Source organism: Bacillus sp. Au-Bac7, from assembly GCF_021341655.1.
Taxonomy (GTDB): domain Bacteria; phylum Bacillota; class Bacilli; order Bacillales; family Cytobacillaceae; genus Niallia.
This window is the reverse complement of the sequence record NZ_JAJTTG010000011.1, coordinates 57,672-99,819: the sequence shown is the minus strand read 5'-3', so window position 1 is coordinate 99,819 and position 42,148 is coordinate 57,672. Positions and strand designations below refer to the sequence as shown.

45 protein-coding genes, 1 tRNA gene and 1 riboswitch (1 of these 47 running past the window's edge) are annotated in these 42,148 nt (G+C 38.2%); of the genes, 35 read left to right on the top strand and 11 right to left on the bottom strand.

What is annotated here, in order from left to right; translation table 11 throughout:
- Positions 1-460: LPXTG cell wall anchor domain-containing protein (locus LXM54_RS22025; protein ID WP_233317390.1), on the top strand; the 460-nt coding region annotated here is incomplete at its 5' end.
- Positions 461-493: 33 nt separating this feature from the next.
- Here LXM54_RS22025 and LXM54_RS22020 read toward each other — a convergent pair.
- Entirely contained in the window at positions 494-1,288 is a 795-nt protein-coding gene (locus LXM54_RS22020; protein WP_233317389.1) for a formate/nitrite transporter family protein, read from the bottom strand.
- A gap of 423 nt (positions 1,289-1,711) precedes the next feature.
- On the opposite strand from LXM54_RS22020, the gene LXM54_RS22015 reads away from it, so the two are divergent.
- A complete protein-coding gene (locus LXM54_RS22015) occupies positions 1,712-3,187 on the top strand; it encodes an MFS transporter (protein WP_233317388.1) in 1,476 nt (491 codons plus the stop codon).
- 234 nt (positions 3,188-3,421) lie between these two features.
- Positions 3,422-3,495, top strand: a tRNA-Gly gene (locus tag LXM54_RS22010).
- Positions 3,496-3,694: 199 nt separating this feature from the next.
- Here LXM54_RS22010 and LXM54_RS22005 read toward each other — a convergent pair.
- Positions 3,695-4,360 (bottom strand): B3/B4 domain-containing protein, encoded by a 666-nt coding sequence (locus LXM54_RS22005; RefSeq protein ID WP_233317387.1) that lies wholly within the window; start codon positions 4,358-4,360, stop codon positions 3,695-3,697.
- A 96-nt stretch (positions 4,361-4,456) separates the two neighbouring features.
- Here LXM54_RS22005 and queG point away from each other — a divergent pair, with 96 nt between their 5' ends.
- From queG to LXM54_RS21960, 9 genes are all read left to right on the top strand, one after another.
- The gene (gene queG / locus LXM54_RS22000; RefSeq protein ID WP_233317386.1) at positions 4,457-5,590 is read left to right on the top strand and encodes a tRNA epoxyqueuosine(34) reductase QueG; all 1,134 of its coding nucleotides are present in this window, start codon (positions 4,457-4,459) and stop codon (positions 5,588-5,590) included.
- Positions 5,591-5,697: 107 nt separating this feature from the next.
- On the top strand, positions 5,698-6,570 hold the full coding sequence (locus LXM54_RS21995) for an amidase domain-containing protein (protein WP_233317385.1): 873 nt from the start codon (positions 5,698-5,700) through the stop codon (positions 6,568-6,570).
- Between the two features lie 74 nt (positions 6,571-6,644).
- Positions 6,645-7,130 carry a tRNA (uridine(34)/cytosine(34)/5-carboxymethylaminomethyluridine(34)-2'-O)-methyltransferase TrmL gene (gene trmL, locus LXM54_RS21990; protein ID WP_233317384.1) on the top strand — a complete coding sequence of 162 codons (486 nt, stop codon included), beginning with the start codon at positions 6,645-6,647 and terminating at the stop codon, positions 7,128-7,130.
- A gap of 130 nt (positions 7,131-7,260) precedes the next feature.
- Entirely contained in the window at positions 7,261-8,010 is a 750-nt protein-coding gene (gene nfsA / locus LXM54_RS21985; protein WP_233317383.1) for an oxygen-insensitive NADPH nitroreductase, read from the top strand.
- A gap of 174 nt (positions 8,011-8,184) precedes the next feature.
- On the top strand, positions 8,185-10,080 hold the full coding sequence (locus LXM54_RS21980; RefSeq protein WP_233317382.1) for a PrkA family serine protein kinase: 1,896 nt from the start codon (positions 8,185-8,187) through the stop codon (positions 10,078-10,080).
- Between the two features lie 238 nt (positions 10,081-10,318).
- Positions 10,319-11,494: a sporulation protein YhbH gene (yhbH, locus tag LXM54_RS21975; RefSeq protein ID WP_233317381.1), complete on the top strand. Its 1,176-nt coding sequence runs from the start codon at positions 10,319-10,321 to the stop codon at positions 11,492-11,494.
- A gap of 114 nt (positions 11,495-11,608) precedes the next feature.
- A complete protein-coding gene (locus tag LXM54_RS21970; RefSeq protein ID WP_233317380.1) occupies positions 11,609-12,166 on the top strand; it encodes a sigma-70 family RNA polymerase sigma factor in 558 nt (185 codons plus the stop codon).
- Complete coding sequence (locus LXM54_RS21965; protein ID WP_233317379.1) at positions 12,159-13,715, top strand: hypothetical protein; 1,557 nt, start codon at positions 12,159-12,161, stop codon at positions 13,713-13,715. The genes LXM54_RS21970 and LXM54_RS21965 overlap by 8 nt, the downstream gene beginning before the upstream one ends.
- 39 nt (positions 13,716-13,754) lie before the next feature.
- The gene (locus tag LXM54_RS21960) at positions 13,755-14,090 is read left to right on the top strand and encodes a GNAT family N-acetyltransferase (protein ID WP_233317378.1); all 336 of its coding nucleotides are present in this window, start codon (positions 13,755-13,757) and stop codon (positions 14,088-14,090) included.
- A 58-nt stretch (positions 14,091-14,148) separates the two neighbouring features.
- Here LXM54_RS21960 and LXM54_RS21955 read toward each other — a convergent pair whose 3' ends face one another.
- The gene (locus LXM54_RS21955; protein WP_233317377.1) at positions 14,149-14,355 is read right to left on the bottom strand and encodes a DUF5348 domain-containing protein; all 207 of its coding nucleotides are present in this window, start codon (positions 14,353-14,355) and stop codon (positions 14,149-14,151) included.
- Between the two features lie 185 nt (positions 14,356-14,540).
- Between LXM54_RS21955 and LXM54_RS21950 the strand changes: the two genes are divergently transcribed.
- Positions 14,541-15,062 (top strand): uridine kinase family protein, encoded by a 522-nt coding sequence (locus LXM54_RS21950; protein WP_233317397.1) that lies wholly within the window; start codon positions 14,541-14,543, stop codon positions 15,060-15,062.
- 96 nt (positions 15,063-15,158) lie between these two features.
- Here the strand turns inward: LXM54_RS21950 and LXM54_RS21945 are convergent, their stop codons facing one another.
- Together LXM54_RS21945 and LXM54_RS21940 are read right to left on the bottom strand one after the other, a co-directional pair.
- A complete protein-coding gene (locus tag LXM54_RS21945) occupies positions 15,159-15,305 on the bottom strand; it encodes a hypothetical protein (protein WP_233317376.1) in 147 nt (48 codons plus the stop codon).
- Positions 15,306-15,349: 44 nt separating this feature from the next.
- Positions 15,350-15,727 carry a hypothetical protein gene (locus LXM54_RS21940; RefSeq protein ID WP_233317375.1) on the bottom strand — a complete coding sequence of 126 codons (378 nt, stop codon included), beginning with the start codon at positions 15,725-15,727 and terminating at the stop codon, positions 15,350-15,352.
- A gap of 272 nt (positions 15,728-15,999) precedes the next feature.
- Between LXM54_RS21940 and LXM54_RS21935 the strand changes: the two genes are divergently transcribed.
- Positions 16,000-16,266, top strand: a complete 267-nt coding sequence (locus tag LXM54_RS21935) for a DUF896 domain-containing protein (RefSeq protein ID WP_233317374.1) — start codon at positions 16,000-16,002, stop codon at positions 16,264-16,266.
- Between the two features lie 62 nt (positions 16,267-16,328).
- On the opposite strand, the gene LXM54_RS21930 is transcribed toward LXM54_RS21935, so the two are convergent.
- Positions 16,329-16,943, bottom strand: coding sequence for a cupin domain-containing protein (locus LXM54_RS21930; protein WP_233317373.1), 615 nt, complete (start codon positions 16,941-16,943; stop codon positions 16,329-16,331).
- A 316-nt stretch (positions 16,944-17,259) separates the two neighbouring features.
- Here LXM54_RS21930 and LXM54_RS21925 point away from each other — a divergent pair, with 316 nt between their 5' ends.
- The 4 genes from LXM54_RS21925 to LXM54_RS21910 all read left to right on the top strand — a co-directional run bounded on the left by LXM54_RS21925 (position 17,260) and on the right by LXM54_RS21910 (position 18,886).
- Positions 17,260-17,532, top strand: coding sequence for a CD3324 family protein (locus LXM54_RS21925; RefSeq protein ID WP_233317372.1), 273 nt, complete (start codon positions 17,260-17,262; stop codon positions 17,530-17,532).
- A 109-nt stretch (positions 17,533-17,641) separates the two neighbouring features.
- The gene (locus LXM54_RS21920; protein WP_233317371.1) at positions 17,642-18,289 is read left to right on the top strand and encodes a FusB/FusC family EF-G-binding protein; all 648 of its coding nucleotides are present in this window, start codon (positions 17,642-17,644) and stop codon (positions 18,287-18,289) included.
- Between the two features lie 92 nt (positions 18,290-18,381).
- Positions 18,382-18,576, top strand: coding sequence for a spore coat protein (locus LXM54_RS21915; RefSeq protein ID WP_233317370.1), 195 nt, complete (start codon positions 18,382-18,384; stop codon positions 18,574-18,576).
- Positions 18,577-18,592: 16 nt separating this feature from the next.
- Positions 18,593-18,886 (top strand): spore coat protein, encoded by a 294-nt coding sequence (locus LXM54_RS21910; protein WP_233317369.1) that lies wholly within the window; start codon positions 18,593-18,595, stop codon positions 18,884-18,886.
- Positions 18,887-19,403: 517 nt separating this feature from the next.
- Here the strand turns inward: LXM54_RS21910 and LXM54_RS21905 are convergent.
- Positions 19,404-19,643, bottom strand: a complete 240-nt coding sequence (locus LXM54_RS21905; RefSeq protein ID WP_233317368.1) for a hypothetical protein — start codon at positions 19,641-19,643, stop codon at positions 19,404-19,406.
- Between the two features lie 153 nt (positions 19,644-19,796).
- Between LXM54_RS21905 and LXM54_RS21900 the strand changes: the two genes are divergently transcribed.
- The 5 genes from LXM54_RS21900 to LXM54_RS21880 all read left to right on the top strand — a co-directional run bounded on the left by LXM54_RS21900 (position 19,797) and on the right by LXM54_RS21880 (position 23,324).
- Positions 19,797-20,384 (top strand): hypothetical protein, encoded by a 588-nt coding sequence (locus LXM54_RS21900; protein WP_233317367.1) that lies wholly within the window; start codon positions 19,797-19,799, stop codon positions 20,382-20,384.
- A 155-nt stretch (positions 20,385-20,539) separates the two neighbouring features.
- Positions 20,540-20,935: a YbaN family protein gene (locus LXM54_RS21895; RefSeq protein WP_233317366.1), complete on the top strand. Its 396-nt coding sequence runs from the start codon at positions 20,540-20,542 to the stop codon at positions 20,933-20,935.
- 103 nt (positions 20,936-21,038) lie between these two features.
- Positions 21,039-21,515 carry a VOC family protein gene (locus LXM54_RS21890; RefSeq protein WP_233317365.1) on the top strand — a complete coding sequence of 159 codons (477 nt, stop codon included), beginning with the start codon at positions 21,039-21,041 and terminating at the stop codon, positions 21,513-21,515.
- A gap of 70 nt (positions 21,516-21,585) precedes the next feature.
- Positions 21,586-22,497, top strand: coding sequence for a phosphotransferase (locus LXM54_RS21885; RefSeq protein ID WP_233317364.1), 912 nt, complete (start codon positions 21,586-21,588; stop codon positions 22,495-22,497).
- A 380-nt stretch (positions 22,498-22,877) separates the two neighbouring features.
- Complete coding sequence (locus LXM54_RS21880; RefSeq protein WP_233317363.1) at positions 22,878-23,324, top strand: DUF6376 family protein; 447 nt, start codon at positions 22,878-22,880, stop codon at positions 23,322-23,324.
- A gap of 107 nt (positions 23,325-23,431) precedes the next feature.
- Here LXM54_RS21880 and LXM54_RS21875 read toward each other — a convergent pair whose 3' ends face one another.
- A complete protein-coding gene (locus LXM54_RS21875) occupies positions 23,432-23,815 on the bottom strand; it encodes a helix-turn-helix domain-containing protein (protein WP_233317362.1) in 384 nt (127 codons plus the stop codon).
- 173 nt (positions 23,816-23,988) lie between these two features.
- On the opposite strand from LXM54_RS21875, the gene LXM54_RS21870 reads away from it, so the two are divergent.
- The 8 genes from LXM54_RS21870 to LXM54_RS21835 all read left to right on the top strand — a co-directional run bounded on the left by LXM54_RS21870 (position 23,989) and on the right by LXM54_RS21835 (position 36,250).
- Positions 23,989-24,216: a helix-turn-helix transcriptional regulator gene (locus LXM54_RS21870; protein ID WP_233317361.1), complete on the top strand. Its 228-nt coding sequence runs from the start codon at positions 23,989-23,991 to the stop codon at positions 24,214-24,216.
- A 236-nt stretch (positions 24,217-24,452) separates the two neighbouring features.
- Complete coding sequence (proC, locus tag LXM54_RS21865; RefSeq protein ID WP_233317360.1) at positions 24,453-25,265, top strand: pyrroline-5-carboxylate reductase; 813 nt, start codon at positions 24,453-24,455, stop codon at positions 25,263-25,265.
- 234 nt (positions 25,266-25,499) lie between these two features.
- A riboswitch (cyclic di-GMP riboswitch) is annotated at positions 25,500-25,583 on the top strand.
- A gap of 105 nt (positions 25,584-25,688) precedes the next feature.
- On the top strand, positions 25,689-27,305 hold the full coding sequence (locus LXM54_RS21860) for a GGDEF domain-containing response regulator (protein WP_233317359.1): 1,617 nt from the start codon (positions 25,689-25,691) through the stop codon (positions 27,303-27,305).
- Between the two features lies 1 nt (position 27,306).
- A complete protein-coding gene (locus tag LXM54_RS28335) occupies positions 27,307-28,356 on the top strand; it encodes a HEAT repeat domain-containing protein (RefSeq protein ID WP_233317358.1) in 1,050 nt (349 codons plus the stop codon).
- 61 nt (positions 28,357-28,417) lie between these two features.
- Positions 28,418-29,770: a glycosyltransferase family 2 protein gene (locus LXM54_RS21850; protein WP_233317396.1), complete on the top strand. Its 1,353-nt coding sequence runs from the start codon at positions 28,418-28,420 to the stop codon at positions 29,768-29,770.
- On the top strand, positions 29,767-33,018 hold the full coding sequence (locus LXM54_RS21845) for a hypothetical protein (RefSeq protein WP_233317357.1): 3,252 nt from the start codon (positions 29,767-29,769) through the stop codon (positions 33,016-33,018). The genes LXM54_RS21850 and LXM54_RS21845 overlap by 4 nt, the downstream gene beginning before the upstream one ends.
- A gap of 12 nt (positions 33,019-33,030) precedes the next feature.
- Positions 33,031-33,399, top strand: coding sequence for a response regulator transcription factor (locus tag LXM54_RS21840; RefSeq protein WP_233317356.1), 369 nt, complete (start codon positions 33,031-33,033; stop codon positions 33,397-33,399).
- Positions 33,389-36,250 (top strand): ATP-binding protein, encoded by a 2,862-nt coding sequence (locus LXM54_RS21835; RefSeq protein ID WP_267913460.1) that lies wholly within the window; start codon positions 33,389-33,391, stop codon positions 36,248-36,250. The genes LXM54_RS21840 and LXM54_RS21835 overlap by 11 nt, the downstream gene beginning before the upstream one ends.
- Before the next feature lie 47 nt (positions 36,251-36,297).
- On the opposite strand, the gene LXM54_RS21830 is transcribed toward LXM54_RS21835, so the two are convergent.
- Positions 36,298-36,870, bottom strand: coding sequence for a YitT family protein (locus LXM54_RS21830; RefSeq protein WP_233317355.1), 573 nt, complete (start codon positions 36,868-36,870; stop codon positions 36,298-36,300).
- Between the two features lie 170 nt (positions 36,871-37,040).
- Between LXM54_RS21830 and LXM54_RS21825 the strand changes: the two genes are divergently transcribed.
- Entirely contained in the window at positions 37,041-38,012 is a 972-nt protein-coding gene (locus tag LXM54_RS21825; RefSeq protein ID WP_233317354.1) for a LacI family DNA-binding transcriptional regulator, read from the top strand.
- Between the two features lie 28 nt (positions 38,013-38,040).
- On the opposite strand, the gene LXM54_RS21820 is transcribed toward LXM54_RS21825, so the two are convergent.
- Both LXM54_RS21820 and LXM54_RS21815 read right to left on the bottom strand, forming a co-directional pair.
- Positions 38,041-39,039, bottom strand: coding sequence for an inorganic phosphate transporter (locus LXM54_RS21820; RefSeq protein ID WP_233317353.1), 999 nt, complete (start codon positions 39,037-39,039; stop codon positions 38,041-38,043).
- Positions 39,040-39,054: 15 nt separating this feature from the next.
- Positions 39,055-39,672, bottom strand: a complete 618-nt coding sequence (locus tag LXM54_RS21815; protein WP_233317352.1) for a DUF47 domain-containing protein — start codon at positions 39,670-39,672, stop codon at positions 39,055-39,057.
- A 281-nt stretch (positions 39,673-39,953) separates the two neighbouring features.
- Here LXM54_RS21815 and LXM54_RS21810 point away from each other — a divergent pair, with 281 nt between their 5' ends.
- The 3 genes from LXM54_RS21810 to LXM54_RS21800 form a co-directional block, all read left to right on the top strand.
- Complete coding sequence (locus tag LXM54_RS21810; protein ID WP_233317351.1) at positions 39,954-40,460, top strand: GNAT family N-acetyltransferase; 507 nt, start codon at positions 39,954-39,956, stop codon at positions 40,458-40,460.
- 7 nt (positions 40,461-40,467) lie between these two features.
- Positions 40,468-41,310 carry an SDR family oxidoreductase gene (locus LXM54_RS21805; protein WP_396953794.1) on the top strand — a complete coding sequence of 281 codons (843 nt, stop codon included), beginning with the start codon at positions 40,468-40,470 and terminating at the stop codon, positions 41,308-41,310.
- Positions 41,311-41,392: 82 nt separating this feature from the next.
- Positions 41,393-42,148 carry the 5' portion of an aldo/keto reductase gene (locus LXM54_RS21800; protein WP_233317349.1) on the top strand. The gene runs 69 nt beyond the window's last position, so the window shows 756 of its 825 coding nt (coding positions 1-756); it begins with the start codon at positions 41,393-41,395; its stop codon lies beyond the right edge, outside the window.

Here is a 42,148-nt window from a genome sequence, read left to right as displayed (position 1 = left end):
CCCGTCTGATGGAGATAATGGAGAAACGCCAGGAGATACAGATCCATCTGATGGAGATAATGGAGAAACGCCAGGAGATACAGATCCATCTGATGGAGATAATGGTGAAACGCCAGGAGACAATTCATCTGACGGAGATGTTGATGAAACACCAGTAAATGCAGATCCATCACATGGAAATAATGGAGCAGCCCCGCCAGCTGCTAATCCGTCCAATAATAATAGCAACATTTCAGGAAGCACAACTACAAGTGGAAATGTCAAAACGGACACAGATAATCACAAAGGAAGCAATAGCCAGTATGTAAGATCAGCGAATGATAACAGCGATAATTCCTGGCTGCCAAATACAGCTACGTCGAATTATACTATTCTTTTGATAGGCGCAGCTTTAGCTGCAACAGGCATAGTTATTTATGCACACATTAGAAGAAGAGCTAAAATCGTTCAAAATCGTTAAGAAAGAAAGCAAGCCTCATAAGCAGGCTTGCTTTTATTTTTCTTCTATATCTTCATCCATAAATGGCTTATTCACATAATAGTACATCACGCCCATAAAACCGACACCTCCGATTAGATTGCCTAACGTAACAGGGATAATATTGCGTATAATCCCAGGCAAAGTAATGGCAGGGTTTTGGTCAAGTATTAATGAAATAGAGAAGGTTGCCATATTAGCAATACTGTGCTCATATCCAGAGATGAAGAAGCAAAAAACGAATAATATCATGGCGAATATTTTCGCAATATCCTCCTTTAAAGCCATTGGAATAAAGAAGGCGAGACAGACGAGCCAGTTACAAAGAATGCCGCGAAAGAACAGCTCGCTTATAGGTGCTTCAATTTTCGTCTGAGCTGCATGCAGTAGAAATTCATTGACCTCATGGGATTTGAATAAACCTGTCAAATAAATAAATACTGCGAAAAAGACAGCGCCGCATATATTGCCGGCATAACTTGTTCCCCACACTTTGAATACATCAAGCCAGGCGATTTTTTTCCGCAATGCAGCATACGTATAATAGAAGGTATTGCCTGTGAACAAGTCTCCTCCACCATATGCTATCAGGATGATAGCAGCCCCGAAAACGAGTGCTGCAGCAGGATATGCGAAGGGTGAGCCTTCTGCATAAAAGAAATTTCCAGTCTTAAAGGCAACAATTACACCAAAACCGATAAACATGCTTGCTACAACAGCACGCATAAAAAATCGAAACTTGCTTCGCTTAAATATTTTCCATTTCTTTAGTGCCAGTTTTTCCACTTGATAAAGAGATGCGCCTTCCATCGCTGATTCCTCCAAATATAATCTGTTGGTATAGTATTAACACTATAAGTACGTTTGATAAACATATTATGAATGGTGCATAGTTAATTTACAATAGATATTTGTGAAAAAAATCACAATATATAATACTGTTCAAAGAATGTTCAATTTTATAAGAATAATAGGTGATTTTCAGGAAATAGTAGTTAATTTTATTCATATAAATATACAAAAAGTATGCAAAAGTTTTCTGAAAATAAAATTAATTCAATATAGTCATTTAATTGGAATGGCCCAAAAAACCTTGATATAGTAATATTTATAACGGTTGGCACATTTTGTCGATATTTTCATGTTATATTTTCTTACAAGTGTATAGACTTTATATTTATTCATGCCTTACAATATAAGTAAAGATATTTTGAGTAGGGGAGTGAAGAGCTGATGGCTTCTGATTATCGAATTTCCATGCTAGTTATAGATCAGCCGGGAGTCCTGGCTCGTATATCCAATTTATTTGGAGCACATGAAGTTAATATAGAAAGTATTCAAACAAAAAAATACAAAGAGGCGACTAGAATCAGAATCGCGAGCAATGCGGAAGAGCATCAGGTTCAGAATCTGATTGTAGGTCTGCAAGGCTTGATGGACGTTGTGGATATCGACGCTTCTGAATTGCAGAGGTCTGCCTTCCAGCAAAGACTGCTTGAACGCACTAGCTCTATTCAAGTGATGCGTGAGCAGCGCATGCTGAGCAGGAAGGTTTCCTTCTGGCTTGTTGCTTGCTGTTTGTTCCTGACGCTCTTTGGCACAAATATTCCGGCTTCCCTTTATACACTCTATCGCCAAGAGTGGGGATTATCATCCGGAATGATAACTTTAGTGTTTGCCATTTATGCGTTTACGGTTATCCCAGCCATTATCGTGGCCGGACAGCTCTCTGATCAAATTGGGAGAAAAAAGGTCCTTATACCAGGAATACTGTTTTCCCTGATTGGAACTGCGTGCTTTACGGTTGCTAATGGACTAGGCATGCTTTTGATTGCAAGACTGTTTCAAGGCTTATCTGTCGGAATATTAAATGGTGTTGCGGTTGCGGCGTTAACTGAATTAGACGAAAAGAGAGATAAAAAGAAAACGGCCCTTATTTGTGCCCTTGCTGTAACGCTTGGAAATGCGATTGGCCCGATTCTGTCTGGATTGCTTGGCGACTTTGCGCCATATCCTTTGCGATTATCATACTATGTGCATTTACTGTTTATCCTGCCATGCTTTGCAGCTTTATTCTTTTTGAATGAAAATGCACGCCCTGGCCTGCAGCCGGTTAAGCTGAAAAAGCCTTATGTACCGAAATCAATAGTGAAGGCATTTATTTTGGCATCATTTACGTCATTTATCGCTTGGTCTATTATCAGCATGTTTATGAGCTTAATTCCTTCTAATCTATCAAGCTTCACACATGTGTCTTCGCTGACTGTTTCCGGCATTGTTGTTGCATTAGGCTTAATCGCAGCAGCAGTAAACCAAATACTGCTGAAACAATTCTCATTGCGGACGATGATTTCAGTCGGTTATATATTATTGGCGTTAGGCTTAATTTTATTAGTAATTACTATCGCCGCAAAATCGCTGACATTGCTTCTTATTTCTGCTGTGCTGATCGGCGGGGGGAACGGACCTGCCTATGCAGGAAGCCTTGCGTTAATTAATGAAAGATCGCCTGCAAAAATTAAAGGCAATATCGTCTCAACTTTTTTTGTCATCACGTATTTAGGTGTCAGCCTGCCTGTAATCGGATTAGGCTTTCTGTCCCAGCAGTTAGGTGTGGGCGGTGCTGTTAATTTGTATGTACTCATTATGGGAGTGCTGCTGCTGTTGACAGTTGCTTTCGGATTAAAAGAGAAAAAGAATATATTTTAGGAATGTAAAATGACCGAACAAAAAATGTCCGGTCTTTTTCTTTATTTCTGGTACTAATTACAGAATATCTTCATACTATAGTAAAAAGTTAGTCCTGATGAGTTAAATATTACGCATGAATGTAATCTTCGTAAAAAAAATGTCGAAAAGTGGTTGATTTTTTAAAACTGCAGTTATATAATAAAAAACGTGTTAAAAATAAGTTGTCTTTTTGTAAAGCAGCTTGTTAAAAATGCGGGTGTAGTTTAATGGTAAAACCTCAGCCTTCCAAGCTGATGTCGTGGGTTCGATTCCCATCACCCGCTCCATACATAGTCACAACGCAGTGTTTCGTTTCAAAGAAGAACGAAGCATTGCGTTTTTTCATTTTGGGGAGCTTTTTATTTTCCTGTGGATAACTCTCTGATTTATTTTAACTGTGGATAACTTTTTGTTTTTACAGATAAACTTTATGGTTAAACTGCAAAAGAGGTATGCACAAGGACTTTCCTTGAACATACCCCACTATTATTCTACAATTTTAAATTGTGCCTGCCCTCCGTGAACTTGGACAAACATATCCATTAAGGAAGCAACCATATGCTCGGCTGTTTCCTTCGGGGTGGAGGCTTGAAGATAAACGAACTGGACAGCGTCTTTTGTATCGAAAGTCACTGGAGCTCTGTTTGAATCGACAAACGGGCTGCCGAAGGGACCTGCATCATCTGCGCTGATAATTAAGTTATCAAGAGAATTGGCTCTGCCGTTTAGACCTGTATACTGTTCACTTTCTTTTCCAATTCTAAAGGTAATATCGCCGGATAGCTTCGATAGGTCATAAATGCCAATGGGCACTCCATATTGAAGGGAAAAGAAATTGTTTAAATCGATGCTGCTGTTGATAGGCTGCAAATAATTCTGTTTATGTACCCGTCTGAATAGTGCTTCAGCAGAATGTCGGTAGCGGTTCGGATCTTTCCCGGCAGTTTTAAAGATTTGGCGCCATTCCTGAACGGACGGAATATCCTGGACTTTTTTCTCTAACAGATCAAAGTAGATGGATTCTTGGAAAAGCTGCAAGCGGCCCTTTACCATTTGCGGTGATTCACCGACTTCAATCTGGTTATAGAAAATAGCGCCAATTTTGAAACCAGCTATGAGGGAAGAGAGTTCTCTGTCAATTGAAATATCCAATAATAAGTACCTCCAATAAATAAAGTCTATATGTTATGCTATTATTTTAGCGATAAATGAGTAAAAAAACCAATGAAGAAGAAAGGAGGGAGCAGTATGGACTACGATCAACTGAAGCAGGATATCATTAATTACAGCAAAACAATTGGAATTGATAAAATCGGCTTCACTACTGCAAGTACCTTTGAAGAAATGAGAATCAGATTGATAAGGCAGCAGGAGCTCAATTTTCAATCAGGCTTTGAGGAGAAGGATATCGAAAAAAGAGTGAATCCCTCCCTCCTTTTAGATCAGCCAAAATCAATTATTTCCATTGCTTTAGCATACCCTTCCAAAATGAAGGAGCGTGTCTCCAGCAAAAAAGGAGCAAGACGAGGAATATTCTGCCGTGCTTCGTGGGGAACAGACTACCATGTTGTTTTGCGGGACAGGCTTTCTAAGCTGGAAAAATATATTATGGACAGAGTTCCTGATGCATTATGCAAATCAATGGTGGATACAGGGGAGCTTGTTGACCGGGCTGTCGCTCAGCGTGCAGGAGTCGGCTGGTCAGCGAAAAACTGTGCTATTATTACTCCTGAGTTCGGTTCGTACGTATATTTAGGCGAAATGATTACTAATCTGCCTTTCACGCCAGATACGCCAATGGAAGACCAATGCGGTGAGTGCAATAAATGCATCGATGCATGTCCAACAGGTGCGCTTATTCAAGGTGGGCAGCTGAATGCCCAGCGCTGTATTGCTTTCCAAACACAGACGAAAGGGTTTTTGGCCGAAGAGTTTCGGGAGAAGCTAGGCAATAGAATTTATGGATGTGACACATGCCAGACGATTTGTCCAAAAAACAAAGGCATGGATTTTCATAATCATATCGAGATGGAACCAGATCCTGAAATTGCCAAGCCGCTCCTTGTGCCGCTGCTGACTATCAGCAATAAGGAATTTAAGGAGAAGTATGGACATATATCCGGCTCTTGGAGAGGTAAAAAGCCAATTCAGCGCAATGCGCTTATCGCACTTGCCCATTTCAAGGAAGATAGTGCAGTTCCAGATATTATCGGTGTAATGAAAAATGACCCGAGACCTGTCATAAGAGGAACTGCAGCATGGGCGCTTGGGAAAATTGGCGGTGATGAATCACGTCAGGCTTTAACGACATTGAGCAATAAGGAAACAGACCCTGAAGTGCTGCAAGAAATGCAGGATGCACTTGCGCGGCTGTCATCATAAAGCAAAAGGAGTGACTCATTTTAGTCCTCCTTTTTTATTTACTGCATTTTTCAGGCAAGGTATTGCATCCTTTTTCATAAGTATAAGCATGGAAAGGAGTGTATAACTTGAGAACTCAGTTGCTAGAGTTAATGGAGAAAAGAATGCAGCAGTGCGTTGCTGATGCCAGGGGTTCTGTTTTGGATGAAAAGATGGAAAGAAAGACGAGGCTTTTTGATAAGCGCAAGGCTGAAATTGTTAATGTGAAGGCTCGTGGAAATATTTTAACTATTGAAAAGCAGGAAGAAACAGAGGAAGTGGCCTATCTGGTACATTTTCAATACTTTATTAAACAAAAAGATCATTTCTATGTAGAGGAAGAAATCGAAAACAGGAAAGGGATCTTTTATAAAGGAATATTAATAGAAGATAGAGAAATAATCGCACCAATTCAAGCGGATGAAGCAAAGCTTTTAACAAATGAGCAAGAAGAGCGTGAAGGAATATGGAGATATACGTATGACAGGCTGAAAGCAGTCCAGTATGCAGAAAAATGGTGGAACAGCTATAATCCTGCTTATCATAAATTTGAGGTGGATTGCACCAATTATATATCACAATGTGTTCATGCAGGGGGAGCGCCAATGAGGGGCTATCCGAACAGAGGCAGCGGCTGGTGGATGCAGAACAACAGCTGGAGCTACAGCTGGTCTGTCGCAAATGCTTTTCCACGGTTTCTCGAATCATCCAAGCAAGGTCTTCGGGCGAAGGTCGTTAGTGATGCGTCTGAACTAAAGCTTGGTGATGTTATTTGCTATGACTTTGAAGGTGATGGTAAATATAACCACACGACAATCGTTACAGGGAAAGACAGTAATGGAGAACCGCTAGTTAATGCCCATACGTATAACAGCAGAATGAGATATTGGGGTTATGAGGATTCAACAGCATATACGCCAAATATAAAATACCGTTTTTTCTCGATTGTCGACGGACAATAAAGAAAGCAAAATCATTATTTTTTTGCCGGCAAGGTGTATAATAAACAATGAACTAATTGACAGAGGTGACAAGATTGGCTTTACATATTGTATTATATCAACCACAAATTCCATCTAATACCGGCAATATTGCAAGAACTTGCGCAGGAACAGATACAGTGCTTCATCTTATCAGGCCATTAGGGTTCTCGACAGATGACAAGATGCTGAAGAGGGCAGGCTTAGATTACTGGCAACATGTCGATATCCGTTACTATGATTCCATCGAGATTTTCTTTGAGGAAAATAAAGGCGGGGAATTTTTCTATTTAACGAAGTTCGGAACGAAGCCTCACTCTTCCTTCGATTACAGTGACAAGGACAAAGATTATTATTTCATCTTCGGCAGAGAAACAACAGGCTTGCCGAAGGATATCATCGAAAATAATAAAGACAGAGCATTGCGGATTCCAATGACTGACAATATCCGCTCCTTGAATTTATCGAACACAGCAGCAATCCTTGTGTATGAAGCGCTACGTCAGCAGGATTATCGTGATTTAAATAAGAAATATGAGTAATATTTGAGGGATAAGCCTTATGGTTTATCCCTTTTTTTATGGGCAGGCTAAGAGCAGATTATTATTAGATGTAGGTTTCTTTTATTATAATGAATATAGACGAAAATACAAAAAGATGGAGATGTATAGGATGAATAATGTTATTGAAACGATGCTGAACCATCGTTCTGTAAGAAAATTCAAGGATGAAGAATTAACAAAAGAACAAATTACAACGATTGTAGAAGCAGCTCAAAGTGCTTCAACATCAAGCTTCATTCAAGCATACAGCATTATCGGCATAACAGATAAGGAAAAAAAGAAAAAGCTTGCCGAGCTTGCTGGAAATCAGAGCTATGTTGCTGAGAACGGTCATGTATTCGTGTTCTGCGCCGATCTTCACAGACATAGTGTGGCTGCAGAAATGGAAGGAAAGGATGTATCAACTTCCCTTGAAAGCACAGAGAAATTTATGGTCAGCCTAATTGATGCAGCCCTTGCTGCCCAAAACGCAGCGCTTGCAGCAGAATCAATGGGACTTGGTATTTGCTACATTGGGGGAATCCGCAATCAATTGCCAGAAGTGGTTGAGCTGTTAAAAACACCAGACAGAGTGCTGCCATTATTCGCGATTGTCGCAGGTTACCCAGATCAGCATACAGATATAAAACCAAGAGTACCTTTCCATCATGTATATCATGAAAATGAGTATGAACAAGACTTGGACAAATACAAACAAGAGCTGGTGGAATACAACGACATCATTTCAGCTTATTATAAAGAAAGAACAAACAATGAAAGAAGCGATACATGGACTGCCCAAATGATAGGCATGCTAGATAAAAAATCCCGCCTGTACATGAAGGAATTCGTGGAAGGTAAAAAATTTGATTTGAAATAAAGATAAAAAAGGAATTCTTAGCCCGAGAATTCCTTTTTTTACGGGCATTTCTTCCCGTTAATATATGAGTCAAAGCTAGGCTTTAAAAACAAACCTTTCTTTTTAAGCATGTTCATTCTCCTGCCTGCATAGATTATATTAATCGTCTCTGATAAAGTGACAGGGGAGGTCCATATGAGTATATTAAAAAAAATCGAGATGTATAGACAGGAAGAAGACTTGCTTAAGTGGGAAGGAACATTTGCTGAGTATTTGGAGATCTTAAAGGAAAAGCCATGGGTAGCTCAATCAGCGCATTCACGTGTATACAATATGATCAAGGACGCTGGCATTGATGAAGTAAATGGGAAAAAGGAATATAAATTTTTCTCGAATCAGCTATTTGGTTTAGAGGATTCATTAGAAAGCTTAGTAGAAGAGTATTTCCATCCTGCGGCAAAACGTCTAGATGTCCGAAAACGGATTTTGCTGCTTATGGGGCCAGTCAGCGGCGGTAAATCAACACTTGTAACCATGCTGAAAAGAGGATTAGAAGAATATACGTACACAGACAGGGGAGCTGTATATGCAATTAAAGGCTGCCCAATGCATGAAGACCCTCTTCATATGATTCCGCATAATTTACGCAAAGACTTTTATGACGAATATGGAGTTCGCATTGAGGGGAATTTATCTCCATTGAATTTGATGAGACTGCAAGAAGAATATAATGGAAGAATTGAAGATGTTTTAGTGGAACGGGTTTTCTTCTCTGAAGATAAACGTACTGGTATCGGTACATTTAGCCCGTCTGACCCGAAATCTCAGGATATCGCTGATTTGACAGGCAGCATTGATTTTTCCACAATTGCCGAATATGGATCTGAATCTGATCCGCGCGCCTATCGCTTTGATGGAGAATTGAACAAAGCGAACAGAGGGATGATGGAGTTCCAGGAAATGCTTAAATGTGATGAGAAATTCCTATGGCATTTGCTTTCTTTAACACAAGAAGGAAATTTCAAAGCAGGCCGTTTTGCCCTTATTTCAGCTGATGAGCTGATTGTGGCACATACGAATGAAACGGAATACCGTTCCTTTATTGCCAACAAGAAAAATGAAGCATTGCATTCACGTATCATTGTAATGCCAGTGCCATATAACTTGAAGGCGTCTGAGGAAGAAAGAATTTACGAAAAAATGATTAGAGAAAGTGATGTTTCAGATGTCCATATTGCTCCACATACATTAAAAATCGCGGCAATCTTCACGATATTGACTCGCTTGAAGGAACCGAAGAAAGGCGATATTGATCTTGTAAAGAAAATGCGCCTGTATGATGGTGAAAGTGTGGAGGGCTTCAGCTCCGCAGACATTAAAGAATTGAAAAATGAATACGGCGATGAAGGCATGAGCGGGATTGATCCACGATATGTAATCAACCGGATTTCATCAACAATCATTCGCAAGGACATCACAACGATCAATGCTTTAGATGTGCTTCGTTCCTTGAAGGACGGCTTGGATCAGCATTCATCAATCACGAATGAATTGCGTGAAAAGTATTTGAACTGCATCTCCCTTGCCCGCAAGGAATATGATGAAATCGCGAAAAAAGAAGTACAAAAGGCGTTTGTTTACTCTTATGAGGAATCAGCTAAAACGCTTATGGATAATTACTTGGATAATGTGGAGGCATATTGCAACAAGAATAAACTTCGCGATCCGCTTACAGGGGAAGAAATCAATCCTGATGAAAAACTAATGCGTTCAATTGAGGAACAAATCGGGATCTCTGAAAATGCGAAAAAATCATTCCGTGAAGAAATTCTTATCCGCATTTCTGCATATGCCCGCAAAGGGAAAAGATTTGACTATAATTCTCATGACCGTTTGAGAGAAGCAATTCAAAAGAAATTATTTGCTGACTTGAAGGATGTCGTTAAAATTACGACTTCCACTAAAACACCTGATGAGCAGCAGCTGAAAAAAGTGAATGAAGTTATTGCACGCCTGATTGATGAGCATGGCTACAATTCTACATCTGCTAATGATTTGCTGCGCTATGTCGGAAGTCTATTAAATCGCTGATGATGATGAAGGAGAAGGAACGGGCAATGGACTTGTCTGTTCCTTCTTTTATCCATATAGAAAAAAGTTATATTGTCATTCGACCAAATTAGTGAATTATCTAAATTATTAGTAAATTATTTAAGCGTCATGCATAGGATAGAGTAATCACTAATTTTTTGGAAGATGGTGCCCGAATTAGTTTATGCATGAAACCAGAAAATGGTGCTGAAAAAATTTATTTTTAGGAGGGGTAAGGATGACAAAACATGAAAATAATCACCAGTTTGTAATTTCCCAAGAAGATTGGTCCCTCCATCGTAAAGGCCATGACGACCAGCAAAGACACCAGGAAAAAGTGCAGGAGGCTATCAAAAATAATCTGCCCGACTTAATTACGGAAGAAAACATCGTGATGTCTAATGGAAGAGAAGTAGTGAAAATACCAATACGTTCTTTAGATGAATATAAAATCCGCTATAATTATGATAAAAATAAACATGTTGGGCAAGGAAACGGAGACAGCCAAGTTGGCGATGTTGTGGCTCGCGATGGAAATGGCGGCCAAAAGGGACCTGGCAAAGGCCAAGGAGCCGGCGATCAGGCAGGAGAAGATTACTTTGAAGCTGAAGTGTCCTTAATGGAGCTTGAGGAAGCACTCTTTAAGCAATTAGAGCTGCCTAACCTAAAGCGAAAAGAGCAGGATCAGATTGTTGTCGAAAACATTGAATTTAACGATATTAGGAAAACAGGGCTGATGGGGAATATTGATAAAAAACGGACGATGATGTCTGCCTTTAAACGGAATGCAATGAACAACAAGCCAGGCTTTTATCCAATATACCCTGAAGACTTAAAGTTTAAGACATGGAATGAAGTTACAAAGCCAGAATCAAAGGCAGTTGTCCTTGCAATGATGGATACGAGCGGCTCGATGGGACTTTGGGAAAAATATATGGCGAGAAGCTTTTTCTTCTGGATGACAAGATTTCTCCGCACAAAATATGAGACGGTGGAAATTGAATTTATCGCCCATCATACAGAAGCAAAAGTTGTAACAGAAGAGGACTTCTTCTCTAAAGGAGAAAGCGGTGGTACTATTTGTTCTTCTGTATACAGGAAGGCCCTTGAATTGATTAATGATAAGTATGATCCAGGCAGATTTAACATTTATCCATTCCACTTCTCAGACGGCGACAACCTCACATCCGACAATGCCCGCTGTGTCAAGCTTGTCGAAGAATTGATGGAAGTCTCCAATATGTTTGGATATGGAGAGGTGAATCAATACAATCGCCACAGCACGTTGATGTCCGCCTACAAAAATATCTCAAACGAGAAGTTTCGTCATTACTTGCTGCGACAAAAGGCAGATGTCTTCAATGCGATGACGAGCTTTTTCCGCAAAGAAGAATCTGGAAAGATGTATGCGTAATGGATTAACACAGCTCTTTTTGGGAGCTGTGTTTTTTGCTGTAAATGTAGCAGAAATAAAAAATCTGCAACCATACCTTTTCAGCATCGTCTAAAGTTTGAAAGGGTGTAAAGAATGTTAGAGAAAAATAATAAAGATAATCTGGATGGGAAACATTCCAGCAGGGGGGAAATAATCGAGTGGTTAATGAACGAATATGGTCAAAGTGTCGTTAGGTTAGCATTCACCTTTGTGAAAAAGCAACAAATCGCTGAGGATATCGCGCAGGAGGTATTCATTAAATGCTATCAGAACCTGGATACTTTTCGAAAGGAATCTTCCTATAAAACTTGGATTTATCGTATTACAGTGAATTTATGCAAGGACCGGTTACGAAGTTGGAGTTTTAGAAACATAGTGTTAACAGAACTGCTTTCAAAAAGTTCGATCACTAATCATACTCCAGAATCAGAAATACTGCATGTGGAAAACAGGCAGGAATTATCAACGAAGGTATTATCACTGCCAATTAAGTACCGTGAAGTTATTATTCTATATTATTATGAAGAGTTTTCCTACAATCAAATATCAGAATTGCTTGGTATTAGCATACAGACAATAAAATCGCGATTACATAGGGGACGGCTTTCTTTAAAGAAAATGATAGGTGAAGGAGGAAAAATCGATGGATAAAATGTTAAAGGATTTAAAAGAAACGATGGATAACACAGTCTTGAAAGAATTAGACTTTACTGAAATAAATAAGTCTAAAGTAAGGAAAAAAATCTCCAACGCTAACTTTGCAAAAGCAAAAAATACGAGGAGTCTATATCCGCGAATTTTGAGTCTTAGTTTTACTTGCATTTTTCTAATAGGTTTAAGTTATTTTATGATACATACACTTAACCAAAGTGAAGAACCTATATCCAGCCACAGTGATAAAAATAATGTTGGTAAAAATAATTCCATTATTACTCCTCCTCATCAAGATGAAAATTATGAAGATATGAAAAAAGAAGATATATTAAGTAAACTTTTAAATACAGTAGATAATTTTCAAACGGCTTCCGGTGCATATGAGATGTTTGATAGATATTATGACGGTTCAACTAGTAACAATAACGTGGAATATAAGTTTAGTCTAAAAGAAGAAATTGGTGGATATGAAAAAATATTTAATATTCCTGATGAGTTTATAACAGATGATCCAATTACAACGAACGAAATCTTTTTTAATGACGAAACCATTTGGAATATAGATAATGATCGGAACACATACAGTACAAGTAATTATGAAGTGACACCAAAGAGGGAGACAGTTGAGCCGAAAGATGTATTTTCGATTCCAATAAATAAGCTATATGATTCTGAAGAGAAATTTAGAGAAATTCCAGCAATAGGAGATGTATCTCTGTTTCCATACGAGATGGCAGCGGAATATTTAAGATCTAGTAATGTTTGGGAAATTGAGAGGCAAAATGAAGAGCTGCTTGGTCATAATACGATTGTTTTGCATGGAGAAATAAATGAGGCTAATAAAAATATTATGCAGCCAGATAAAAAGAGCTTTCGTTTTTGGGTGGATAAAGATACAGGAATCTTAGTAATGTATGAATTTTACGATGAAGAAGGACAATTGATCAGTTATCTTCATCCGAAAGAATTATCAGTAAATGTAACAATTGATGCAAAAGAGTTTATACCTAAGTTAGAAAATTATAATTCTATGCAACATTATTCGGATATTCAATATGAGGACCCTAAAGAAAAAGATATTAGTATTGTAGAGAGTGCTGATACCAATGTGGAAGAGGTTGAGTCCGTTTTAGTCACTTTGCGGTCAGAGGTGCCTTTTCTGTATGAATTTACGAGTTCAGATGTAAAGATTTTCTCAGCAAGTTTGGAAAGATATAAAGAATTTAATCAAGCGTATTTAACTTACAGTTATAAAAAAGTAGGAAATGACCTTGGCTCTGGATCGCAAGTGCTATATGTAAGAGCATATCCTGAAGAATCAGTTGTAAATTCATTAAATGATTTTAATACAGAGAAGGGCAATAAAATCGATTCGTTTACTTTGAACGAGATTAAATGGGAAGTGTATGAAATTAAAGATTCTAAAGAGGCGCATTTTATAGGCGTGTCGGGAGATTATGAATACGAAATGATCACTCAGGATGTTTCTGTTGCGGATGCAAAGCGTTTACTGAAAACTTTCAAAAAGAGTGCACCAAATGAATAGATGATTTAAAAAGCTAATAAGACTTGGAGGATAATAGAGTTGGATATCGAAATAAAGACCTTTACGGAAAGAAAAATCAAACCGATTGATGTTTTGAGCCTGTATAACGAAACAGGCTGGCTGCAAGGAAGACTGGATTTAGATATGGAAGAGATATTACACAAAGTGCCATCAGTTGGTGCTTGGAAGGGTGATACGCTTATTGGCTACGCTAGAGCAGTCTCAGATGGGCATTATAAAGCATATATTGAGGATGTAGTTATACATCGTTTATATATGAAGAAAAGTATTGGGATCAAGTTGGTTTCAAAACTATTGGACGAGCTTTCATGCAATCAGTTTATCTTGCGAAAAAGATTAACTGCCTTTTTATAAATAAACGGTTTTAAACTAGGCACCTAATACTAGTGCCTAGTTTTTTTAAAAACACAAATTAAACTACATTAGGATACTTAGCCATTAACCCTTGCAAAGCAATATCTGGATAACCGACTAAATAATAGTCCTCATGATTATGATGAACAGTTGTTTTTACCCATTGGTTTTGAATGAAAGCTTCAATGTCGTCATCTGTTGTGAAATATTCTCCATTAGGAAGTGCGTATCTGCCTTGTTCATTCTTCGATAATTCTGCATACATAAATATCACATCCTTTTTGCTATCAGCATTAACAATTTATTCGCTTCATAAACTAACAGTAACGGCGGGTTTTTAACATGATGAAAAGTGGTGATACAGTGATTTTTTATACTAAAAACGGTGAATTCAACAAATATAGACAGCTGCTAACGATAATTGATTCTACACCAAGAAAACAATCCACAATGTTAATAGGAATAGACGGTTGTGGAGGATCAGGAAAAACTACCTTTGCAAACTTGATGAAGGAAGCTTGTTCGTCTGTATCAGTTGTACATATGGATGATTTTTATTTACCATCCTCACAAATAATCAAAGCACAACCTGCTAATAAGCCAATTGGTGCCGACTTTGATTGGAAACGTGTATTAATTAATATCCTTATACCTGTTAGTCGAAACATAGAAGGAGCTTATCAACGATACGACTGGGAGACAGATAGTTTGGCAGAGAGGCATAACGTGCCCGTCGGTGGCATTGTCATCATAGAGGGAGTTTATTCCATTCGCAAGGAACTAGCCAATATATATGATTTAACTATCTGGGTTGATTGTCCCCGTGAAATCAGGTTAAGACGAGGACTTAATAGAGATGGTGAAGAGGCTAGACAGTTATGGGAGAATAATTGGATGGTTGCAGAAGATTTATATGTTAAGCACCATCAGCCGATGGAAAGAGCGGATATTGTGGTTAAGGGTTTTAAGTAAATAACAGTAATGCAGACAAGCATGCTAACGCTATGTAAATATTGCAAAAGAACCTTAGTGAAAAATCACCAAGGTCTTTTTTGCTATGAAAGGCTATTACTTCTGTTTGCCTGTTTTAGCTGCTTCTGTATTCGGAACAGACTGTGGAGAATGGGAATTTGCAGTACCTCCATTTGGCGGCCCATATGTATGAGCTTTATCAGTGATTTTAGCACCTTCAGAGAAATCATCCTTTGTTTTCATTTCTTTCACCTCCGTTTTTATTATGTGATTTCCTCCTTAGATTATTAATTGGATTTATATTCCGCATGATAAGAGTTTGCTCCTGCGTGAACTGATAATAAGGTGTCAGCATAACCCACCAGCCTGTTGATTACTTCGTCTGCGATTGCATACACAAGTGGGTGAAGCTCATTGTTAAAGAGTTTATCATCATCAAAAATAATAGTTGTATTAATAAATATTTCTTTATTTCCGTATAAGTTATAATGAATAATGGCTTTTCCTGCAGCTCCGCCAGTATTAGGATCAGCATAGTTTTTCATAAATAAATACCATTCTTCAGCAGTAGCAGAGCGGAAGTTTTTCGTGAACTTTAAGGAGTCTAGTTCCTCCTCTATTTCTTTTTTCAAGTGCAGGTCTACGACCGTATTTTCTTCTTTCATTTATAATCCCCCTTCTTACAGACCTTCAAAATGTTTCCCCTCATAGTTTGATCATTAACTTTCGACTTTAGTATGGATGGTTTGTACAAAGGGAGTCATAATTTAATTGAAGGAATATATTGACAAAACATTATTTGTATTATAATATTATCTTGAATTCGAGATAATATAAAAATGTAACCAAATAAGAATACTTTATTTTTTGTATTTTATCTTGAATTCAAGATAAATGTTAAACTAACATTAATACATCAAATCTGGAGGTTAAAAAAATGCGAGAAACTTTGAATAGAATAAATGAATTAGCTAAAATCTCTAAAACAAGGAATTTAACACAAGAAGAAACAAACGAACGCCAAGGACTTATTAATGAATACATTAAAACGTTTCGTGGCTCTATGGACAGCATTCTTTTAAATACAACGATTATAGATCCATTAGGAAATGATGTAACACCAGAAAAATTAAAAGAAGTGCAAGCACAAAACAAAGTGGCAATCAGTAATGAGCAGACAATTGGCAGAATATATTCAAACTAAAGTAAACAGCTGCCAGCAGGCAGCTGTTTTATTAGTGGTATCTATATTAACATTTTTTTAGTTTATAATTTTACATTCTTGCCGCTAATATTGATAACAATTTCTTCTTGTTTTTGTTTGGTTCTCTCCAGTTTAGGTGGGCCAATTTCAACAGCCTCTTTAATAGGACTTAAAACATCTTCTATTTTTTCAGCATTAACTCCATAGGATAGTTCATAAACCTCTGGCGGGGTAAGCCGTAACATATTTGATCCTAATGCTGTTTCAAATTGGTCATTGTTAAAGAAGAGATGCATATGCAAATTTTCAGAAGCTGCAGTAATCCAATGCCACCAGCCCATTGGAATAAACACAACCTGACCTGGTTTAGCATTATAGGTATGGAGTTTATTAGTATCTGGATCAACAATGGAAATTTGTGCTTCACCAGAAATGATAACATCCAGCTCCCAAGCATTTGGATGCCAATGTGGTTCGCGAATATTTCCCTTTGAAAGATAAACATCTGCAAAAGCACCGCCAACCATAGCAGGCAGCTGGGTGGAAGTTACTTTATAAATAATATTATCTTGGTTTTTTTCGTACTCCACATTATTTTTTGAATCAAAAAAGAGATTAGGAGTTCCGCTTGTTTTCTTAATATTTGTATTATCAGGGACAAGTCCTGACTTTCCCATTTCTACTACCTCCTCTGCAAAAAAAGGCTACTGTAAAGATATGTGCAGTGAAGATAAATGGTGATTGTCCGAATTAAAAAAACAGAAACAAACCAAACGCCTATTGAAATCCGTTATAATAAGGTTTAAAGGGAGGTGCTTACATATGGATAATCATAAAAAATTATCTAGTACTTCATCCACTCATGCAAAGCCTGTTATTGGGAAGGCGATTCTTTGCATGGGGCGAAACATTTAATTATATCGCTTAACACGCTTTTCTAATATTATGGCTTTGCACCTTATTTTTTCAATATCAATAAGGGGTGGAGCACAAATGAAATATACGAATGCGAACAAAGTTTTACCTGAAAAGCTTCTCTTAGAGATCCAAAAATATGTTCAGGGGGAAACATTATATATACCTAAACAGGAAACTGAGTATCAAAAATGGGGAAGTTCAAGCGGAGGAAGGCAACATTTTGACCGCCGCAATGCTGAAATAAAAAACTCGTTTAGGAATGGCAGCAGTATTGCTCAACTGGCCGAGGCATATTATCTTTCCACTGAAACGATTAAGAAAATTGTTTACTCAAATAAACGGCACTGATGATTTTCATCAGTGTTTTTTTATGTAACAAATGCTTCTAAGTTATTCTTTCCATTTTAGAATTCTGCTTTTTTCTATAAAATAAACAAAAGAAATGGAGTGAACATAAATGGAACCGTTTATTAATAATGAACAGCTGAACTTTATAAAAAACCAGGTTGCTTTAATTAATGACAGTATGAAAAAAAATGTCCCAGCAAAGGTTTTAGCTGCTGTAGTTGATGTAGCCAACAGCAAAATTCACAGCCTTTTTCCGAGTGCTTCATTAGAACAACAAAGCATGCTTAATCTTTCCAAATTAAAGACAGACAAAGAGTTTGACCGATATATTGAGCAGCTTTCAGCCTGCTTATTAGCATTTCCAACTGTGCAAGAGCAGGAGCTGAAAAAAATGTTTCCAAAGCAGAAAAAGTTAAAGCTGCCTGATTTATCTAAAATAGACTATAGCCGACTAACATATTTAAGCTGGAATGATTTACGATCGAATAAAAAATTTATTGTTTATGAGTTAGATGGAAAGCTGGTCGGTATAGAAGGAAGATTTATACCAACTAATAAAAAAAATCTTTGCTCCTTTTGTAATTGTTTTGGGGAGATTTCCTACTTCTCTACTATCACTAAAGCCAAAAAATCTAAAAATCCAGATTACTACAAGGCTATTGGTAATTTTGTTTGCACAGACAGCATGGTTTGCAATCAAAAAATCACAAGTACCGAATACTTGACCGCTTTCCTTCACGAATCGTTAAGAGCATAAAACAGTAAATATATTTATGGGAAAATAGTTTATGCTCAGCTCCTTCCGGTTATATCAAATATATAAGACAGGATGAGGGAGGAGGAGTAAACATGGCTTCAGAAAAATTAGCAGTACATGAAACGCTAGAATTACATGAAGTGCTTACTTTGAAACAAAGCTGTCTCGTGAAATCTTATGCATTGCAATCCCTTGTGGAGGATGACACCTTAAAAATGATTTTGAGCAATGATGTGTCCAGTTCTGAGAAAGCAATTAAGGAGCTGCAAGCTATCTTATCAAAATAAAGGGAAGGTGATTAGAATGGGTATAGTTGATAAATTAAAAACTGCAGGAAAAATGCGTGATGAATTGATTGCAACAGAGCTGCTGGTTTCAGCTAAATCAACTGTCAGAACGTATGCCGTGGCCTTAACAGAAACTGCTTCGCCGGAAGTACGGGAAGTATTAAAAAAGCAGCTAGATGAAGCAATTGATAACCATGCGAAGATTGCCAATTATATGATGAAAAATGGTATGTATTATGCCCATGATGTAAATAAACAGCTTGAGCATGATAAAGAAAAAATAGAAAAATCACTGGAACTAGTGAATTAAAAATATGGAAAGACCCATGACTGCATTGGAGCAGACATGGGTCTTTTTAATTGTTTAAATTGATTGCTGTATATGGATAAATGTAGAAATATGTCGAAGATTATATCTATCCTAAAAATATCAAGAGGGACCGAGCTGTCGTCCAAAATGAAATCATAAGTTCCTTCAGGCAGTTCCTCGCCAACCATATAGTGTATAAATCCTATCTCCCTTTGAGAGTTTAATTGGAACTTCTATTCCTGCCTTTGTTTTTTGGTCCCACTGTATTGATTCAATCGGTTCACCGTCTGCATTGCGAATATCTAACAAGACTGATGTAGAGAATAATCAGAGAGAGGATACTCCTGTTACATTAAAAAAGGTAGATGAAGAATCTACCAATTGAAGCTGAATTTTAAAGCCTCTGATGACGAAAATCATCAGAGGCCTTTTTAAATGGAGTATTATTCATATTGTAAAATCCTTTATTTCTCTTTAGAAACTCACTTCACATGGAGAAGTAAGGTCTATTACTTCTTTACTGTAACCAAAAAGAAACAAGGACAAAAACAAGCATAGCTGCTAGAAAGGAGCCGAGCAAATAGCCAGCATACCGAACAGGCTTTGGAAACGTGCTTACATCATAATCTTTCACAGGAAAACGATCACCAGTAGCTCTCTGTGCTTCCTTTAATTCATAAGGAACAAATATCTCATCGTTATTAACAGTATTAATATAGTTTGTTTCATCCATTTGTGTCTCATGGATTTGTTTCATCTTATTGCCTCCATTCTAAATAAGGAAATGGAAATAACTGTGCCTTAATTGTGACAGAAAATCTATATTATAGCAATTATCTTCCTTCTAAGGGTGTATTTAGGTGGAGATTGGGGATGTTAATGACAAAAAGTATAATTGCAGGTGGTATAGATGAAGCTTGAGCAACAGCAGATGGTTGATAAAATGAGGGAAATGACAAACAAGGCGGATGCATTTCATACAGAGTACTGGAGTAAGTTCGCTGATTTTCAGGATTGGCATTTTTGGCTGAATATTGTCTTTTTAGTAGGACCGCTTATTGTATTGCTCATATGGCTTGATCGGCAATGGATTTTTCAAATTTTATTTTTTGGTTTTGCGATACATGCTATGATGAACTATTTAGATTCTATTGCAGTTGTAAAGGGCCTCGTGACTCACCCTTATCCGCTGATGCCATTGATGAATATTAACTTGTCTATCAACACTTCCTTTATTCCCGTCACATTTATGCTGACATATCAATATTGTATAAACAGAAAGAAAAATTTGTATATTGGCGGATTATTCGCAAGCATTGGGACAGGCATTGTGCTTGGTGGCTTTGCTCAGGCAATTGATTATCTTCAGATGTATAAGTGGATGAATATTTGGTTTGTATTTGTATTTGATTATTTACAGTTTGTCACAGCTGTATTGCTGGTAAAGTTTTTTCAGTACTTGTGTGATAAAAAGAAAAAGGAAAGCTACCGCTTTTGAATTTCCTTATTTATCCACATAAATGTGAAATTTTCGTATACATTAAAAAAGAACAGTTAAGACAAGGCTATGCCTGCACTATAATAAGGGTATAGAGGTAGAAAGCTGTCTTGCATAATTCTGTAAGCTATTTGAAAGGAGTTAAAGAGAAGAAATTGAAGCAATTATATAAATGGATTTATATTGTATTAGGTACCGTTTTTTTAGGGATTGGCCTTGTCGGCATCTTTCTCCCTTTACTTCCGACAACTCCATTTCTGCTGTTGACTTCCTTTTTCTATACACGAAGCTCAGAACGGCTTAACGCCTATTTCCGCTCAACAAGATTTTATGAGGAATATGTAAAAGGGTTTAAAAAAGGTGAGTTGACGAAGAAACAAAAAATAAAAATACTGGTCACCTGCTATATCTGTATTGGGATAAGTGCTTATTTCGCTCCGCATATGTATATGCGCATTATTCTCGGCTGCATTGCAATTGTCCAATTAATCTCTATGTTCATTATTAAAACTAAGACGGTTGAACCGAAGGATATCATCATAAAAAAATAGATGTTAAGAGCTGAGAAGAGTAAGATTCCAGCTCTTTTTTGTTTTAACAATAATCGTATGGGAATAAATAGAAATAAATACTTGTAAAAAAGGGGAGATAATAATGGCTGTAATTACCCATATCGGCCTAGCTGTAACAGATTTAGATAAAGCGATTGATTGGTATGAAAAGGTTCTAAATTTTAAGCTGATTGCCGGTCCGTATTCCTTTCGGCAGGAGAAAGAGGATGCTTATAATATGACAAATGACTTGCTCGGAAACCATATAAAAAAAATGCGCAATGCTCATTTAATAGGAGAAAACCAAGTTGGGATAGAACTGTTTGAGTTCCAGGTGCCGAAAACAATAAAAAGGGAAAGAGATATTCAGGAAGCTGGCTTTTTTCACCTTTGTATTATTGCTGATAATGTAAAGGAAAAGGCTGCTGAAATACAAAAGAGCGGCGGAAAGATCAGGAGCAGTATGTGGAATACTTGGGCAGGCAAGCCGTATTATTTAGTTTATTGTGAAGATCCATTTGGGAATATTATTGAACTTTATTCCTATAGTACGGAATTGATGTATGGTAACAAAGATTAGATATTTAGTGGATTATACAATAAACTAATAGTACAAGAATTTCTAAGGCGATATCTTTTGAGGTGAAAAAATGGGGAATATTTGGGCTCCTGAGGTTGTGGTTGAAAAAGAGCTGGCAATTGCTTTAATTAATAAACAGTTTCCTGAGTTATCTATCCAAAGCATTAAGGAAATAGGTGAAGGCTTCGACAATACGATATATGCAGTGAATGACATATATGTCTTTCGATTTCCACGCAGGGAAATCGCGGGAGAGCTAATGGAAACAGAGGCTGTCCTGCTGCCAAAAATACAGCAATTATTGCCGATAAAAATACCAGTGCCGGTTTTTTTCGGACAAAAGTCGCAAGACTACAGATGGTCCTTCTTAGGTTACAGCTATCTTGAGGGCAAAATGCCGCATAAATTAACACAGGAAAACCGAACTAAGCTCATCGGGCCACTAGCAGCGTTTTTAAAGGCACTACATTCTATTTCTATCAAGGATTTAAAGGGAGTGCCAGTTCCATATGATAAACTGGGCCGTCTGGACATAGGGAAACGGAAAGCTGGAATGATGGAAAAACTCGAGGCTTTGTGTCTGCTTGATAAAAGTCAAGTTTTTGAAAAGGCGAGAGACTATTGCCAAGGAATAGAGCATATTGAAGTCCCATGTGAGCATGTGCTAGTGCATGGTGATCTACATTTAGGTAATATGCTTGTAAACGAAGGTAAGGAGCTGACAGCCATTATCGATTGGGGCGATGTCCATATTGGCCACAGGGCAGTTGACTTAGCGATTGTTTACAGTCTTATACCAGCAGAAGAAAGGGAGGCTTTTTATGCTGTCTATGGCAAAACAGACAGTGTCACATTGGAGCTTGCCAGATTTAAGGCTGTGTATACACTTGTGTTACTGCTCGCATATGCTTTAGATAAGAAGGAACTATTATTATATGAAGAAGCAAAAACAAGCCTTGCTATCGCATTGAGCTCATCCTAAAACCTTGCCTTATTTGACTGGTAACGCAGAAATATTATATAATTAAGCTAATAATTGAATGAAAGTAACCTTTTGTCAAAAGGGGAGTAACTGTACAATAAAGTCGTCAATACAGGTCAGCAGACCTCGGCTTTATTGGCAACATATGTTGTTTGTGAGACCTTTGCCATTTATTTGGTGAGGTCTTTTTGCTGTGCCTTTTTAACTGCTCCAAACAAAACGATGGTTAGGGAAGGAGGCGGGTCTGCATGTCGACGCTAAAAAAACTTATGAAAAATTATCTCCAAAAAGAAGGGGTGAAAATTCTTAAGAAAAAAGGCTTACCTTTGTTAAAGAAAGAATGGGAAAAAAGAAAAGGAAAAAAATAAGGAGTGATTTTTATGAAAAAATTATTGCTGGCTCTCCCTATCATGCTGTTGGTAGCAGCAGGATGCTCACCAGTGGAAGAGACGAAAAATACTATTAATTATGTTAATGAAGCAACAGAGTACGCTAATGAAGCAGCGGCGTTCGCAGAAGACCTTCCGGCTAAGGCACAGGAAGCAGTTACAAATCCGGAAACAGTTGAACAGCTGGAAAGCACATTAACTGATTTTGAAAAACAAATCAGTGAGTTCAATCAAGTGGAAGTGCCGCAAGTGATGGAAGATTTGCATGGACAAATTAGTGAGCAAAATGAAAAAATCCAAACTCAAATTGAAGAATATACAAAAGCAATTGAAGATGGTACCTTCCAGCCAGAATTCCTTCAGAATAGCGAGTTGCTAAACTCGCTGCAGGATATACAAAATATTTATGAAAATATCCAAAAGCTTGGTAATGAATAAAATGAAAGAGGTGCAGTCGAGCGACTGCACCTCTTCTTCTTTTTTGTTAGAGAGAAAAGGATAAATATTTTGAGGGATAAAGAGGGAACTCCAACTTCTTCTGAGGGCTATTGTTTTTTTTCTTCCTGCATAAACGACCAAAAGCGGTATAGTTGGCCGGCCACTTTTGCTGGTTCTTCCTGAAGTGCTTTATGGAGGGCAGGGTGTCTTTGAATGGCGGTAATTATATTATAATCTTCTACAGCTACTGCCAAGCGGTTATCGCTGCCGTATCGCGAAGCTGTTTCCATAACGGCAGATCTTCCTAGAAGGTAATCTGTGCTGACATCAAAAAAATCAGCGAGTTTTTGGAGTGTCTCTGTGTCTGGTTTGCGATTGCCGGTCTCGTATCCAGAAATGGACACTTTTGTCACGTTCATTGCATCCCCTAAAGTTTGCTGTGATATATTAGCCGATTTTCTTAAAGCTCTTAATCTTTCAGAAAAACTCAAATTATTCTCCCCTCCATTTCCATATGATGGTTCTATTATAAGTTAACTTATTGCTAACAGTAAATGTTCAAAAATAAGTTAACTAAAAAGATAGTAAAAGATTGAAGTTAACCTTAGGTTTACGTATAATAGAGATAAAGATAACGGTTTCGACTAAGAAAGAGGTGAGAGGGTTGACTAGACTTAAATTGCGGTATGTTAGAAAGGAGCATGGCTATACTTATCAGCAAATGGCCAGCAAACTAGGCATCACGAAGTCCTACTATTGGCAAATAGAGAATGGCAAAAGAGGTTTATCGTATGAGAATGCGATAAGAATAGCTAAAATATTTCATAGAAAACCAGATGACATATTTCTTCCAGAGAACAATCATGTAAGCCGTCTAGCAAGTGATGACTAAAGCTTATGACAGGTTAGTAGACTTTCTTTGGTGGAAATATGTTTTTTTTTTTATTTATCGAGCTCGTTTATTTTATTATTGCATGAATCTGTGCATTTTTGAACCATCTACTTGCATAATATCATCATTAAATAGCCACCTTTCCTCTTCTTATCACAATTTTCCGAATGGGATTGATTTTCTCTCTTTACTGTGTAAAAGTATAGAGTATAAATAGAGGAGGACGGTTCGTAAACATGAATAATAAGAAGATTAGTTTCATTGGCAGCGGCAAAATGGCGCAGGCTATTTTTGGCGGTATGCTAAAGTCAGGATTTACAAGACATGAGGATTTAATTGCAAGTGCAAAAACGGCTGCTACGTCGGAAATGATATCTAAACAATATGAGATCAAAACAACAATTGATAATAAGATTGCAGCATCGTATGGAGATATTGTCGTTCTTGCGGTGAAGCCATATTTATATACAGAGGTATTACAGGAAATCAAGGAATCTATACAGGAGAATGCTATCATCGTGACGATTGCAGCTGGTGTTGATCTTGCTTATATGGAAGAGCAATTATCAAGTGAAAGCAAGATTATTAGAACAATGCCAAACACACCATCTCTTGTAGGAGAAGGAATGAGTGTTGTTTGCCCGAATGGCAATGTCACGGAAGAAGAAGTACAGTATATTGTTGACTTGTTCTCTTCCTTCGGCAAGGTAGAGGTAATGGAGGAGCGCTTGATGGATGCTATTCCAGCTATTAGCGGTTCATCGCCAGCATATGCCTTCCTTTTTATTGAAGCATTGGCAGACGGCGGTGTCAGAAGCGGAATTCCGCGAGATACATCCTACAAGCTCGCGGCCCAGGCTTTATTAGGGGCTGCAAAAATGGTGCTGGAAACAGGTAAGCATCCTGGCATCTTGAAAGATGAGGTATGCACACCTGGGGGAACAACCATTGAAGCGATAGCTACGCTAGAGCAAATGCAGTTCAGGGGAGCAGTTATGGCTGCAATGGACAGATGCACCGAAAAAAATAAAGAATTGCAGAAAAAATAAATGTCAGGTCGTTCGGAATAGGTAATATGTTGTTCTTCTGGACGAACATTTAATTAGAAATGCCAAGGTGGTGAGTCTTTACTAACTTCTTGGCATTTTTTCGTATAAAAAATAGGTCATTATTCCTTAATATTTTCCATATTTCAGCCTTTAAAGTTAGAATCTCATTCTGTATAATAAACATTAATCATTATCAACAATACCAATATTACTAGCTTATTTATGAACATAATAGACCATTTGGACCGCGAAGAAAAACAGCTTTTATTTGGGCACTTAAACTGTTTGGAGCGATTAGTGCAACCGGCCTTTATTCATGAGTTGGGCTGGTTTTTTTTTGCTTTTGAGGGGAAAGCTAACCAGATAAAAATATAGAGATAACAGGAGAATGCGTAAGGGAATATTTTTAAAGAGGTGTGGCAAATGATTTTTGATAAATACAAAGGAATATTACTTAAGAAAATGAAGGATCAGCTTACAAGCTGGTTTGATAATAACGAGATAACATTGATTGAAAACAGAGATGTATACAGGTTTTTGCATTCAATCAAAGGGACGTCTGGCACGTTGGAGCTTGATATGCTTTACGGTATTGCTTCAGAGCTGTTGGCAAAGGTAGAGAATAGAAAAGACTCATGGTCCATTCAGGAACTAAGGGATTTCTTGAGCGGGCTGATGGAAATCAGTTATGAATATGAGCATTTCCATGAAGAAATTGGCAAGCCTCCTGCTTTACGTGAAGGGGACGCACCGCTTATTCAAATTATTGATGATGATATTTCTTTGCTTATTTTCCTGAAGGATAAGCTCGAAAGCAAGGGCTGGATGGTTATTGCAAACACGACAGCGGATAAGGCAATTGAGCAGTATTATAATATGCATCCTGATTGCATCATCATTGATATCAACCTTCAGGATCAATCTGGTTACGATGTGCTCAGTGTTATCCAAAATCATACAAACCGGGCATTTATTCCGAAAATTATGTGCAGCATTAAAACAGACAGAGACTCAAGAATTGAAGCATATAGAAATGGCGCAGATGATTTCATGGAGAAACCGATTGATGTGGAAGAATTTTTAATTCGTGTGGAACGCCATCTCGAAAGGAAAAAGATATTTGATCAATCGGTTTTGATAGACGAATTAACCCAAGTTTATAACCGCAAATTTCTTAAAGATTCGTACAATCGTTTTATCAGTGATATGGGAAGGCTGAATGCAAATGGAACAATCGCTGTGATTGATATCGATTATTTTAAACGAGTTAATGATACATACGGGCATATTGTCGGTGACAAGGTGCTGATGGAGTTCGCTCAATTTCTGAAAAAGAGTATTAGAAGTACAGATACACTGTTCCGTTATGGCGGGGAGGAATTTGTTATTCTGTTCCAGAGAGCGACAGAGACGGAAATAAAAGACGTATTGGAGCGCATGCTTGATAAGTTCTCACAAGTTGAATTTACAGACGGAGAGAAAACCTTTAGTCTCACATTTTCAGCAGGAGTGTATCGAATTGAAAATACAGAGATTGGTTTGCAGGCAGCAATAAAAACAGCAGATGAAGCTTTATATTTGGCTAAGGAGAATGGCAGGGCGAGGGTTGAAACAGCTAATAAACGCATTATTTCAAAAGCAACAAAGCTTTTGAATGTATCCATTGTTGATGATGATACACTGATTCGCTCCATCTTAATTAATATTTTCAGTTCTTTGGAGCTTGATAATATTACCCTTGATGTAAAAGCCTATGAAGATGGGATGCAATTCCTTGATTCTGACAGGCTCGCACAAAACGGCATTCATTTCCTAGTTCTTGACGGCATCATGCCAGTCATGGATGGTCTGGAGATACTGCAAATCGTGAAAAAATCTCAGTACCGTAACAATGTTAATGTGCTTATGCTGACAGGCAGAAAGAGTGAAAATGATATTGCGGAAGCATTGAAGCTGGGAGCGGATGATTATGTAACAAAGCCTTTCAGTCTGACAGAACTTCAGGCAAGGATTGTCCGCCTCATTAAAAGGATGGTTTAAAGTGGCAAAGGAAATTATGTTATTAGTTGTTGTTGCAGTTGGTTCCATCAGTATTTTGCTAATCCTCCTTGCTTACTTAATAGCAAGGAAGCTTCTTGAAAACAACAGGCGGCAGCAAATAAATGATTTAAAGGAAAAAATAGCCCAGGATGTCTTCCTGTTCTTACAGGACAGAAGCTATGAGCTGTCCTTCTCTGCTGATTCAAACATAGAGAAGGAAGCACTTGAGGAGCTCCTTACAAAGTATTCAGACATACTCGAGGGAGATCAGGAAAGACAAAGCTTAAGAATTCTTGCAGCAGCTAATCTGACAGGTTATTACCGAAAAAATGTAAATGCAAGGAAATGGAGCACTCGTATGAACACACTGTATCATATTGAGAGCTTTCAGCTGGTGGAGCTTAAAGAGGAATTAATTAAGTTGGCTGAACAGGAAAAGAAGCGGTCGAAAGAGGAAAAAATCCAGATTTACCGCATCCTTGCTTCTTTTCAATATACCGATATTTTTATGCTGATTAATAAGCAGGAATACTTAGCAGAAAAGGATTATCGAAGCATATTAACAAGACTGGAAGCACCAATTTTTGAAGAGATGATTGCCCGGTTTGATGAATGTGTGGAAGAGCTAAAACTGGCAATTCTCGATGTGATGGGTGTTAAAAAGGATTTGGAGCATATTACTTTTTTAGAAAATGTTTTTCAAACCTATGAGGGAGAGCTGAGGCTGAGAAGCTTAAAAGCAATTTCGAACATAGGGATTGTTCCTAATATTGATAACTATTTTCCTTTATGCCAATCAAGTGTGTGGCAGGAAAGAATGATGGCGGCAAGACTGCTTGGCTTTGCCAAACAAGAAACAGCCTTGAAGCTATTAAAGGAACTGCTGCATGATCAGTCATGGTTTGTAAGATCTCAGGCGGCAGAATCAATTATGAAATATAAAGATGGTACAAAAGTGCTTGAAGAGGTGCTTCAGCATTCAAAAGATGCCTTTGCTCGGGATATGGCCTGGGAGTGGGTCAATAAAGGAATTTTAAAAGGAGCTAATTAAGTTGGTTTTAGAATGGTGGAAAAATGCGGTATTGTTTTTTGGCGGTTTTATTTCTATATATATGATTATTATCATCACGTTTTACACAGCTATTCTTATCGTATCAATGATGCAGCTTAGACGAGAATATCAGCTTAATAGAAAGCAGTCTTTTGAGGATATTGCTGACGGTCTGTATACAAAGCCTGTTTCGATAATTGTGCCTGCATATAATGAAGAAGCAGGAATTATTCCGAGTGTCCGCTCCTTATTGAGCATTGATTATCCGCAATATGAAATCATTGTTGTAAATGATGGCTCTAAGGATCAAACTTTGCAAAAAATGATTGAGTATTATGATATGGAAGAGGTTCAAAAGGTAGTCCGCAAACAGGTGGAGACGAAGCCAATTAAGGCTATCTACCAGTCAAAGCTCTTGCCGAGACTATTTCTTATCGATAAAGATAATGGCGGAAAGGCTGATGCTTTAAATGTCGGCTTGAACTTTTCGAACTATCCGTATATATGCTCATTGGACGGAGATTCGGTTTTAGAAAGTGATGCTTTCCTGAAAGTTATGAAGCCGATTATGGACAGCAATGAGGAGGTAGTTGCTTCAGGAGGAAGCATCCGAATTGCAAATGGCTGTAAGATCAAGGACGGAAATATATTGGAGATCGGTTTATCGAACCATCCCCTTGTTATTATGCAGATTATTGAATATTTAAGAGCATTTTTAATGGGTCGCATTGGGCTTAGCAGGCATAACCTGCTGTTAATCATATCAGGTGCCTTTGGTGTATTTTCGAAGCAATGGGTGATTAAGGCTGGAGGTTACCAAACAAATACAGTAGGGGAGGATATGGAGCTTGTTGTCCGTATTCACCGAATTATAAAGGAGTCTAAGGTCAATAAAAGAATTGTCTATGTGCCTGATCCTGTCTGCTGGACAGAGGTTCCAGAGGATATAAAGTTCCTGAGGAGACAGAGAAGAAGATGGCATAGGGGATTGTTTGAAAGCCTTTGGAATCATCGCAAGCTGACATTTAATCCGAAGTATGGAAGCATCGGAATGATTTCCTTCCCTTATTTTTGGCTGATAGAGTTTTTAGGTCCAATCGTAGAAATATTAGGATATCTATATACAGTAATCGCGATTTTCTTTGGCGGGATTTATTTGGAATTTGCGATTCTTATATTTTTGCTTTCTTGTATTTATGGATCGATTTTTTCAATGGCAGCAGTCTTGCTCGAGGAATGGAGTCTTCGCAAGTATCCAAAAGTGTCCCATTTATTGAAGCTGTTTTTCTTTTCCCTGACAGAATCTTTATGGTACAGGCCGATGACAGTATTTTGGCGCTGTGAAGGGATTTGGCAGCTCATTAAAGGTGAAAAATCTTGGGGGGACATGAGTCGTAAAGGAGTATCTAAATGAAAAGAAGGAATACATTGCTTTTTTTTCTGTTTGTCATGATTGGGCTTGCGGTACTATTAAGTCCTTTTTGGCTCTGGCAGTTTAAAGGGACAAAGGAACTGAATGTGCTGATTATGGATAAGACTGTTCCTGATAAGACATACAGGGAGCATAACGGCCTTGTTTATATATTAAACAATCAGAAATATGTGAAGGCTAACAAAGACAAATACTTCAGTCAAAGTGATTATAAAGGCTTTAAACCGAGCGGAGACAACAGCTATAAAATCAGCGAACTCCCTGATGATTTAAGTGATTATGATGTTTTGTATTTGACAGATCAGTATGGAGTCTATGAAGAAGAATTTTATGGAAGCAATAATCTTGGGGAGAGATCGGATAAATTATATGGCGGATTGGAAATAGAGGATGTAGAAAAAATAGAGAATGCTCTTTTCCAATCAGACAATAAAACACTTATTGCTGAATTTAATACGTTTGCAAGTCCTACAAGTGATGAGGCAAGGGAGAAAATCACCAATCTGCTTAATGTATCGTGGAGCGGCTGGATCGGCAGGCATTTCGACGATTTAGATGGTGATGAGGTACCTGTTTGGGTAAAGGATAACTATAAAAACCAGAACGGCAAGGAATGGAGCTTTACAGGCTCTGGACTTGTACTGATTAATAAGGATGATTATATTGTCGTCTTAAATAACAAGGACTTAACAGACAGTGGTGTCGCATTTTCCACTACCGAAAAAGGTCAATCTGTCTTAAAGGAAGAGCTGACATCCACTTATGATTACTGGTTTGATATTATCGCAGCAAAAGATCAAAAAGAGGTGCTGGCCCAATATAAGCTTCCAGTTTCAGAGACTGGTAAAGAAAAGCTGGAAGGTTACGGAATTCCAAGCACTTTCCCGGCAATCGTGCAAAATGCCAATACACAATACACTTCCTATTATTTTGCAGGAGATTATGCTGATGAAGCAGAAGTTCCAAGTTTATATCAAACAGTCGGCTTTGATTTATGGAAGAAATATGTCACATACAGAAATTCCTTTTACTGGAATACTTATGTGCCGCTTATGAAAAACCTGCTGAAGGATGGACTTCACAATAATAATACAGAAGGCAGTACTATAGAGACAGTAAAGGCTGACGGAATGGTAACGAACAGTCGGACAAATGCTGAATATATTCAAGTTCAAAAGGATGGGAAATGGGAAAATCTCATTATTAAAGGGGTAAATATGGGGATTTCAAAACCAGGCTCCTTTCCAGGTGAAACATCCATTACAAAGGATGAATATTACCGCTGGTTCAAAGAAATCGGTGCGATGCATGCTAATACAATCAGGGTGTACACGCTTCATCCACCAGGTTTTTATCAAGCCTTGTATGAATATAATCAAAGTGCAAAAGAGCCTCTGTATCTTATCCACGGTTCTTGGGTGAATGAAGATGTTCTTACAGAAAAGCAGGATGCTTATTCAGAAGAAGTAGTAGCAGATGCGCAGTTAGAAATTAAAAACATGATTGACATTATTCATGGAAATGCAGATTTGCCAAAAAGGGCTGGGCATGCTTCAGGAAAGTATGAGTATGATGTTTCCAAATATGTGCTAGGATTTATGCTTGGAACAGAGTGGGACCCTGATGTTGTTAATCATACCGATGAAGAACACAGTGGCTTAGGACAATACAAAGGCACTTATTTCGAGACAAAAGCTGCATCTCCGTTTGAGATTTGGGTTGCAAAGTTAATGGACTATGCAGCAGATTATGAAGCTAAGCAATATAAGTGGCAGCATACGATGAGCTTTACGAACTGGGTGACAACAGACTTGCTTGACCATCCTGCAGAGCCGAGTGAGGATGAAGATAAGGCGGTTGTTGATCCCAACCATATAACTAAAACAGATGATTTTCATGCTGGCCTATTTGCGGCTTATCATGTTTATCCGTATTATCCAGATTTCTTGAACTATGAAAAAGGCTATTCGACATATAAGAATAAACAAGGCGAGCAAAACAATTATGCAGCCTATTTAAATCAATTGCGAAAGGTTCATAATATGCCAGTGTTAGTTGCAGAGTTCGGAGTGCCAGCATCTAGGGGCAAAACTCATGAGAACGTTAATGGCATGAATCAAGGCTTTATTTCAGAAGAAGAACAAGGAAATATGGATGCGAGTCTGTATCAGATGATTCTTGATGAGAAGTATGCAGGCGGACTTGTGTTTACATGGCAGGATGAATGGTTTAAGCGAACATGGAATACGATGGATTATGATAATCCGAACAGAAGACCGTTTTGGTCCAATATCCAGACAAATGAGCAGCATTTCGGTCTGTTAAGCTTTGATCCTGGTAAATATGAGCCAACCATCTATATTGATGGCAGCACAGAGGATTGGGAAAAGCTGAATGTGTCGCCACTGTATACTGCTGCTGATAATAAGGAAGAAAATGATATTCAAGATGTGAGTGTCACGTCTGATGAACAGCAAATCAGCTTTAAATTCACTTATAAGGAGCCGGTTGACTTAAACGTTGATCACACATATCTTCTATTAGATACACTTGCAGATCAAGGGCAAATGAGCACAGTTCTTGATGGCAAGGAAAAAGTGAACACAGATTTTGGTGTCGATTTTGCTGTTAAGATTGGGGAACAGGATGATTCGCATATCCTGATTGACAGCTACTATGATTCTTATTATTTCCACTATGGGCACTTGCTGAATATGATAAAAAAAGAAAGCTATGCAAGTAAAAAGAACAACGGTGTGTATCATCCAATCAGACTTGCGCTTAATAAAGAGCTGGAAATACAAGGGGAAAAAATTCCGTTTAACTCCTATGAAACAGGAAAATTATTATACGGAAACGGCAATCCGGAAAGTAAAGATTTCAATAGTCTGACCGATATTAGTGTAAGTAAAGATAAGAAAACAATCGAGCTTCGCCTGCCGTGGGCTTTATTAAATGTGAAAGACCCAAGTCAGAAGGAAGTATTGGCAGACTTATGGAAAAAGGGCATGGAAGGCAGCGAAACCATTGACGGCATTTATTTTGCGGTTGTAATGGAAAAAGATAAAAAGATTGTGCAAACATTGCCTGAAAGAGGCAGTGACAACACTATTCATCAAGAAGACACTAAACTGTTTGAATGGGAAAGCTGGGAAGAACCAGCCTATCATGAACGATTAAAACAATCCTATTATATACTGCAAGAGGCCTTCTCCAAAATAGGGAATTAGGGAGAGAGAAATATGAAAAGAATATTATTAGCTGAAGATGAAGATGTATTGAGAATGCTGATAGTAGATACACTGGAAGATGAAGATTACGTGGTCGATGAAGCACCAGATGGAGAAGAGGCTCTCCAGCTTATCGCAAAAAATGACTATGATCTGTTAATACTTGATTATATGATGCCGATTATGACAGGGCTGGAAGTAATCCAAAAGGTTAGAGCGGACGAAGAGAAGAAGCATCTGAAAATAATGATGCTGTCAGCAAAAAACCAGACAAATGAACAAAACCATATATTAGAAGCTGGAGCAGATTACTTTATGGCAAAGCCTTTCAGTCCGCTCGCACTATTAGACAAAGTAGGGGATATTCTTGATGAAGATTAATTCCTATATAAGAAAAAGCATATCAAGGCAATTTATGGCCTTAATATGCTTTTTCATTCTACTGTTTATTATTGGAGGGCTTGTGCTGGTTTATTGGCAAAACTCTGTAAACAATGAGTATGTAAGTAACCGAGAAGAGCTTGTTGAAAAACAAGCGTTAGTCAGACAGCTAGAAACAAGGCTCAATGATGCAATGTTTAATGTGAGAGGATATTTCGCTTACAATAACACAGCCTTAAAAGAATCGGCAGAAAGTCAGCAGGCTGAGATCGAAAAGCTGATAGAACAGTTTGACCAAAGGCTTGAAACAGAAGAAGACACACTCTTTTCAACAGAGCTGGCGTCGTTTTATCGGTTTTATTTTGATGAAACAATGCCAGAAGCAATAGCTTACTTTGAAAGCGGAGATAGAGAGGAAGTTGCTGCTATTGCCAATAATGGTGCGACTGAAAGGGTTAATTCTTTTCAAGGAGAAATGGCTGATTACCTACAGTCTGTTTCGAACTCGCTGAGCGGTGAGGTAAGCAAGCTGACTACTCATATCGCCATCCTGCAAGTCGGTTTTCTAATTTATATCATTCTAGTTCTTATCGCAGTATTGCTTATCGGCAGAGTGATGGTCAAGAGGATTGGGAAACCATTGACTGATTTTGCAGTTGCAGCCAATGAAGTGGCAAAGGGAAATGAAGCAGAAATTAAGCATGATAAGAAAAGGCAAGATGAGCTGGCTACATTATCTGTTGCCTTTGAGCGGATGTATGTGAGCATACAAGAGAAAGAGCAAGATTTGCTTGCACAGAACGAAGAGCTCGTTGCACAGCAAGATGAACTGCAGGCACAGCAGTTTGAATTAGAAAAAATGCTTGAGACTGTACAATCCAATGAAGATGCTTTATTGCGCAGAAACAAGCTTATTAACGGCCTGTCGAGCTCTCTTGATAAGCAGGAGGTGCTGGAGAGCATCATCATAAATATGTGTGATGTTATTAAGGCAGACAGGGGTATTATCGTAGAAGCAGACAGTGGAGATTTTGCTGCATTTGGCATATCAAATGAAGGAGCAGAGCAATTTAAGAACCATCTTCATATAGGGATGTATCATCGTCTGGAAAAGGAAAAGCTTAGCTTTACAATCATCAGAGATTTAGATGTGTCAGAAAAAGGCTATCATCTTGAAAAAGGCAGGGTGCATGATCTTTATATCCCAATCTTGTCTGCTGCCGGCAGTATTACAGCAATCATGATGCTAAGCAGGTTTGCTTGCGGCTTTACAGAGCTGGAAATGGATGAATTCAGCACATTAGCTAAACAGATTGGGATATCATTGGATAAGATTCACTTATTCGAACAAACAGAGAAAGACAGATTGCTAAACACAGATATTTTAAATAATGTTCAAGAAGGAATTCAATTAATAAGTCCAAATGGCGATATTATCCATGCTAACAGCAAGTTCTATGAGATCATGACAGGCAAGGGAATGCTTGATATATTTGTCGGCCAAAAGTGGCAGGAATGGACAGGGCAGCTGAAGGAAAAATTAGAGGAAACAGACGATCTGATTGCTTATATTAGTAAGTCTATGAGAGATTCTTCTGCAGAGTCATTCACCTATAAATTGAAGGAAGATAAGATAGTTAAGGTTTATAGTGAACATTTATACAGAGGCGATGAGAAATTCGGGACTGTTCTCGTATACAGAGATATTACAATGGAATATGAAGTAGACAAGATGAAGTCTGAATTTGTAAGTACGGTCAGTCATGAGCTGCGCACACCTCTTGCGAGCATTTTAGGTTTTACAGAGCTCATTATTAATCGTGATTTGAAACCAGAGCGTCAGAAGAAGTATTTGAACACAATATACGGAGAAGCGAAAAGATTAACAGCATTGATTAATGACTTCCTTGATGTACAGCGCATGGAAGCAGGCAAGCAGACATATGAGAAAAAATATATTGAAGTGCTGCCAATCATGGAAAGAGTTGTGGAAAACCAAGCGGTCAATGCAACTAAACACCATATAACAATTCATAATACGGAAAAGAATTCGTTCATACTAGGAGACCGGTCTAAAATCGAGCAGGCTTTCACTAATATTGTGAGCAATGCCATTAAATATTCTCCTGAAGGCGGAACTATTGATATCAGCCTCTATCAGGAAGATGGCATGCTGAAAGTAGCTGTGAAAGACCAAGGGTTAGGAATACCAGAGTCAGCCCGTGATAAGCTGTTTACAAAGTTCTACCGTATTGATAATTCGGACCGCCGCAAAATTGGCGGAACTGGATTAGGTCTTGCGATTGTAAAGGAAATCATGCTAGCACATCAAGGAGATATCACAATAGACTCAGAATATGGAAAAGGCAGCACCTTCACAATGAGCTTTCCGATTGTGGAATGGAATATGGAAACTTCGGAGAAGGACGCAGTCGCAGATGAAAAGGTCCGTTATAAAGTTATGGTCGTAGAAGATGATTACAGCTTGGCTGAGCTGATTATTCAGGAATTGCAGGAAAGCGGCTTCCAAGTTTATTATTCCAAAAATGGAATGGATGGAATTAAGAAAATGGAGGAAGTACAGCCAGATGCGCTCGTTCTAGACATAATGCTGGAAGACAGCAGGATGGACGGATGGGATATCATGAAAGCAATGAAAGATTCTGAGTATCTGAAAAACATTCCAATTGTCGTTTCTACTGCCTTGGATGAGAAGGAAAAGGGCATTGCATTAGGCGCAATTGATTACTTGGTGAAACCTTATCCGCCAAGTCAGCTTTCCCGGGCTATTATGCAAACATTGCTCAAAATGGGCAAGATTGGGCAAGTGCTTATCCCGGAAGAACAATAAAGTTTTAAAAGAAGCCTGCACATATGTGTGCAGGTTTCTTTCCATGCTTAAACAGTTTTCACTTTCTTAGTTAGCAAACTAGTAAATAGGGCCACAGAGATAATTGTTAAAAACGAAGCGGCTAAAATAGGAAGACCGACGATTCTTAATCCACCTAATAAAACAAGACCATCAATAATAAAGATGATAATGCCGACAGGGAATTTAAAAATACTAGACAGCATTTGGGCAAGCATGTCTGTTCCGCCTGTACTTGTATCGAAGCGAAGCATAATGCCAATACCCACTCCAATGATACTGCCGCCAATCACAGAACTGACTAAAATATTGGTGGAAAATGTGTCGCGCATAAAGGAACAAACGTCAATCATTCCAGAGGAGATGAGAAAACCCAATAAACCGTAGGCGATATATTGCTTATTATAAAACCAAATAATGATATAAATCGGGATGCTGATAAGTATCATAGATAAGCCTGTCGGGATATCATAATGATAATGTAAGATGAGGCCAATGCCAATAAGACCCCCATCAAGAAGATGATGAGGGACTAAAAAGCCGTTAACACCAATCCCGATAAGAAGGCTGCCGATTAATATGGCGCTGATTTTTTCTGTCATTTGAAAATCACCCTAACTGCGTTCATACTATTAATAAAATATATGGACGAGTTGTCTGAAATAGAAGGGGAACTTCTGAAACACATTAAAATCCCCATTGAAAATTTCAGCTAGCCTTGGTATTTTATAGGTGACCGTTTAGATCAAATTGTATGGGAGTAAGAGAACGAATGGGAAATATAAAAAAAATCGCAGAATTATCAGGAGTGTCTGTTACAACCGTATCAAGAGTATTAAATAATCATCCTTATGTTAAAGAAGAAAAAAGAAAAGCAGTTTTAGAGACAATTGATAAATTAAATTACAGCCAAAACTTGAATGCTGTTCACCTGTCGCGAGGAAAAACAAGCATGATAGGTGTAATGGTGCCATATATTACTGTTCCATACTATGGAAGCCTGCTTGACGGTATCGGGGAAGAGGCGCTGAAAAATAACTATAGCATCAATTTATTTCAGACGAACTATGATGTGAACAAAGAAAAGGAAGCGCTTGAAAAACTAAAAAGCAAACAAGTGGACGGGATGATTATCGGCTCCCACACTGCTAATATGGACATTCTCCGCAAATATGCAAGTGACCATCCGATAATAGTCTGTGAAAAGGTAACAGAGGAAAATATCGCTGCAGTCTATATCGACCATTACAGTGCATTCAGGCAAGGTTTAGACTTTTTGCATAGCAATGGATACAAGCACATAGGCTACTGTGTCAACAGGGCGACAAGCGCCAACAGCAGGCTGAGGGAAAAAGCCTTTTATGAAGGCTTGCAGAAGTTAGGTTTGGCTGCAGAGAAGGAATGGGTATTTGACAGCTGTCTGTCAATTGAAGATGGAAAAAGAGTCGTTAAAAAACTGTTGGAATTAAAGGATAGACCGGATGCTTTGCTTGTATCGAGCGACCAAGTAGCAGCAGGCATAATGACAGAAGCAAGAAAGCAGCAGATGAACATTCCAGAGGATTTGGCATTATTAAGCTATGATAACCATCCAATATCTGAAGCCCTCGAGCTTACGACAATGGATTTGCCTATTGTCGAAATGGGCAGGCGTTCCTTTCAGCTTTTTCAGCAGCTGCAAGACAAGAAACAGGAAATGCCAATTGAACTGAAGGCCAAGCTTGTCGTTCGTTCAACTGTATAGAAAAAGAGGTCCATATCGGACCTCTTTTTTATAGGAACAGATTCAAAACATAATAACATAATGCTGCAACAGTTGCGGAAATCGGAAGAGTGATTACCCAAGTGATCAGCATTCTTTGAGCTGTACCCCATTTTACCCCTTTAAGACGGTGTGATGCACCTACCCCAAGAATAGAAGAGGAGATAACATGTGTTGTGCTGACTGGCAGGTGGATGTATGTCGCTCCAAAGATGATCATCGCACCAGTAATGTCTGCTGCAACCCCGTTTACAGGACGGATTTTCATAATGTTTCCGCCGACAGTTTTGATGATTCTCCATCCGCCGACAGATGTTCCTAGACCCATTGCTGCCGCACAGGCGAATTGAACCCAATGTGGGATATCGCTTGTTGTTAAATAGCCGTTAGCAATAAGAGCCATTGTGATGATACCCATTGCTTTTTGGGCATCGTTCGTACCATGTGTATATGATTGCAATGCCGCAGTGAAGATTTGGAAAATCCTAAATCTGCGGTTCGTTTTTGTTAAGTTAAGATCCTTAAAGAAGATCTTGAATAATGTATAGACGATATAACCCATTACAAAAGCGATAATTGGCGAAAGAATCAGGGCTTGAATAATTTTCATAAATCCATTATAGTTAAGGGCTTCAAAGCCAGATGCGGCAATCGCTGCACCAGCGATGGAACCGATAATTGCATGGGAGGAACTGCTTGGTATTCCGAAGTACCATGTCAATAGATTCCAGAAAATCGCAGCGATTAAAGCTGCCAATATTACAGTCGAACCATTTTCTAATTGGAAAGGATCTACAATATCCTTCGTGATAGTCTTTGCTACACCAGTGAATGTCATCGCACCAACGAAGTTCATTATTGCCGCCATGATGATGGCATGCTTTGGCTTTAACGCTTTTGTCGATACAGAAGTCGCAATTGCGTTTGCCGTATCATGGAAGCCATTGATAAAATCAAAAGCCAATGCAAAAAAGACAATCAAAATTGTTATAAATAAAATCATATCCATTTTTGTTAGGACTCCTTACGCATTCTTCATAATGATGCTTTCAAGTGTGTTGGCAACATTTTGGCAGTAGTCAGCAATGTCTTCTAAGTTTTCGTAGATTTCTTTGTATTGAATGATGCGAATTGGATCTTTTTCTACTGAGAACAAATGCTTAATTGATTGGCGAAGGATGCCGTCACATTTTGATTCTGTATCTTTAATACGAATTGCATATTCTCTGATTTTTGGAAGTTTTTTCGTTGATAGAAGTTCAACTGATTTTTGAATTTCTACTCCACAGCTTTTAATTGCTTCAACAAAACGAATCATGAATTCGTCAGCTGTTGTGATATTGTACATCTCAAACAAAGCAGCACAATGCTCAAGTCCGTCAAGAACATCATCCATGCTCATAGAAAGTGCAAGAATATCTTCCCTTTCAATAGGAGTGATGAAAGCTTTATTTAACTCAGTAATTACATCATGGATGTATGTATCACCTTTTGTTTCAATTTCTTTCATGGTTTCGGAAAACGTTTTTAAGTCGCTTACGTTAGTGATTTTGTAATCTGCGAAATAGTCAGCGCCTTCCTTTAAGTTCGTTGCAATATTATTTAAAAGTACAGCGAATTTATCTTGTTTTTTGAAAACCATAATTGTTACCCCCGATTTAATTTAGACCCCAAAATAGTCAAGCCTTACATAGTTTATAGGAAAATTGTCGAATCTTAAAGTATTTAGACGAAAAATTTACAAAAACTTAATAATTGGTTTACAAAAAATATAAATTGGAACCTTATGTTATTTACATTCTTTATACTGTATTTACAAATCTTTTCTTTGTTTTACTGTTATTGTTAAACATTAAGCTTGTCACAATACCTCTGATATCGAATAGAATATATGATTTAATATTTGCCATTGGAGTGAGTGATATGTTGGAAAATGATATGATATTTATTAGGAAAACAACTGAAGAGGATTTACCGTATATTTTGAGAACAGAAAGTGATTCGGAAAACTCTCCGTTTATCCAGCAATGGACAGTCGATGAGCATATAGATGCAATCGTGCAGGATCAAAACCTTCTTCATTTAACTGTTATTAGTAAAGATTTAGAAGTGCCTGTCGGTTATTTATTAGTCAATGGCTTACTAAACGAAAACAACAGCATAGAATTGAAAAGAACCGCTTTTTCTCATAAAGGGAGAGGTTATGGAAGACAAATGCTGCTGTTAATTAAAAGTTGGGCATTTACTCAGCAAAATGCGAACAGACTGTGGCTTGATGTGGTGGAACATAACAAAAGGGCCAAGGATTTATATAAATCAGCAGGATTTCACGTAGAGGGGCTGCAGCGGGAAGCCGTCAAAATTATGGGGCGGTATGAGTCCATTTATTTAATGTCTATTTTGAAGGAAGAATATGATAACGGCTTATAAGGGGGATATAATGGCAAAGACAGTTCTAGTAACAGGAGCGAGCAGCGGTTTCGGATTCATCACAGCATTAGAGTTTGCTAAAGAGGGTTATGAAGTCATTGCAGCAGTTCGTAATAGGCAAAAAGGGGCCAAGCTAATAGAAGTAGCGAAGAAATTGGAGGTGCATGAACGAATTGCCTTGGAAATACTTGATGTTACGTGCACAGAATCCATTACAGCATTGAAAGAAAAGGTCGAAGCACAGGGGAAGCTTGATATTCTTGTTAATAATGCTGGTTTTGCAGGGGCAGGCTTCGCAGAGGAAATTTCGCTGCAAGAGTACAAGGAACAAATGGAAACAAACTTTTTTGGTGCTATTGCTGTAACGCAAGCTTTTCTTCCAATGATGAGAAGCAACAGATACGGTAAAATAATCATGATGAGCAGCATAAGCGGCAAAATTGGTTTCCCTGGCTTAAGTCCGTATGTATCCTCAAAGTTTGCCCTGGAAGGCTGGAGTGAGTCGCTTAGACTAGAACTCCTTCCTTTTTCGATATATGTCACATTAGTAGAGCCTGGTTCTTATAAAACAAATATTTGGACTGAGGGGAAAAAAATTACAGAAAAATCGCAGCTCGCAAGCTCCCCGTACGCCAGTCAGCTGGAAAGTGTTGAGGCTTATTTAAAACAGGGAGAACATAAGTATGGAGATCCACTGGAGGTTGCCCGTAAAATCGTTGTGATAGCAGAAACGAAAAAGCCGAAGCTGAGGTATCGTCTTGGAAAAGGTGTGGGAATGACTATCTTCCTAAAAGAGCATCTGCCTTGGAAATGGTGGGAAAAAACAGTTCTATATATGTTGCGAAAATAATACATATAGGTAGTAACTAACTTAATGCAGCAATCATAATTGCTGCAACCATTTTTATGTCTTCATTCTTTTGGAGGTGTCTATGAATATCCATCATAATTTGAAACTGCATAATGGGATAGAAATGCCTCTTATCGGTCTTGGCACTTATAATCTTGGAGGTGGCAGGCCGACAGTGGAAACGGTCAAGGCAGCACTTGATCTTGGGTTTCGGTCAATTGACACTGCTTCCTTCTATAATAATGAACTAGAGGTTGGTGAAGGAATAAAAGAAAGCGCTGTCTTTAGGAAGGACGTTTTTGTAACAACGAAGCTCTGGAATGATGAGCAGGGTTATGATGCTGCGTTAAGAGCTTTTGAAGCTAGTTTGCGAAGACTGGATATGGACTATGTAGATTTATATTTAATACATTGGCCTGGCAAGGATAAATATATCGAGACTTGGAAAGCCTTTGAGCGTTTGTATGGAGAAGGGGTTGTTAAGGCGATTGGCGTCAGTAATTTTCAAGAACATCATCTAAGCAAACTTTTGTCCACCTGTAATGAAAAGCCGGCTGTAAATCAAATAGAATTGCATCCCCGCCTTACTCAGGAGAAATTAAGAGAATACTGCAAGAAGCTAAATATTAAAGTGGAAGCTTGGTCACCACTGGCCAACGGCAGGCTGCTGAACGAACCGACAATCAATTATATTGCCAAAAAACATGGCAGGACACCAGCGCAAATTATATTAAGATGGCATGTTCAAAATGACATCATTGTCATACCAAAAACATCCTCGATAAAGCGCCTTGCAGAAAACGGAAATATTTTTGATTTTCGCTTAAGCATGGAAGAA

Excerpts from the sequence above, each read along its gene's own strand:
- LXM54_RS21850 (WP_233317396.1), top strand. The coding sequence starts at position 28,418 with ATGATTATTATCATCACGTTTTACACAGCTATTCTTATCGTATCAATG.
- yhbH (WP_233317381.1), top strand. The coding sequence starts at position 10,319 with ATGACAAAACATGAAAATAATCACCAGTTTGTAATTTCCCAAGAAGAT.
- LXM54_RS21955 (WP_233317377.1), bottom strand. The coding sequence starts at position 14,355 with ATGTATGCAGAATTATCGAAGAATGAACAAGGCAGATACGCACTTCCT.
- LXM54_RS21980 (WP_233317382.1), top strand. The coding sequence starts at position 8,185 with ATGAGTATATTAAAAAAAATCGAGATGTATAGACAGGAAGAAGACTTG.
- LXM54_RS21830 (WP_233317355.1), bottom strand. The coding sequence starts at position 36,870 with ATGACAGAAAAAATCAGCGCCATATTAATCGGCAGCCTTCTTATCGGG.
- LXM54_RS21935 (WP_233317374.1), top strand. The coding sequence starts at position 16,000 with ATGCGAGAAACTTTGAATAGAATAAATGAATTAGCTAAAATCTCTAAA.
- LXM54_RS21900 (WP_233317367.1), top strand. The coding sequence starts at position 19,797 with ATGAAGCTTGAGCAACAGCAGATGGTTGATAAAATGAGGGAAATGACA.
- LXM54_RS21885 (WP_233317364.1), top strand. The coding sequence starts at position 21,586 with ATGGGGAATATTTGGGCTCCTGAGGTTGTGGTTGAAAAAGAGCTGGCA.
- LXM54_RS21835 (WP_267913460.1), top strand. The coding sequence starts at position 33,389 with ATGAAGATTAATTCCTATATAAGAAAAAGCATATCAAGGCAATTTATG.
- LXM54_RS21880 (WP_233317363.1), top strand. The coding sequence starts at position 22,878 with ATGAAAAAATTATTGCTGGCTCTCCCTATCATGCTGTTGGTAGCAGCA.
- LXM54_RS21945 (WP_233317376.1), bottom strand. The coding sequence starts at position 15,305 with ATGAAAACAAAGGATGATTTCTCTGAAGGTGCTAAAATCACTGATAAA.
- LXM54_RS21820 (WP_233317353.1), bottom strand. The coding sequence starts at position 39,039 with ATGGATATGATTTTATTTATAACAATTTTGATTGTCTTTTTTGCATTG.
- LXM54_RS21890 (WP_233317365.1), top strand. The coding sequence starts at position 21,039 with ATGGCTGTAATTACCCATATCGGCCTAGCTGTAACAGATTTAGATAAA.
- LXM54_RS21860 (WP_233317359.1), top strand. The coding sequence starts at position 25,689 with ATGATTTTTGATAAATACAAAGGAATATTACTTAAGAAAATGAAGGAT.
- LXM54_RS22015 (WP_233317388.1), top strand. The coding sequence starts at position 1,712 with ATGGCTTCTGATTATCGAATTTCCATGCTAGTTATAGATCAGCCGGGA.
- LXM54_RS21970 (WP_233317380.1), top strand. The coding sequence starts at position 11,609 with ATGTTAGAGAAAAATAATAAAGATAATCTGGATGGGAAACATTCCAGC.
- LXM54_RS22020 (WP_233317389.1), bottom strand. The coding sequence starts at position 1,288 with ATGGAAGGCGCATCTCTTTATCAAGTGGAAAAACTGGCACTAAAGAAA.
- LXM54_RS21950 (WP_233317397.1), top strand. The coding sequence starts at position 14,541 with ATGTTAATAGGAATAGACGGTTGTGGAGGATCAGGAAAAACTACCTTT.
- queG (WP_233317386.1), top strand. The coding sequence starts at position 4,457 with ATGGACTACGATCAACTGAAGCAGGATATCATTAATTACAGCAAAACA.
- LXM54_RS21925 (WP_233317372.1), top strand. The coding sequence starts at position 17,260 with ATGAAATATACGAATGCGAACAAAGTTTTACCTGAAAAGCTTCTCTTA.
- LXM54_RS21915 (WP_233317370.1), top strand. The coding sequence starts at position 18,382 with ATGGCTTCAGAAAAATTAGCAGTACATGAAACGCTAGAATTACATGAA.
- LXM54_RS21845 (WP_233317357.1), top strand. The coding sequence starts at position 29,767 with ATGAAAAGAAGGAATACATTGCTTTTTTTTCTGTTTGTCATGATTGGG.
- proC (WP_233317360.1), top strand. The coding sequence starts at position 24,453 with ATGAATAATAAGAAGATTAGTTTCATTGGCAGCGGCAAAATGGCGCAG.
- LXM54_RS21840 (WP_233317356.1), top strand. The coding sequence starts at position 33,031 with ATGAAAAGAATATTATTAGCTGAAGATGAAGATGTATTGAGAATGCTG.
- LXM54_RS21825 (WP_233317354.1), top strand. The coding sequence starts at position 37,041 with ATGGGAAATATAAAAAAAATCGCAGAATTATCAGGAGTGTCTGTTACA.
- LXM54_RS21965 (WP_233317379.1), top strand. The coding sequence starts at position 12,159 with ATGGATAAAATGTTAAAGGATTTAAAAGAAACGATGGATAACACAGTC.
- LXM54_RS21920 (WP_233317371.1), top strand. The coding sequence starts at position 17,642 with ATGGAACCGTTTATTAATAATGAACAGCTGAACTTTATAAAAAACCAG.
- LXM54_RS21905 (WP_233317368.1), bottom strand. The coding sequence starts at position 19,643 with ATGAAACAAATCCATGAGACACAAATGGATGAAACAAACTATATTAAT.
- LXM54_RS21810 (WP_233317351.1), top strand. The coding sequence starts at position 39,954 with ATGTTGGAAAATGATATGATATTTATTAGGAAAACAACTGAAGAGGAT.
- LXM54_RS21940 (WP_233317375.1), bottom strand. The coding sequence starts at position 15,727 with ATGAAAGAAGAAAATACGGTCGTAGACCTGCACTTGAAAAAAGAAATA.
- LXM54_RS21815 (WP_233317352.1), bottom strand. The coding sequence starts at position 39,672 with ATGGTTTTCAAAAAACAAGATAAATTCGCTGTACTTTTAAATAATATT.
- nfsA (WP_233317383.1), top strand. The coding sequence starts at position 7,261 with ATGAATAATGTTATTGAAACGATGCTGAACCATCGTTCTGTAAGAAAA.
- LXM54_RS21910 (WP_233317369.1), top strand. The coding sequence starts at position 18,593 with ATGGGTATAGTTGATAAATTAAAAACTGCAGGAAAAATGCGTGATGAA.
- LXM54_RS21930 (WP_233317373.1), bottom strand. The coding sequence starts at position 16,943 with ATGGGAAAGTCAGGACTTGTCCCTGATAATACAAATATTAAGAAAACA.